General features: G+C 72.1%; 59 protein-coding genes (1 of these 59 running past the window's edge). 21 read left to right on the top strand and 38 right to left on the bottom strand.

Going from position 1 to position 53,108, the window contains the following annotated elements:
- Positions 1-25: the end of a glycosyltransferase family 92 protein gene (locus ACSBPG_RS10405; RefSeq protein WP_435537088.1), read on the top strand. Its footprint begins 1,925 nt before the window's first position; only the last 25 of its 1,950 coding nucleotides appear in the window; its start codon lies off the left edge, out of view; it ends in the stop codon at positions 23-25.
- A gap of 33 nt (positions 26-58) precedes the next feature.
- The gene (locus ACSBPG_RS10400; protein ID WP_435537087.1) at positions 59-691 is read left to right on the top strand and encodes an NUDIX domain-containing protein; all 633 of its coding nucleotides are present in this window, start codon (positions 59-61) and stop codon (positions 689-691) included.
- A gap of 182 nt (positions 692-873) precedes the next feature.
- On the opposite strand, the gene mtnA is transcribed toward ACSBPG_RS10400, so the two are convergent.
- On the bottom strand, positions 874-1,968 hold the full coding sequence (mtnA, locus tag ACSBPG_RS10395) for an S-methyl-5-thioribose-1-phosphate isomerase (protein WP_435537086.1): 1,095 nt from the start codon (positions 1,966-1,968) through the stop codon (positions 874-876).
- Positions 1,969-2,164: 196 nt separating this feature from the next.
- Between mtnA and ACSBPG_RS10390 the strand changes: the two genes are divergently transcribed.
- Complete coding sequence (locus ACSBPG_RS10390) at positions 2,165-3,793, top strand: sensor histidine kinase (protein ID WP_435537085.1); 1,629 nt, start codon at positions 2,165-2,167, stop codon at positions 3,791-3,793.
- Positions 3,794-3,814: 21 nt separating this feature from the next.
- Here ACSBPG_RS10390 and ACSBPG_RS10385 read toward each other — a convergent pair whose 3' ends face one another.
- Genes ACSBPG_RS10385 through ACSBPG_RS10370 form a run of 4 tightly spaced genes read right to left on the bottom strand, consistent with a single transcriptional unit; the run spans position 3,815 to position 8,122 of the window.
- Entirely contained in the window at positions 3,815-5,005 is a 1,191-nt protein-coding gene (locus ACSBPG_RS10385) for a PP2C family protein-serine/threonine phosphatase (protein ID WP_435537084.1), read from the bottom strand.
- The gene (locus ACSBPG_RS10380; RefSeq protein WP_435537083.1) at positions 4,998-5,624 is read right to left on the bottom strand and encodes an ATP-binding protein; all 627 of its coding nucleotides are present in this window, start codon (positions 5,622-5,624) and stop codon (positions 4,998-5,000) included. The genes ACSBPG_RS10385 and ACSBPG_RS10380 overlap by 8 nt, the downstream gene beginning before the upstream one ends.
- A gap of 14 nt (positions 5,625-5,638) precedes the next feature.
- Entirely contained in the window at positions 5,639-5,950 is a 312-nt protein-coding gene (locus tag ACSBPG_RS10375; protein WP_435537082.1) for an STAS domain-containing protein, read from the bottom strand.
- Positions 5,951-5,959: 9 nt separating this feature from the next.
- Complete coding sequence (locus ACSBPG_RS10370) at positions 5,960-8,122, bottom strand: methyl-accepting chemotaxis protein (protein WP_435537081.1); 2,163 nt, start codon at positions 8,120-8,122, stop codon at positions 5,960-5,962.
- A 397-nt stretch (positions 8,123-8,519) separates the two neighbouring features.
- Between ACSBPG_RS10370 and ACSBPG_RS10365 the strand changes: the two genes are divergently transcribed.
- From ACSBPG_RS10365 to ACSBPG_RS10345, 5 genes are all read left to right on the top strand, one after another.
- Positions 8,520-10,220 carry a hypothetical protein gene (locus ACSBPG_RS10365; RefSeq protein ID WP_435537080.1) on the top strand — a complete coding sequence of 567 codons (1,701 nt, stop codon included), beginning with the start codon at positions 8,520-8,522 and terminating at the stop codon, positions 10,218-10,220.
- A 186-nt stretch (positions 10,221-10,406) separates the two neighbouring features.
- Positions 10,407-11,537, top strand: a complete 1,131-nt coding sequence (gene dnaN, locus ACSBPG_RS10360; protein WP_435537079.1) for a DNA polymerase III subunit beta — start codon at positions 10,407-10,409, stop codon at positions 11,535-11,537.
- A 79-nt stretch (positions 11,538-11,616) separates the two neighbouring features.
- A complete protein-coding gene (gene recF, locus ACSBPG_RS10355) occupies positions 11,617-12,792 on the top strand; it encodes a DNA replication/repair protein RecF (protein WP_435537252.1) in 1,176 nt (391 codons plus the stop codon).
- 80 nt (positions 12,793-12,872) lie between these two features.
- Positions 12,873-15,359, top strand: a complete 2,487-nt coding sequence (gene gyrB / locus ACSBPG_RS10350; RefSeq protein ID WP_435537078.1) for a DNA topoisomerase (ATP-hydrolyzing) subunit B — start codon at positions 12,873-12,875, stop codon at positions 15,357-15,359.
- 437 nt (positions 15,360-15,796) lie between these two features.
- The gene (locus tag ACSBPG_RS10345) at positions 15,797-16,093 is read left to right on the top strand and encodes a hypothetical protein (protein WP_435537077.1); all 297 of its coding nucleotides are present in this window, start codon (positions 15,797-15,799) and stop codon (positions 16,091-16,093) included.
- A 27-nt stretch (positions 16,094-16,120) separates the two neighbouring features.
- On the opposite strand, the gene ACSBPG_RS10340 is transcribed toward ACSBPG_RS10345, so the two are convergent.
- From ACSBPG_RS10340 to ACSBPG_RS10310, 7 genes are all read right to left on the bottom strand, one after another.
- Complete coding sequence (locus ACSBPG_RS10340) at positions 16,121-16,561, bottom strand: DUF305 domain-containing protein (protein WP_435537076.1); 441 nt, start codon at positions 16,559-16,561, stop codon at positions 16,121-16,123.
- Positions 16,562-16,802: 241 nt separating this feature from the next.
- Positions 16,803-17,528, bottom strand: coding sequence for a copper resistance protein B (locus tag ACSBPG_RS10335; protein WP_435537075.1), 726 nt, complete (start codon positions 17,526-17,528; stop codon positions 16,803-16,805).
- Positions 17,529-17,581: 53 nt separating this feature from the next.
- The gene (locus ACSBPG_RS10330; protein WP_435537074.1) at positions 17,582-19,333 is read right to left on the bottom strand and encodes a copper resistance system multicopper oxidase; all 1,752 of its coding nucleotides are present in this window, start codon (positions 19,331-19,333) and stop codon (positions 17,582-17,584) included.
- 11 nt (positions 19,334-19,344) lie between these two features.
- Complete coding sequence (locus ACSBPG_RS10325) at positions 19,345-19,917, bottom strand: cupredoxin domain-containing protein (protein WP_435537073.1); 573 nt, start codon at positions 19,915-19,917, stop codon at positions 19,345-19,347.
- Positions 19,918-20,214: 297 nt separating this feature from the next.
- Positions 20,215-20,583, bottom strand: coding sequence for a hypothetical protein (locus tag ACSBPG_RS10320; protein WP_435537072.1), 369 nt, complete (start codon positions 20,581-20,583; stop codon positions 20,215-20,217).
- A gap of 208 nt (positions 20,584-20,791) precedes the next feature.
- Positions 20,792-21,637 (bottom strand): hypothetical protein, encoded by an 846-nt coding sequence (locus tag ACSBPG_RS10315; protein WP_435537071.1) that lies wholly within the window; start codon positions 21,635-21,637, stop codon positions 20,792-20,794.
- 3 nt (positions 21,638-21,640) lie between these two features.
- Positions 21,641-22,087: an ABA4-like family protein gene (locus tag ACSBPG_RS10310; protein ID WP_435537070.1), complete on the bottom strand. Its 447-nt coding sequence runs from the start codon at positions 22,085-22,087 to the stop codon at positions 21,641-21,643.
- A 71-nt stretch (positions 22,088-22,158) separates the two neighbouring features.
- Between ACSBPG_RS10310 and ACSBPG_RS10305 the strand changes: the two genes are divergently transcribed.
- A complete protein-coding gene (locus tag ACSBPG_RS10305) occupies positions 22,159-22,842 on the top strand; it encodes a TetR/AcrR family transcriptional regulator (protein WP_435537069.1) in 684 nt (227 codons plus the stop codon).
- Positions 22,843-22,885: 43 nt separating this feature from the next.
- On the opposite strand, the gene ACSBPG_RS10300 is transcribed toward ACSBPG_RS10305, so the two are convergent.
- Positions 22,886-23,098, bottom strand: a complete 213-nt coding sequence (locus ACSBPG_RS10300; RefSeq protein WP_435537068.1) for a hypothetical protein — start codon at positions 23,096-23,098, stop codon at positions 22,886-22,888.
- Positions 23,099-23,390: 292 nt separating this feature from the next.
- Between ACSBPG_RS10300 and ACSBPG_RS10295 the strand changes: the two genes are divergently transcribed.
- Genes ACSBPG_RS10295 through ACSBPG_RS10285 form a run of 3 tightly spaced genes read left to right on the top strand, consistent with a single transcriptional unit; the run spans position 23,391 to position 25,694 of the window.
- Positions 23,391-23,987 (top strand): histidine phosphatase family protein, encoded by a 597-nt coding sequence (locus ACSBPG_RS10295; RefSeq protein ID WP_435537067.1) that lies wholly within the window; start codon positions 23,391-23,393, stop codon positions 23,985-23,987.
- A 58-nt stretch (positions 23,988-24,045) separates the two neighbouring features.
- Complete coding sequence (locus ACSBPG_RS10290; protein WP_435537066.1) at positions 24,046-24,963, top strand: aminotransferase class IV; 918 nt, start codon at positions 24,046-24,048, stop codon at positions 24,961-24,963.
- A complete protein-coding gene (locus ACSBPG_RS10285; protein WP_435537065.1) occupies positions 24,960-25,694 on the top strand; it encodes a hypothetical protein in 735 nt (244 codons plus the stop codon). Before ACSBPG_RS10290 ends, ACSBPG_RS10285 begins: the two co-directional genes overlap by 4 nt.
- Positions 25,695-25,747: 53 nt before the next feature.
- On the opposite strand, the gene ACSBPG_RS10280 is transcribed toward ACSBPG_RS10285, so the two are convergent.
- From ACSBPG_RS10280 to ACSBPG_RS10270, 3 genes are read right to left on the bottom strand one after another with little or no spacing between them, the layout of a single operon-like run.
- Positions 25,748-26,293, bottom strand: coding sequence for an N-acetyltransferase family protein (locus ACSBPG_RS10280; RefSeq protein WP_435537064.1), 546 nt, complete (start codon positions 26,291-26,293; stop codon positions 25,748-25,750).
- 12 nt (positions 26,294-26,305) lie between these two features.
- Positions 26,306-26,905, bottom strand: a complete 600-nt coding sequence (locus ACSBPG_RS10275; RefSeq protein ID WP_435537063.1) for a helix-turn-helix domain-containing protein — start codon at positions 26,903-26,905, stop codon at positions 26,306-26,308.
- A 31-nt stretch (positions 26,906-26,936) separates the two neighbouring features.
- Entirely contained in the window at positions 26,937-27,440 is a 504-nt protein-coding gene (locus ACSBPG_RS10270; protein WP_435537062.1) for a winged helix-turn-helix transcriptional regulator, read from the bottom strand.
- Positions 27,441-27,542: 102 nt separating this feature from the next.
- Here ACSBPG_RS10270 and ACSBPG_RS10265 point away from each other — a divergent pair, with 102 nt between their 5' ends.
- From ACSBPG_RS10265 to ACSBPG_RS10255, 3 genes are all read left to right on the top strand, one after another.
- Complete coding sequence (locus ACSBPG_RS10265; protein WP_435537061.1) at positions 27,543-28,121, top strand: dihydrofolate reductase family protein; 579 nt, start codon at positions 27,543-27,545, stop codon at positions 28,119-28,121.
- A gap of 10 nt (positions 28,122-28,131) precedes the next feature.
- Positions 28,132-28,791 carry a glutathione S-transferase family protein gene (locus ACSBPG_RS10260; RefSeq protein WP_435537060.1) on the top strand — a complete coding sequence of 220 codons (660 nt, stop codon included), beginning with the start codon at positions 28,132-28,134 and terminating at the stop codon, positions 28,789-28,791.
- A gap of 192 nt (positions 28,792-28,983) precedes the next feature.
- Positions 28,984-29,262, top strand: a complete 279-nt coding sequence (locus ACSBPG_RS10255) for a hypothetical protein (RefSeq protein WP_435537059.1) — start codon at positions 28,984-28,986, stop codon at positions 29,260-29,262.
- 210 nt (positions 29,263-29,472) lie between these two features.
- Here ACSBPG_RS10255 and ACSBPG_RS10250 read toward each other — a convergent pair whose 3' ends face one another.
- The 8 genes from ACSBPG_RS10250 to ACSBPG_RS10215 all read right to left on the bottom strand — a co-directional run bounded on the left by ACSBPG_RS10250 (position 29,473) and on the right by ACSBPG_RS10215 (position 36,704).
- Positions 29,473-29,994 (bottom strand): MarR family winged helix-turn-helix transcriptional regulator, encoded by a 522-nt coding sequence (locus ACSBPG_RS10250; RefSeq protein WP_435537058.1) that lies wholly within the window; start codon positions 29,992-29,994, stop codon positions 29,473-29,475.
- A gap of 106 nt (positions 29,995-30,100) precedes the next feature.
- The gene (gene maiA / locus ACSBPG_RS10245; RefSeq protein WP_435537057.1) at positions 30,101-30,769 is read right to left on the bottom strand and encodes a maleylacetoacetate isomerase; all 669 of its coding nucleotides are present in this window, start codon (positions 30,767-30,769) and stop codon (positions 30,101-30,103) included.
- On the bottom strand, positions 30,766-31,470 hold the full coding sequence (locus ACSBPG_RS10240) for a fumarylacetoacetate hydrolase family protein (protein WP_435537056.1): 705 nt from the start codon (positions 31,468-31,470) through the stop codon (positions 30,766-30,768). The genes maiA and ACSBPG_RS10240 overlap by 4 nt, the downstream gene beginning before the upstream one ends.
- Before the next feature lie 100 nt (positions 31,471-31,570).
- A complete protein-coding gene (gtdA, locus tag ACSBPG_RS10235) occupies positions 31,571-32,620 on the bottom strand; it encodes a gentisate 1,2-dioxygenase (RefSeq protein ID WP_435537055.1) in 1,050 nt (349 codons plus the stop codon).
- A gap of 15 nt (positions 32,621-32,635) precedes the next feature.
- Positions 32,636-33,826: a 3-hydroxybenzoate 6-monooxygenase gene (locus ACSBPG_RS10230; RefSeq protein ID WP_435537054.1), complete on the bottom strand. Its 1,191-nt coding sequence runs from the start codon at positions 33,824-33,826 to the stop codon at positions 32,636-32,638.
- Positions 33,827-33,872: 46 nt separating this feature from the next.
- Positions 33,873-35,135 carry a TRAP transporter large permease gene (locus ACSBPG_RS10225; protein WP_435537053.1) on the bottom strand — a complete coding sequence of 421 codons (1,263 nt, stop codon included), beginning with the start codon at positions 35,133-35,135 and terminating at the stop codon, positions 33,873-33,875.
- A complete protein-coding gene (locus ACSBPG_RS10220; protein WP_435537052.1) occupies positions 35,132-35,656 on the bottom strand; it encodes a TRAP transporter small permease in 525 nt (174 codons plus the stop codon). The genes ACSBPG_RS10225 and ACSBPG_RS10220 overlap by 4 nt, the downstream gene beginning before the upstream one ends.
- A gap of 67 nt (positions 35,657-35,723) precedes the next feature.
- On the bottom strand, positions 35,724-36,704 hold the full coding sequence (locus tag ACSBPG_RS10215; RefSeq protein ID WP_435537051.1) for a TRAP transporter substrate-binding protein: 981 nt from the start codon (positions 36,702-36,704) through the stop codon (positions 35,724-35,726).
- Positions 36,705-36,952: 248 nt separating this feature from the next.
- Here ACSBPG_RS10215 and ACSBPG_RS10210 point away from each other — a divergent pair, with 248 nt between their 5' ends.
- Positions 36,953-37,408: a gamma-glutamylcyclotransferase family protein gene (locus ACSBPG_RS10210; RefSeq protein ID WP_435537050.1), complete on the top strand. Its 456-nt coding sequence runs from the start codon at positions 36,953-36,955 to the stop codon at positions 37,406-37,408.
- Between the two features lie 93 nt (positions 37,409-37,501).
- The gene (prmB, locus tag ACSBPG_RS10205; protein ID WP_435537049.1) at positions 37,502-38,437 is read left to right on the top strand and encodes a 50S ribosomal protein L3 N(5)-glutamine methyltransferase; all 936 of its coding nucleotides are present in this window, start codon (positions 37,502-37,504) and stop codon (positions 38,435-38,437) included.
- 91 nt (positions 38,438-38,528) lie between these two features.
- On the opposite strand, the gene ACSBPG_RS10200 is transcribed toward prmB, so the two are convergent.
- The 4 genes from ACSBPG_RS10200 to ACSBPG_RS10185 form a co-directional block, all read right to left on the bottom strand.
- A complete protein-coding gene (locus ACSBPG_RS10200; protein ID WP_435537048.1) occupies positions 38,529-39,986 on the bottom strand; it encodes a DUF294 nucleotidyltransferase-like domain-containing protein in 1,458 nt (485 codons plus the stop codon).
- Between the two features lie 133 nt (positions 39,987-40,119).
- Positions 40,120-41,832: a cation acetate symporter gene (locus tag ACSBPG_RS10195; RefSeq protein ID WP_435537047.1), complete on the bottom strand. Its 1,713-nt coding sequence runs from the start codon at positions 41,830-41,832 to the stop codon at positions 40,120-40,122.
- On the bottom strand, positions 41,832-42,134 hold the full coding sequence (locus ACSBPG_RS10190) for a DUF485 domain-containing protein (protein ID WP_435537046.1): 303 nt from the start codon (positions 42,132-42,134) through the stop codon (positions 41,832-41,834). The genes ACSBPG_RS10195 and ACSBPG_RS10190 overlap by 1 nt, the downstream gene beginning before the upstream one ends.
- A 224-nt stretch (positions 42,135-42,358) precedes the next feature.
- Positions 42,359-42,775, bottom strand: a complete 417-nt coding sequence (locus tag ACSBPG_RS10185) for a DUF1178 family protein (RefSeq protein WP_435537045.1) — start codon at positions 42,773-42,775, stop codon at positions 42,359-42,361.
- Between the two features lie 99 nt (positions 42,776-42,874).
- Between ACSBPG_RS10185 and ACSBPG_RS10180 the strand changes: the two genes are divergently transcribed.
- On the top strand, positions 42,875-43,444 hold the full coding sequence (locus tag ACSBPG_RS10180; RefSeq protein WP_435537044.1) for a class I SAM-dependent methyltransferase: 570 nt from the start codon (positions 42,875-42,877) through the stop codon (positions 43,442-43,444).
- 61 nt (positions 43,445-43,505) lie between these two features.
- Here the strand turns inward: ACSBPG_RS10180 and ACSBPG_RS10175 are convergent, their stop codons facing one another.
- Together ACSBPG_RS10175 and ACSBPG_RS10170 are read right to left on the bottom strand one after the other, a co-directional pair.
- Positions 43,506-44,213 carry an orotate phosphoribosyltransferase gene (locus ACSBPG_RS10175; RefSeq protein ID WP_435537043.1) on the bottom strand — a complete coding sequence of 236 codons (708 nt, stop codon included), beginning with the start codon at positions 44,211-44,213 and terminating at the stop codon, positions 43,506-43,508.
- A 137-nt stretch (positions 44,214-44,350) separates the two neighbouring features.
- Positions 44,351-45,046, bottom strand: coding sequence for an FMN-dependent NADH-azoreductase (locus tag ACSBPG_RS10170; RefSeq protein WP_435537042.1), 696 nt, complete (start codon positions 45,044-45,046; stop codon positions 44,351-44,353).
- 158 nt (positions 45,047-45,204) lie between these two features.
- Here ACSBPG_RS10170 and gcvA point away from each other — a divergent pair, with 158 nt between their 5' ends.
- Complete coding sequence (gene gcvA / locus ACSBPG_RS10165) at positions 45,205-46,113, top strand: transcriptional regulator GcvA (protein ID WP_435537041.1); 909 nt, start codon at positions 45,205-45,207, stop codon at positions 46,111-46,113.
- 283 nt (positions 46,114-46,396) lie between these two features.
- Positions 46,397-46,741 carry a hypothetical protein gene (locus ACSBPG_RS10160; protein ID WP_435537040.1) on the top strand — a complete coding sequence of 115 codons (345 nt, stop codon included), beginning with the start codon at positions 46,397-46,399 and terminating at the stop codon, positions 46,739-46,741.
- Positions 46,742-46,816: 75 nt separating this feature from the next.
- On the opposite strand, the gene ACSBPG_RS10155 is transcribed toward ACSBPG_RS10160, so the two are convergent.
- The 8 genes from ACSBPG_RS10155 to ACSBPG_RS10120 form a co-directional block, all read right to left on the bottom strand.
- On the bottom strand, positions 46,817-47,629 hold the full coding sequence (locus ACSBPG_RS10155; protein WP_435537039.1) for a transglutaminase-like domain-containing protein: 813 nt from the start codon (positions 47,627-47,629) through the stop codon (positions 46,817-46,819).
- A gap of 184 nt (positions 47,630-47,813) precedes the next feature.
- The gene (locus ACSBPG_RS10150; RefSeq protein ID WP_435537038.1) at positions 47,814-49,037 is read right to left on the bottom strand and encodes an extracellular catalytic domain type 1 short-chain-length polyhydroxyalkanoate depolymerase; all 1,224 of its coding nucleotides are present in this window, start codon (positions 49,035-49,037) and stop codon (positions 47,814-47,816) included.
- A gap of 97 nt (positions 49,038-49,134) precedes the next feature.
- Positions 49,135-49,554 carry a CopG family transcriptional regulator gene (locus tag ACSBPG_RS10145; RefSeq protein WP_435537037.1) on the bottom strand — a complete coding sequence of 140 codons (420 nt, stop codon included), beginning with the start codon at positions 49,552-49,554 and terminating at the stop codon, positions 49,135-49,137.
- Positions 49,555-49,649: 95 nt separating this feature from the next.
- A complete protein-coding gene (locus ACSBPG_RS10140; protein WP_435537036.1) occupies positions 49,650-49,817 on the bottom strand; it encodes a hypothetical protein in 168 nt (55 codons plus the stop codon).
- Between the two features lie 73 nt (positions 49,818-49,890).
- Positions 49,891-50,091, bottom strand: a complete 201-nt coding sequence (locus ACSBPG_RS10135; RefSeq protein WP_435537035.1) for a hypothetical protein — start codon at positions 50,089-50,091, stop codon at positions 49,891-49,893.
- 269 nt (positions 50,092-50,360) lie between these two features.
- Positions 50,361-50,696 (bottom strand): hypothetical protein, encoded by a 336-nt coding sequence (locus ACSBPG_RS10130; RefSeq protein WP_435537034.1) that lies wholly within the window; start codon positions 50,694-50,696, stop codon positions 50,361-50,363.
- Positions 50,697-51,367: 671 nt separating this feature from the next.
- A complete protein-coding gene (locus tag ACSBPG_RS10125) occupies positions 51,368-51,844 on the bottom strand; it encodes a hypothetical protein (RefSeq protein WP_435537033.1) in 477 nt (158 codons plus the stop codon).
- Positions 51,841-52,317, bottom strand: a complete 477-nt coding sequence (locus tag ACSBPG_RS10120; protein WP_435537032.1) for a DUF6932 family protein — start codon at positions 52,315-52,317, stop codon at positions 51,841-51,843. Before ACSBPG_RS10120 ends, ACSBPG_RS10125 begins: the two co-directional genes overlap by 4 nt.
- A gap of 403 nt (positions 52,318-52,720) precedes the next feature.
- On the opposite strand from ACSBPG_RS10120, the gene ACSBPG_RS10115 reads away from it, so the two are divergent.
- The gene (locus tag ACSBPG_RS10115) at positions 52,721-53,035 is read left to right on the top strand and encodes a DUF6538 domain-containing protein (RefSeq protein ID WP_435537031.1); all 315 of its coding nucleotides are present in this window, start codon (positions 52,721-52,723) and stop codon (positions 53,033-53,035) included.
- Positions 53,036-53,108 lie beyond the last annotated feature (73 nt).

Here is a 53,108-nt window from a genome sequence, read left to right as displayed (position 1 = left end):
CGTCACCGCCGTGCCCGCGGCCTGACGCCAGCCCCCACCCCCACCACGGGAGCCCCTCTTGCCGAAGACGACGGCGCCGAACGCCACCGCCAATCCGTGGACGATCCGGTCGACCAGGCCGGTCTACGAGAACCGCTGGATCCGTGTCGTCGAGCACGACGTGCTCACCCCCCGCGGCAGCCCCGGCATCTACGGCGTGGTCCACATGCAGCACCTCGCCACCGGGGTCGTGCCGATCGACGCCGACGGCTGCACCACCTTGGTCGGCCAGTACCGGTTTCCGCTGGAGCGCTACAGCTGGGAGATCCCCGAGGGCGGCGGCACGCCCGGCGTCGACCCGCTGGAATCGGCCAGGCGCGAACTGGCCGAGGAGACCGGGCTGATCGCCCGCGAGTGGCTGGAGATCCAGCGCCTCCACCTGTCCAACAGCGTCACCGACGAGGTCGCCCACTGCTTCCTCGCCTGGGACCTGGAGCAGGGCGAGGCCCGGCCGGAGGACACCGAGGAGCTGCAGGTCCGCCGCCTGCCCTTCGCCGAGGCCTACGCCATGGCGATGCGCGGCGAGATCACCGACGCCATGGCGGTGGCGAGCCTGATGAAGATCCGCCTGATGGCGCTCGAGGGCGCCCTGCCCGACGCCGTGGCCCGCCTGGTCCTGCTGCAGCACCCCTCCGCCAAGCGGATCGGATGAGAGGGCACAGCCCTTCGCCCCTTGGGGGAGAGGGGCTGGGGTGAGGGGTCGTACCGGGCGGAAGCCTGGAACGGAGTCACGTTCACGCCTGCGGCTTCACCGCATCCCCCTCATCCCGCCCTTCCCCCACGGGGAGAAGGGCTGCCCGATCACCCCCCCTCTTTGGGCACGGCAACGTCGTGTCAGGCCGCCTCGGGGAACAGCCGGCGCAGCCCCTCGGAACTGGCCGGGCAGACGCCCCGCTCGGTGATCAGGCCGGTCACCAGGCGGGCCGGCGTCACGTCGAAGGCCGGGTTGGCGACCGGCGAGCCGTCGGGGACGACGCGCACCGTCTCGATGCGGCCGTCGCCGGTGATGCCGGTCAGCGCCGCCACCTCGTCGCCGCCGCGCTCCTCGATGGGGATCTCGCGCACGCCGTCGCCGATGCGCCAGTCGATGGTGGGCGACGGCAGCGCGACGTAGAAGGGCACGCCGTTGTCGCGGGCCGCCAGGGCCTTCAGGTAGGTGCCGACCTTGTTGCAGACGTCGCCGGTGGCGGTGGTGCGGTCGGTGCCGACGATGCACAGGTCGACCCGCCCGTGCTGCATCAGGTGGCCGCCGGCGTTGTCGACGATCACTGTGTGCGGCACGCCGTGGCGGTTCAGCTCCCACGCCGTCAGGCTGGCGCCCTGGTTGCGCGGCCGCGTCTCGTCGACCCACACGTGCAGCGGGACGCCCTCCTCGAAGGCGACGTAGATGGGCGACAGCGCGGTGCCCCAGTCGACGGTGGCCAGCCAGCCGGCGTTGCAGTGGGTCAGCACGTTGACCGGCGTTCCCGGCGGCTTGCCCGCCGCCGCGGCGCGGATCAGGGCGGCGCCGTTCTCGCCGATGGCGCGGTTGATGGCGACGTCCTCGTCGCACACCGCCGCCGCCTCCGCCCAGGCGGCGGCGGCGCGCCCGCCGGGCGGCAGCGGCGCCAGGCGGCGGCGCATGCGCTCCAGCGCCCAGCGCAGGTTGACGGCGGTCGGCCGGGTCGCCAGCAGCACGGCGCAGGCCTCCTCCAGCCGCGCGTCGCCGGCGTCGTCGGCGAGCGCCAGCGCCAGCCCGTAGGCGGCGGTGGCGCCGATCAGCGGGGCGCCGCGCACCAGCATGGCGCGGATGGCGTGGGCCGCCTCCTCCAGGGTCGTCAGGCGCGCCACGGCGAAGTCGTGCGGCAGCCTGGTCTGGTCGATGATCTCCACCGCCGCCCCGTCGGCCGCCGGCCAGATCGTCCGGTACGCCACCCCGTTCACCCGCATCGCCCCGCCTCCCGCCTGCCTGCCCGTCACGGCTCCCCCCGACAGTAGGCGGCGACGGCGCCGGCGATCAACCCGCCGGCCGGCCCGGGCGTGAAAAATGCGCGCGGCCGGGAACCCGCCGGGCGGCCGGGCGTTGGTAGGGGGTTGCCCAGCCGTCCGCGCTGCTACCGTCCGAGCCACCGTCCGACCGCCGCCCATGCCCCTTCCGATGTCCCGACCGCCGCTCTACCGTCTGCCCGGGCCGGCGCTGGTGGCGGTCGCCTGCGCGGTCGCCGTGCTGCTCACCGTCGGCACCCTCGGCCTGTTCGCCTGGCGCGACCGCGCGGCCGCCTTCGACCGGGCGGCCGGCGTCGCCGCCAACGTCAGCCTGCTGGTGGCCGAGCATGCGGCGCGTCTGGTGGAGACCAGCGACCTCATCCTGCGCCAGGTGGTGGCCGCCGCCGACGACGCGGCGGGCGGGCCGGTGCCGGCCGACCGCGCCACCTGGGACCGTCTGGTGGCGCTGTCCGACAGCATGCCCTACGTGGCGGCGATCCGCCTGGTGCGCGCCGACGGCACGGTGGCGCTGACGACCCGGCGCTTCCCGGCGGCGGCGCCCGACGGGACGCCGCTGCGCGCCGACGCGGAGAGCCTGCGCTCGCTGGGCGACGGCAGGGGCGGCCTGCACATCGCCCGCGTCGACGTCGACCCGGCGAGCGGCGAGGACGAGCCGCTGATCGTGCTGAGCCGGCCGCTGGCGGCGCCGTCCGGCGCCTTCCGCGGCATCGCCAGCGTCGCCGTGTCGCCGCGCTACGTGCGCGAGATCTACCGCGCCTTCGACATCGGCTACGGCACCGAGGTGGCGCTGCTGCGCCCGGACCAGACGGTGCTGGTGCGCGAGCCCGGCGAGCCGAGCCCCGCCGCCGCCGACGCGCTGGTGGCGCGCCACCGGGTCGACGGCTTCGACCTGGAGGCCGAGGTGACGATCCCGCGCGCCGGCGTCAACGCGCTGTGGTCGGCCCAGGCGGAGCGCTACCTGCTCTACGGCGCCGCCGCGCTGCTGGCGGTGGGCGGGCTGGGCACGCTCGCCTTCCAGCGGGCGCGGCGCGAACGGCTGGCCGAGCACGCCCTCAAGCACGCCTACGACACGCTGGAGGAGCGGGTGCGCCAGCGCACCGCCGAGCTGGAGGACGCCAACCACCGCCTCGAGCACGCGGTGGCCGACAAGGAGATCCTGCTGAAGGAGGTGCAGCACCGGGTGAAGAACAATCTGACGGTCATCTGCTCGCTGCTGCGCCTGCAGTCGAACCGGGTCGACGAGTCGGCGCGCGTCGCCTTCGACGAGAGCCTGCGCCGCATCCAGTCCATGAGCCTGGTGCACGAGCTGCTCTACCGCTCGGCCGAGCCGGCGCGCATCGACTTCGCCGACTGCCTGCGCCAGCTCTGCGACAGCCTGGCGCGCTCCTGCGGCCCGACCGCGGCACGGGTCACGGTGACCGCCGAGCCGTGGATCCTCGACGTCGACCGCGCCATGCCGCTCGCCCTGATCGCCAGCGAGCTGGTGTCGAACGCCCTGCGCCACGCCTTCCCCGACGGGCGCGAGGGCACGGTCGCCGTCTCCCTGGCCGACAGCGACGGGGGCAAGCGACTCGCCGTCGCCGACGACGGCGTCGGCCTGCCGGCCGAGCTCCTCGCCCCCGGCGTGGCGCAACGCCGCGGCGCCCTCGGCCTCATCCTGCTGCAGGCGCTGGCCAACCAGGCCGGGGCCAGCGTCCGCACCGAGATCGGGCCGGGCACCACGGTCACCCTGACGGTTCCCACGGTGGCGAGGCGCAAGGCCGCCTGACCCCCGGCGCGGCGGACCGGCTCAGCGGGCCGCCGCCGGCGGCTCCAGGCGGGCGGCGACGATCATCAGGTCGTCCTCCACCCCCGGGCCGAAGCGGTGCAGGAACTCCCTCCCCATCCACCCCGCCAGGTCGTCCGCCGGCGCCCCCGCGTCGAGCCGCCGCCGCAGCCAGCGGCGCAGCTCCTCCTCGCTCTGCGGCGCGCCGTCGACGCCGCGGCATTCCACCAGGGCGTCGCTGTAGAGGATCAGCGTGTCGCCGGGGACCAGCGCCACCTCGCGCAGCGGCCGCCGCGTGCCGACGGTCAGACCGAACGGCAGACCCGACAGGGGGACCCAGTCGAGGGCGCCGTCGCGCCGCAGGATCAGGCCGTTGCGGAAGCCCGCCCCGACGTAGCGGAAGGTGCCGCCGGCGACGTCGAGGACGCCGTAGCCGCCGGCGACGTAGTGGGCGTGATCGCGGCCGTAGGCGTGCAGCCGGGCGTCGAGGTGGCACGCCATCGCCTCGGGGTCGGCGGCGAAGGGCGGTGGCGGGGTCACCAGGGTGTGCAGCGCGAACATCCGCAGCGCCGCCGGCACGCCGTGGCCGGAAATGTCGCCGACCATCAGCGCCACCCGGCCGTCGCCGATCGGCCAGGCACTCCAGTAGTCGCCGCCGACCGCCGAGCTCGGCCGGTAGGCGTGGCTCAGGGCGACGCCGCGGACGGCCAGGTCGGCGAGGGCCGCCGGCTGGGGCAGGACGGTCTCGGCGAGCGCCCGGGCCTCGTCCAGCTCCGCCTCCACCCGTTCGCGGTAGGCCAGCAACCCGGCCGCCAGCACGGCGGACGACACGTGGACCCGCACCCGCGCGGTCAGCTCGGTGGCGTCGAACGGCTTGGCGACGACGTCGGACGCGCCGGCGGCGAAGGCCGCCCGGCGGTGGTCGACGCCGGTCAGCGCCGTCTGCATGATCACCGGCGTCTGGACGAAGCGCGGATCGACCCGCAGGCGGCGGCACAGCTCGAACCCGTCGAAGCCGGGCATGACGACGTCCAGCAGGAAGCAGGCGGGCGTGCAGGTGTCCAGGAGCGCGAGGGCCGCCGCGCCGTCCGCCGCGCAGACGACCCGCCGGAATCCGCCCTTGTGCAGCAGCGCCTCCAGCAGCCGGCGGTGCAGCGGCTCGTCGTCGACGACCAGGATGAGGGCGTCCGCGACGGCGGCGGCCAGCTCAGGCACGGCGGAAGCCCAGCGTGGTGCGCCGGCCGCCGCGACTGCGGCGCACCCGCCGGGCGGTCGTCGCCATGACGAGGTGCCCGCGCCCGGACAGGGCGGTCGGCGGCACGAGCGCGGGGTGCGGCGGCGGCGCATAGCCCGGGCCGACGTCGTCGACGTGGATCAGCAGCAGCCGTCCCGCCGGCCGCCAGGTCAGCCCGACCGGCCGCAGCCCGTAGGCGTCGCTGGCGAGGCGCTCGGCGACCGCCTCGAAATGGGCGTCGAGCGACGCGCCGAAGCGGTCCCGGCCCGGCAGCTCCAGGCTGCCGTGGAGGACGGCGTTGGCGAGGGCATCGCTGAGCGCCGTCTCGGCGGCAAGGCGGTCGCTCTCCGCCAGGTGGCCGCGCGCCGCGGCCCAGGCGACCACCGCCGGCACGACGCCGTCCCGGCACGCCGCGCGCGCCGTCAGGACGGCGGCGAACGGGGCCCGCGGCGGCCAGCACCGGGCCGCCTGCGCCGCCCAGTGCGCGGGGACGGCGGTGTCCCACACCGGGCGGTCGGCGCCCGCCAGGATCGCGGCCAGCGCCGGCGCCGCGGTCACCGCCGCCGGCACCAGGAGGAGGGCGGGCGTGTCGCCGCGCATGCCGGTGCGGCGCGTCAGCGGACGATGGCGAACAGCGCGCCGAAGTCGACGACGGCGAGGATTCGGTCGATCTGCGGCGGCGGCCGGTGCAGCGCCATCGTCGCCCCCGAGCGCTGCAGCCGCTCGCGCAGCAGGACCAGCATGCTCAGCCCCGCCGAATCGACGGTGCGCAGGCCGGACAGGTCGACGGCGACGTCGGACGGCGCGGCGGCGGTCACCTCCTCGACGACCCGGCGGAAGGTGCCGTTCTCGGCGAAGGTGAAGTTGCCGGACAGGCGGACCGTCAGGGAGGTGCCGGAGCGGGCGATGGTGTGTTCGAGGGCCATGGGACGGTCTCAGGCTTGGGCGCGGACGTTGGAGACGAAGCGGGAGGAGGCCTCGGTCAGCCGTTGCGAGGCGCCCCGCAGGGTGTCGGCGGACCACAGGACGTCGATGGCGCCGGCTCCGGACTGGATGGCGCCCATGGTGACCTGGGCGATGCTGCCGCTGACCCGCCCCATGTCGTCGGTCACGCCGCTGACGTTGCGGGTGATCTCCACCGTCACCGCGTTCTGCTCCTCGATGGCGGCGGCGATGCTGGCGGAGATCTCGTTCACCGAGGTGACGACGCGGCGGACGCGATCGAAGGCGTCCACCGCCGACGCGGTCTCGGCCTGGATGGCGGCGATCCGCTGCGCGATCTGCTCGGTCGCCCTGGCGGTCTGGTTGGCCAGGCTCTTGACCTCGGAGGCGACGACGGCGAAGCCCTTGCCGGCCTCGCCGGCGCGCGCCGCCTCGATGGTGGCGTTCAACGCCAGCAGGTTGGTCTGCGAGGCGACGTCGCCGATCAGCTTGACCACCTGGCCGATCTCGCCCGCCGCCGCGGCCAGCCGCTCGATCTGCGCCGCCGCCCCGTCGACGTCGGCCACGCCCGACTGGCTCGTCGCCGCCGCCGTGGTGACCTGGCGCGAGATCTCGGCGATCGAGCTGGCGAGCTCCTCCGCCGCCGCGGCCAGGCCCTGGATGCGCTCGTTGGTGGCGCCCGCCGCGTTGGCGACGGTCAGCGATCGCGACGCCCCGGTCTCCTGGCGCTGCGCCATGCCGCCGGAAATGTCGTGGATCTGCTCGGCCGCGCTGGCGACGGCCTCGACGACCTGGCCGACCTCCGTCTGGAAGCGGTCGGCGAGGGTCTGCAGCGCGCGCCGGCGCTCCACCTCGGCCAGCTTCTGCCGCTCCGCCCGGTCCTGGACGGCGTAGGCCAGCTTGGCCCGCATGGTCCGCAGCAGCGTCGTCATCCGCCAGAACTCCGACGCCGCCGGAGTCTCGATGACGTGCTGGAAGTCGTCGCGCTCGATGGCGTCGAAATGCACCTCCTGGCGCTTCAGGAGGCGCTTCAGGAAGGCGAGCAGGGTGACCGCGAAGGCGACGGCCGTCAGCAGGCCGGCTCCGGCCACCGCAACCGCCACGATCAGGTCGTGGCGGAAATGCGCCTCCGCCTCCCGGTAGAGGGCCTCGGCGTCGCGGACCTGCAGGTCCGACAGGGCGTCCAGATCGGCGCGGGCCTCCTCGAAGGGCGGCAGCAGCTTGGACCGCAGGTGCGCCTCCAGGGCCCCGGCGTCGCCTTGACGCGCCAGCGCCACCGCCGGCTCGAACCCGTCGCGGAGCAGGTGCCGCTTGCGCTCCTCGAAGCGCCGGGCCAGCGCCTCCTCGTCCGCCGTCAGGCGCGACGTGCGGAATTCGCTCCAGGCCGCCTCCAGGCGGGCGAGGTCGTCCGTGACCGACCGGGCGCGCGCGTCCACCGATTGCCCGATCCCGTCGGCGTGCAGGTCGGTGACCATCAGCGACAGGTCGAGCAGGCTGCGCTGGAAGGCGGTGAGGACGGTGCCGAGCCGCTCCACCGGGACCAGGTTGTCCTGGTAGACCGTGCGCAGGCCGTCGTTGGTCTCCTTCATGCCGGACATGCCGACCCAGCCGACCGCCGCCATGATCGCGATCAGCACCGCGAACGCCGCCGCCAGCCGGCCGGCGACGCTCCGCAGCGCCGTGAGCGCCCGCCCCCGCAGGCTGGTGTCGGTCAGCTCGCCGTCGCGCAGGCCGAGACGGCCGGCGCTGCCCTCGCGCATCGCTTGGTAGGCCCGCTCCGCCTGCGCGACCTGCTCGCGGGTCGGCTTGGAGCGGATGGAGACGAACCCGACGACCCGGCCGTCCTCGACGACCGGCGTGACGTTGGCGTGCACCCAGTAATGGTCGCCGTTCTTCGCCCGGTTCTTCACCAGTCCTTCCCAGGGGCGGCCCGCCTTGATGGTGGCCCACAGGTCGGCGAACGCCTCCTTGGGCATGTGCGGGTGGCGCACGACGTTGTGCGGCGCGCCGATCAGCTCCGCTTCCGTGAAGCCGCTGACCGCGACGAACGCCTCGTTGACGAAGGTGAGCCGTCCCTGGGGATCGGTCCGCGTCACCAGCAGCGCCCCTTCGGGAAGCTCGATCTCGCGGTTGGTGATCGGTCCGTTGTCTCGCATCGCTCGGCCTCCCGGGTAGGGTCCGGAGATTGGCATGTTAAAAATGAAACAACGGTTAACGAATACTGCATATATTCGCACCGATCTTGGCAATGATCACAAATTTATCCTAGAAATCTCAATTGGCTGGTTTGCCGTTTTCAGATCTTTCAGCAAAAATGAAACAAAATTTCTTCCACACATCCCGTACGCTTCCCGCCGCCGGCCATGAACCGGACCGGCGCGGCCTGCCCGGCATACCGCAGTATTGGCGCTGCATACGTGAGTATTGATCGGACGATCGCAGGGTTTGCGACAAGACGCCGTATCGCCGGGCCGGCCTTGCCCGCATAGAATGATCGCCGTCGATGATGTTCGCCCACCAGCCAGCAGACCGCGCGACCATGGGCCAGCACGGATGAGCAAGGGCGCCGGAGCCCCGGTCCACGACGTCCCCGCCGGCGGGGCCGGCGCCGGCGCGCGCGCCGACCCCGAGCTGCTGCGGCGCATCGACGACCTGGTCGGGCGCATTCCCCGTCACGCCATCCGTGCCGTGATCGACGAGATCGACGCCGGCGGCCGGCAGCGCAGCGGCCGCGCGCGGATGCTGCGCGAGGCGCTGGTCGAGCAGTTCAACCGCCTGCGCCCGTTCAAGGCGCGCCGCCTGTTCACCAGCCTGTTCGAACCGCTGCTGGTCGACGACCCGATCCTCTATCACGCCCGCGACCCGGTGCCCGGCCTGGTGCAGCGCGTCGACATCGGCGGCGTCTGGCAGGCGCTGAGCCGCTTCGCCTTCCCCAAGCTGGCGATGGAGGTGCAGGACCGCCTGGACCGCATGGCCGAGCACGCGCTGCTCGACCGCGTGCTGACGGGGCCGGAGGCGATGGCGATGCGCGAGCGCATGCGCCGCGCCGCCGCCGACCATCTGGCGCTGCTGCCGACCCACCGCCGGATGGCCGAGGACTTCCTGACGGTCGCCAACCGCGAGGCGCTGGCCGACGCCCGCCGGCGCGCGCCGCACCTCGCCGCCAAGGCCCCCATCGACCTGCGGCTGCTGGCCTTCGTGCGGGCCGTGCTGGAGGAGGGCGAGCCGCTGCTGCGCGCGCTCGACCGCATGCGCCTCGACCTGTCGGACACGCCGGACGCGGGCGGGCGCCGCCACGCCGAGGTCGACGGCCAGGCGGCGCTGATCCTCGGCCAGATGCGCGAGCTGCGCGGCCTCTGCCCCAACCGCGACTACGAGGACCCGCTGGTCTGGCTGCCGCCGCTGATGGCGCTGAACGTGAAGCGGCGTTACGACGTGACGCAGCGCTACGTGCGCGAGTACGGCGGCCCGGCGGTCAGCGAGAACCACCCGCTGCACCAGGCGCTGTTCGGCCACTTCGCCGCCTGCTGCGCCGCCCTGGCGGAGACGGTGCGGGTGGCGTTCGGCGGCGTCGACCGGCGCGCCGCCCCCGCGGTGTCCCTGCCGCGCCCGGTGCGCGAGGCGCTGGCCGAGTCCCTGACCCGCCTCGACCGGTCGCTGGCCGCCCTGTCGGCCGGCGGCCTGCTGGCCAGCCGCCACGTCGGCCCGCGCGTCCGCCCCCGGCTGGCCGAGGCGGCGCAGGCCCTGACCGGCACCGTCCTGCCGCTGCTGGCGGAGCGGGTGCACGCCGCCGTGCGCGCCCGCCACGCCCCGGCGCCCGACCACGACGACGTGGCGTGGCTGCTGGCCTGCGTGTGGTCCTGGGGGACGACCCTCGACGCCGCCGGCTACGCCACGCCGGAGCTGCAGGCCTTCCGCGCCCGGGTGCTGGACGACGCCGGCAAGGCCTTCCTGCAGGCGGCCAAGGTCGAGGAGGACGACGACCTCGCCGCGCGCATGGCGCACATCCTGCGAATCGAGCGGCTGCTCGGCGCCGTCGGCGAGAGCGTGGCGCCGTGGATCGGCGCCATGAGCCAGGGGCTGCAGCGAATCGCCCGCTTCCACCTGGAAGGCGGCGCCCCCATCGGACCGGCGGAGCGCGCCATCGTCGACCGCGTCGTCGCCGCGGCGGGGCAGGAGCTGGCGCGCACGCGCAACTGGCAGAGCGCCGACCTCGTCGCCCTGCTCCGGCTGCACGAGGCGCGCCCGGAATAACGGCCGTGGCGGCGCCCCGTGGCGGAATCAAAATCGTTCGGCACGGCGGCGGATGTGCTATCCTGCGCCCCCGCTCGGCGCCGGATCCAGCCGGTCCACGCCGGGTCGGGCCCCACATTCCGGCGAATCGCCCCCCGGCCGAGGCGCCGTTCCGGACCAACGAGCCCGCGCAGACAGAAGACCCGCATGAACATCATCATCGAACGCGCCGCCCTGCTTCGGTCCCTCGGTCACGTGCAGAGCGTGGTGGAACGCCGCAACACCATCCCGATCCTGTCCAATGTCCTGCTGACGGCGCGCGACGGCGAGCTGGCGCTGGCCGCCACCGACATGGACCTGGAGATCGTCGAGACGGTGCCGGCCCAGGTCGGCCGCGACGGCGGCACGACGGCGCCGGCCCACACGCTCTACGACATCGTCCGCAAGCTGCCCGACGGCAGCCAGGTGGAGCTGGACGTGGGCAGCGACGGCTCGCAGCTGACCCTGCGCTCGGGGCGTTCGCAGTTCAAGCTGGGCTGCCTGCCGGTGGAGGACTTCCCGCAGCTCTCGGGCGGCGACCTGCGCACCCGCTTCCAGCTGGCGGCCGCCGACCTGCGGGCGCTGATCGACCGCACCCGCTTCGCCATCTCCACCGAGGAGACGCGCTACTACCTCAACGGCATCTACCTGCACGCGGCGACCGCCCGCGACGGCGGCGGCGAGGTGCCGGTGCTGCGCGCCGTCGCCACCGACGGCCACCGGCTGGCCCGGGTGGAGATGCCGCTGCCCGACGGCGGCGAGGGCATCCCCGGCGTCATCGTGCCGCGCAAGACCGTCGGCGAGGTGCGCAAGCTGATCGACGAGGCGGCCGACCGCATCGAGGTCTCGCTGTCGGAGAACAAGATCCGCTTCTCCTTCGACAGCATCGTCATGACCTCGAAGCTGATCGACGGCACCTTCCCCGACTACGAGCGCGTCATCCCCGTCGGCAACGACAAGGTGATGGAGGTCGACGCCAAGTTGTTCGCCGCCGCCGTCGACCGCGTCGCCACCATCTCCACGGAAAAGAGCCGTGCCGTGAAGCTGTCGCTGGCCAAGGGACTGTTGACCCTGTCGGCGACCAGCCCGGAAGCCGGCAGCGCGACGGAGGAGCTGGAGGTCAATTACCAGGAAGGCCCCCTGGAAATCGGCTTCAACTCTCGCTATCTCCTGGACATCACGCAGCAGATCGAAGGCGAGGGCGCCCGCTTCACCATGGCGGACGCGGCGTCGCCGACCATCGTCCGCGACGTCGCCGACAGCACCGCGCTCTACGTCCTGATGCCGATGCGGGTGTGACGGCCGCACCCGTCCGCCGCGCCCCCGAGGGCGGCGCGGCCAGGGGCCCCGCCCCTCCCGAACCGGTAGCGAACCCGTGCTGGAAGCCAGGAAGATCGTTCCCCCGCCGTACGTCGACGCGCACCCCGTGGCGCTAGCGGTCACGCGGTTGACCCTGACCCGCTACCGCAGCTACGAGCACGCGCGCCTGGAGCCCGACCGCCGGCCGGTGGTGCTGACGGGCCCCAACGGCTCGGGCAAGACCAACCTGTTGGAGGCGGTCAGCTTCCTCACCCCCGGGCGCGGCCTGCGCGGCGCCTCCCTGGCCGAGGTGGAGCGCATCGGCGCCGCCACGGCCGGCGGCTGGGCGGTGGCGGCGGTGGTGGAGACGCCGAACGGCCCGGTGGAGATCGGCACCGGCCGCGACGAGCGCGCCGGCGACGGCAACCGCCGCGTCGTGCGCATCGACGGCCACCCCGCCAAGGGCCAGACGGCGCTGGCCGAGCACGTCGCCGCGGTGTGGCTGACGCCGCAGATGGACCGCCTGTTCCTGGAGGGGGCGAGCGGCCGCCGCCGCTTCCTCGACCGCCTGGTGTTCGGCTTCGACCCGGCCCACGCCGGCCGCCTCAGCCGCTACGAGCACGCCCTGCGCGAGCGCGCCCGGCTGCTGCGCGAGGGCCGCTTCGACGAGGGCTGGCTGTCCGGCCTGGAGGACGCGATGGCGACCTCCGGCGTCGCCGTGGCCGCCGCCCGGCGCGACGTCGTGCGCCGCCTGCGCGCCGCCTGCGCGCGCGCCGTCGGCCCCTTCCCGGGCGCCGGCCTCCACATCGAGGGGGCGGTCGAGGGCTGGCTCGACGACGGCCCGGCGCTGGTCGCCGAGGACGCGCTGCGCGCCGCCCTGCGCGCCCGCCGGCGCGACGATTCGCTGAGCGGCGGGGCGGCCGTCGGCCCCCACCGCAGCGACCTGGCGGTGCGCCACCAGGCCAAGGACATGCCGGCCGCCCTGTGCTCCACGGGGGAGCAGAAGGCGCTGCTGATCGCCATCGTGCTGGCCAACGCCCGCCTGCTGGCGGCCGAGCGGGGGGCGGCGCCGCTGCTGCTGCTGGACGAGGTGGCGGCGCACCTCGACGAGGACCGGCGCGACGCCCTGTTCGGCGAGATCCTGGCGCTGGGCTCCCAGGCCTGGCTGACCGGCACCGACGCGGCGGTGTTCGCGCCGCTCGGCGACGACGCCTGCCGCTTCCGCATCGAGGAGGGCCGGGCGATGCCCGAATGATCCGCCCGACGGCGCAAAAAACTGCGGTCGACCCCGCCGCGACACACCATATTTGGACCGACCTCTGTTAGATTAGACCCATGGCACAGGAAGCGATGAAACCCGTCCTGCAGCAGGACGAATACGGCGCCGGCTCGATCACGGTCCTGCGGGGACTGGACGCGGTGCGCAAGCGGCCCGGCATGTACATCGGCGACACCGATGACGGCTCGGGCCTGCACCACATGGTCTACGAGGTCGTGGACAACGCCATCGACGAGGCGCTGGCCGGCTACTGCGACACCGTCGAGGTGACGCTGAACGCCGACGGCTCGGTCACGGTGCGCGACAACGGCCGCGGCATCCCCACCGACACCCACCCCGAGGAGGGGGTGTCGGCGGCGATCGTCGTGATGACCCAGCTCCACGCCGGCGGCAAGTTCAACCAGAACTCCTACAAGGTGTCGGGCGGCCTGCACGGCGTCGGCGTGTCGGTGGTGAACGCGCTGTCCTCGACGCTCGCGCTGCGCATCTGGCGCGGCGGGCGGGAGTGGTTCGTGCGCTTCCACGACGGCGTGCCCGAGGGCGACCTGGCCGACGTCGGCGCCGCCCCGGCGGTCGACGGCGGCAAGCCGCTGACCGGCACCGAGGTGACCTTCCTGCCGTCGCGCGACACCTTCTCCAACACCGAGTTCGACCTCGCCACCCTGGAGCACCGGCTGCGCGAGCTGGCCTTCCTCAATTCCGGCGTGCGCCTGCTGCTGACCGACGCCCGCGGCGTCGAGCCCAAGGCGGTCGAGCTGTTCTACGAGGGCGGGCTGGAGGCCTTCGTGCAGTGGCTCGACCGTTCCAAGGTCGCCCTGCACAAGCCGGCGATCACCCTGCGCGCCGAGCGGCCGACCGAGCACGGCGGCACGGTGACGGTGGAATGCGCGCTGCAGTGGAACGACAGCTACCACGAGACGACGCTGTGCTTCACCAACAACATCCCGCAGAAGGACGGCGGCACCCACCTGGCCGGCCTGCGCGCGGCGCTGACCCGGGCGATCAACAGCTACGCCAATGAGTCCGGCATCGCCAAGAAGGAGAAGGTGACGCTGTCGGGCGACGACGCCCGCGAGGGTCTGACCTGCGTCCTCTCGGTGAAGGTGCCCGACCCCAAGTTCTCCAGCCAGACCAAGGACAAGCTGGTGTCGTCCGAGGTCCGGCCGGTGGTCGAATCGGTGGTCGGCGAGAGCCTGGCCCAGTACTTCGAGGAGCATCCCGCCGACGCCAAGCGGGTGGTGCAGAAGGTGGTCGAGGCGGCCGCCGCCCGCGAGGCGGCGCGCAAGGCGCGCGAGATGACGCGGCGCAAGGGCGCCCTCGACATCGCCTCGCTGCCGGGCAAGCTGGCCGACTGCCAGGAGCGCGATCCCGCGGGGTCGGAGCTCTTCATCGTCGAGGGCGATTCCGCCGGCGGCTCGGCCAAGCAGGGCCGCTCGCGCCAGTTCCAGGCGATCCTCCCGTTGCGCGGCAAGATCCTCAACGTGGAGCGGGCGCGCACCGACAAGATGCTGTCCTCGGCCGAGATCGGCACCTTGATCACCGCCATCGGCACCGGCATCGGCCGCGACGAGAAGGACGGCTTCGACGTCGAGAAGGCGCGCTACCACAAGATCATCATCATGACCGACGCGGACGTGGACGGCAGCCACATCCGCACCCTGCTGCTGACCTTCTTCTTCCGGCAGATGCCGGAGCTGATCGACCGCGGCTATCTCTACATCGCCCAGCCGCCGCTCTACCGGATCAAGCGCGGCAACGCCAAGGAGCGCTACCTCAAGGACGATCCGGCGCTGGAGAACTACCTGATCGAGGCGGCGCTGGGCGACCTGTCGGTGCAGCTCCCCGACGGCGGCCTGTTGACCGGCGAGGCGCTGCGCGACCTGGTGGAGAAGGCGCGCGGCGCCCGCCCCGCCCTGGAGACTTTGTCGCGCAAGGCCGGCAACGCCATGGTGGTGGAGCAGGCCGCGGTGCTGGGCGGCCTGTCCCCCGAGCTCGCCGCCGAGGACGCCGCCGCCGCGGCGGCCACCATGGCGGCGGCGCTGGCCGAGCGCCTGAACGGCCTCGACGGCGAGGGCGGCTGGCGCGGCGAGGCGCTGGCCGCGGGCGGCTACGTGCTGATCCGCACCCGGCGCGGCGTGACCCACCGCCACCGCCTCGACGCCGACCTCCTGCGCAGCGCCGAGGCGCGCCGGCTCAACGCCATCGCCGCCGACCTCAAGCGCAGCTTCGCCGAGCCCGGCCGCGCCTTCGAGAAGCAGAAGGAGGTGCGCGCGCTGAGCGGCCCGATGGTGCTGTTCGACACGGTGATGGAGCTCGGCCGGCGCGGCGTGACGATCCAGCGCTACAAGGGGCTGGGCGAGATGAACCCGGACCAGCTCTGGGAGACCACGCTGGACCCGGCCAAGCGCTCGCTGCTCCAGGTGCGGGTCAACCACGCCGACCAGGCGGAGGAGGTCTTCTCCACCCTGATGGGCGACATCGTCGAGCCGCGGCGCGACTTCATCCAGGAGAACGCGCTGAAGGTGGAGAACCTGGACGTGTGACCGGCTGCCGGCCGAGTCACGGTCCGAGACTCCGACGCAGGACACGAGGCGGGCGCAGGACACGAGGCGGGTCGCGGCCCGCCTCGTTCTTTTTCGACGCTGGCCGGGAAAGCGCCGGGGCCACCGCCGACGGGCCGGCCGAGCCTCAAACAATTGCTCCACAAAACAGACAGTCATTCCGACGAATAAGTGGCATGCGCTGCGACGATAATGATTGAGCGCCCAGCGAATTCAGCATTCCCTTGATGGTTCGTGAAGCATTATCACGGGATGATACGAGCACCATTTCATTGCGCAGTGCAGCATAGGGCGGTATGGTCAGCCCAGGCTTCCGCAGCGGAGCCGATCGGACGGCGCTCCATGACGATGTCATGGCCCGGCGCAGCGATTATTGGCTCCACCGCACATCCGCCCCCTCCGCACTTCGCAGGACCATCATGAAGACGCTCGTCCACGCGCTCGTCGCGACCATCGCCCTGTCCGCAGCCCCCGCCGCGCTCGCCGACGGCGCCCCGGCGGCCACCCCGCTGCATCCGGCGCTGCTGTCCGCGCCGATCTACGCGGTGTACGCCGACGCGTCGCGCCTGGTGGCGGCCGATCGCCGCGAGGCGGCGGTCGCGCACCCGCTGCACCCGGCGCTCGTCGCGCCGCCCATCTTCGCGGCGCACGCCGACGCCTCCCGCCTCGTCGCCGGCCCGGCCGCGCCGGTCGAGGTGTCGCAGGCCCCGAACTGACCGACCCGACCGGGCGCGGCCCCCCCCTCAATAGCGGGTCAGGATCTCCTGCATCCGGGCGATTTCGCGCCGCTGGGACTCGATGATCTGCCCGCACAGCTCGACGATGTCCGGATCGGTGATCGCCGCCTGTTCGCAGACCAGGATCGCCCGCGAGTGGTGCGGGATCATCGCCTTCAGGAACTGCTCGTCGCCGACGAGGATCTCGGCCCGGCCGAGCCACAGGGCGGCGGCGAACAGCAGGCCGAAACCGGCGAGAAGCGCTATGTTCACCGTCCTGTTCGGGAACATCCCGCCCATCAGGACGAGCATGAGCATCGCCATGGGAGCGAGCATCAGCAGCGCCATGTAGAAGTTGCTGAGATTGACGTAGAAATGGTCCGCCCGCTCGATGAAGGCCATCGTCAGGACGAACATCACGACCAGATTGATCGACAGGATGATCGCGAACTTACCGTAGGATCTCATTTCCTCCCCCTTCGAGATGACGCGACGGGCCGCCTGGGCAGCCTTCGGCCGGCCCCCGATGGATGAACGCGGCACGGCGCCCTTCGCCCCTGACGGCATGCGCAGGACCGGCATATTCAGAATCGGCATTCCGGGGCGCGCCCCGGTCGGATCGGTTCGATCCGACCGGGTCTCGGTCCACATTCAAATGTTTAGAGCAAGATTCACGCTTTTTGCCGGATCGGCCAAAAGCGATCTTGCTCTAGAACCAGAACCGGACGCCGGCGACGAAGGACAGGTCGCTCGGGTCCTCGCCGTGGCCGCGGGCGATGTCGGCGGTCTCGCCCAGCGCGCGCTCCCAGGTCACGCCGACGTAGGGGGCGAACTCCCGGGCGACCTCGTAGCGCAGGCGCAGGCCGAGCTCGACGTCGGTGATGCCGTGGCCGGCGTGGAGCTCCGGCACGCGCTGCGCCGAGGCGTTCACCTCGGCGACCGGTTGGAGGACGAGCCTCTGCGTGATGAGCAGGTCGTACTCCGCCTCCAGGCGGGCGCTGACGTCGCCGTCCTCGCTGACGAACAGGCGGGCGGTCACGTCCAGGAAGTAGGGCGCGACGCCCTCCACCCCGAGCACGCCGTAGGTCGTCTGCGGCACCGGCCGCACGTCGTGGCGGACGCCGACCTGCGCGTCCCAGAACTCCGACACCATGCGGCTGTAGAGGAGCTGGAACTCGGCCTCCTCCACCGCCCCGTCGACCGGCTTGCTGCCCTCGCTGGAGAACCGGAGCTTCTCGGTGTCGCCGCCGACCCAACCCTCGACCTCCCAGTCCACCGAGTCCTCGCCGTCCCGCCAGCGGTGCTCGAGGCGGTCGACGAGAAGCGTGGCGAGGATCGGCGGCTCCTCGTGGAACCGCTCGGCCCGGTGATCGGCGGGCGCTCCGCCGCCCGCCCACGCGGACGCCGCCGGCAGCACCAGGACGGCGGCGGCCATCAGCACGGCCCTCGCCGCGCTCGTCTTTGTCGTTCGCATCCCGCTCCCCCGCATCAGAGCCCCGCCGTCCTCGGCTCGACGACGAACCGCGTCATCATGCCGGAGGCCATGTGGTAGAGGAGGTGGCAGTGGAACGGCCATTCCCCGGGCTCGTCCGCCGTCAGTTGCACCGAGACCACCTGGCCCGGCGGCACGAGGACGACGTGCTTCTTCGGCATCCGCTCCGTCTGCCCGTTCTCGAGTTCCACGAACATGCCGTGCAGGTGCATGGGGTGAGCCATCATCGTCGTGTTGACGAACCTGATGCGGACGCGGTCGCCGTAGGCCACCCGGATGGGCGCGCCCTCGTCGAACCTCTCGCCGTTCAGGGTCCAGACGTAGCGGGACATCATGCCGGTCAGCCGGACCTCGATCTCATGGGACGGCGCCCGCGGGCTCGCCGCCCGGAAGGATTTCAGATCGGCGTAGGAGAGGGCCTTGGCCCCCGGCGGCGTCCCGGCGTCGGCCCACCCGACCGCCCGGTCCCCGCCGGCCGCCGCGCCGTGATTCATTCCCGGCATGGCACCATGGTCCATCCCGGCCATGGACCCGTGGTCCATCCCGGCCATGGCCCCGTGGTCCATCCCCGCCATGGACCCGTGGTCCATCCCGGCCATGGACCCCTGATCCATCCCGGCCATGGCACCATGGTCCATGCCGCCATGGGCCATCCCCATGTCGGCCATGGTGAGCACGGCCCGCGGCCGCCGCTCGGGGATCTCGCCCTCCATTCCCACGCGAGGCGCGATGGTGGCCCGGGCGAAGCCGGTGCGGTCGATCGGCTCGGCGAAGATCGTGAAGGGCTTGTCCCCGGCGGGCATGACGACGACGTCGTAGGTCTCGCCGACGCCGAAGCGGAACTCGTCCACCTTCACCGGCACCACGTTCTGCCCGTCGGCGGCCACGACGGTCATCGGCAGGCCGGGGATGCGGACGTCGAAGATCGTCATCGCCGAGCCGTTGATGATGCGCAGCCGCACGCGCTCGCCCGGCCGGTAGACCGCCGTCCAGTTGTCCCGCGGCCCCTTGCCGTTGACCAGGAAACGGTAGCCGGTCACGTCGGCGAGGTCGGTCGCGTCCATCCGCATTTCGCCCCAATCGAGCCGGTCGCGCACGGTGGCGGCGAGCCCGTCGCGGCCGGCGTCGCAGAAGAAGTCGACCAGCGTCCGCCGGTCGTTGTTGTAGTAGCCCTCGCTGACCTTGAGCTTGCGCAGGATCGCCTCGGGCGCCTCCGGCGTGTGGTCGGAGAGCAGGACCACGTAGTCGCGGTCGGCGCGCACCGGGTCGCGCTCGGCGGGCTCGATCACGATGGCGCCGTACATGCCCTCCTGCTCCTGCGAGGCGGAGTGGCTGTGGTACCAGTAGGTGCCCGATTGCCGCAGCGTGAAGCGGTAGGTGTAGGTCTGTCCCGGCATGATCGGCCGGTAGCCGTTGAAGCCGGGGGCGCCGTCCATCACGCCGGCGATCAGCAGGCCGTGCCAGTGGATGGAGGTCGGCTCGTCCAGCCGGTTGGTCACGTGGACGACCACCTCCTCCCCCTCGCGCCAGCGCAGCGTCGGCGCCGGTATCGAGCCGCCGATGGCGATGGCGTCGCTGGTCTCGCCGTCGATGGTGATGCGGGTCCGCTCGACGGTGAGATCGAGCGCCCGGTCCGACGCCGCGAAGGCGCGGCGTCCGGGGTGGACCGTGACGATGCCGGCCAGACCGGCCGCCCCGGCGAGCGTCAGGGCGTCACGGCGGGACAGGCCGCGCGGTGCGGTGTGCATGGCCTCCTCCCTCAACGCTCGACGCCGACCTTGCCGACCATGCCGGACTCGTAGTGTCCGGGGATGTTGCAGGCGAACTCGAGGGGGGCATCCCCGGTGAACCTCCAGGTCAGCTCCCTGGTCTTGCCGGGCTCGACGAGGACGCTGTTCGGATCGTCGTGCGCCATGGCGTGGCCCATTCCCGGCATGCCGGAATGATCCATGGCCATCATCGACTCGTTCACGCCGGTCGCGGTCAGCATGCCGTGCTCCACCATCGTCGCCATCGCCTCCTGGTGCTCGGCGTGCATGGCGGCGGTGCCGATGCTGAACTCGTGCAGCAGCTCGCCCGTGTTCTTGACGACGAAGCGGACCGTCTCGCCGGCCTTCACCCGAAGGGACTCCGGCTCGTAGTAGTTGTCGCCCATGGTGACCTGGACGGTGCGCGTCCTGGCGGACGCCTTGGCGGGCCCGCCGATGGCGGCGGTGCCGTGCCCGTGGCCGGCCTCGCCGGGACCGGCCACGGCGAGGGACGGCGCGGCGAGCAGGCCGGCACCGAGGGACAGGGCGGCCAGGGCGTTCAGGGTGGGGGTGTTCAGAACCATCTCGGGTGTCCTTCATAGGGCGACCGTTCCGACGTGGAAGCCGGCCGCCGGAACCTCTCCGTCCGGCCGCGGCCAGGATGCGGGCCGGAACCGGACGCGATCGACGGGCCGTCGGCGAGCGATCCGCCACCGCCTGGGCACGGGGCTGGACGCCGGGCGGCCGGGGTGCGCCCGCGCGGGAGGCGGGAGCAGCCGGACGCTCACGGACCAGGGGTCCCGATCGGCGGCGGGGGATCGACGCTGGGCGCGGCTCGTCCCGCAGGCGGGACGGGCGCAGCGGGCCTCAGCCCGCGTCGCTCACGCGGGCTGGCTGCGGGCCGTCGTTCGGGGGGGCCGGCGCAAGGGGGCGACGGAGCGGTCGCGGAGCCTGTCGTCGCCGACGGCCTGCACGGGCGCGGCGGTCCACACGACGGGGGTCACCTGGACATGGGCCGGCGCCAGGGCGGACAGGCCGCACGCCGCCGCGCAGCACCCCTGGTGGGTGTGACTGGCGTGGTCCTCGCTCTCCCCACCCCGGGTCTCGTGCCCGCCCCGGCCCTGGCGGTCGCCATACGCGTGGTGTTCCGGCGCGCAGTCGCCGACGGCGTCCGATCCCGCGGCCGGGGCATGGTGGGGCGTGGCGGCCAGGGCGGTCCCCACGGCGGCGCCCATGGCGGCCCCGGGCATGGCAGCACCTCCCCAACCGAGGATGAAGCCGAACAACGCCAAGGCGATGAGAGGGATGAGGCGCATGCCCACCACGGCGACCCAGGTTCGGGGGCGATGCCCCCAGCCGCCCAATCATATTGCCCGCGCGCGCGCGTTCGCAAGCGGCCGCATGAACGGGCGGCGGCGGCGGCGTCCGATCTTGCGCGCCGTCCGCTCCGGTCCGGCCTCAGAGGGCCAGCAGCGGCAGCCCCAGCAGGGCCTGCGCGAAGACCATCACCGTCACGGCCGCGTAGCCGCCGGCGAACGCCCACACCGCCGGCACGGCGAGGCGCGGCAGGAGGTGCACGAACAGGGCGCCCGCCGCCGGGACGATCTGCTGGGCGTGGATGCCGAGGAAATGCGCGGCCCGCAGGTCCCCGCCGGTGGTCGACCAGCCGACCACCGGCAGCCCGCCGGCGCCGGCCCCGGGGCCGACGCCGTGGCCGGACTGCGCGCTCATGAAGAGGCCCTCGGTGGCGCCGAGCGCGAAGGTCAGGACCAGGCCCAGCACGACGGCGAGGCGGAAGGCAGGAGCCAGCCGGCGGTCGCCGTGCCGGGCGATCTCGCGGGCGAGCGCCGGCGCCGTGGCCGTCAGCAGCAGCGCGCCGATGCCCATCAGCGCGTACATGACGGTGTGGAACGCCGTGCTGCGGTTGAAATGGGACGCCTCGCCGTGGCCGGCCTGCCAGGCGATGTAGGCGATCTCGAAGGTCCCCGTCGCCACCACCGTCCACACCAGGAGGCGCGGGACCGCGGCACGGCGGCGCCCTTCGGGGAGATAGCCGTAGAACCACGCCGTGGTCAGCGAGAACAGGGCGATGGCCGCCAGGAACTTCATCGGCTTCGCCCAGACGCTGACGCCGTCGAGGGTGCGGCCGTCGAGGACCCAGGCGGCGCCGGCCGGCACCAGCGCCGCGAGGAGGATCAGGCCGAACCAGGCCAGCACGGGCTGGCGCCCGAGGAGTTCGCCGGCCAGGCCGGTCCGGGACGGCGGACGCGGGCGCGCGGTGGCCCAGAGGAGGGAGGACGCCATGGCTCAGCCTCCGTGGGTGCGCAGGGCCGGGATGCCGGACCGCAGCGAACGGGTGGCGAGGAACAGCAGGAAGCCGACGGGGCCGAACAGGAACGTCAGGGCGTAGCTCGGCACCAGGGCGAGGTGGGGCACGCCGGCGCGCTCGCCCTCGCGGGCGATCCAGCCGCCGACGAAGAGGTCGAAGGCGAGATAGTGGAACCAGCCGGCGACCAGCATGCCCGGATCGTCGAACAGGCGGCGGACCTCCTCGGGCGACCCGTAGCCGCCGTCGGCCCCCCACCAGCGCAGGCCGACCAGCACGAGATAGGCGGCGCCGAGGACCGCCGGCAGCGCCAGCCCGGCCGCCCGCTGCACGGGCGCGCGGTAGCGGGGAAGCAGCGGGGCGAGGACCAGAGCCGCCCAGCCGAGCGCGGCGAGCGCGTTTCCGGCCCGGAACAGATCCGCTAACATGGCCCGTCCTTTCATCTGAACAGTGTTCGGATGAACCATGGTGCGGCAATTGAACAGTGTCAAGATTCCCGATGGCCGAAGCCGATCCCCCGAATCCGCCCGACCGCTCCGCCCGGGAGCGGTACCACCATGGCGACCTGCGGGCGGCGCTGGTCGCCGCCGCCGAGGAGATCCTGGGCGAGAAAGGCGTCGAGGGCTTCACCCTGCGCGAGGCGGCGCGCCGGGTCGGTGTCTCGCCGGCGGCGCCGGCGCACCATTTCGGCGACGTCGCCGGGTTGCTGACCGAGGTGGCGATCCTCGGCTTCGACGAGCTGACCCGCCATCTCGAGGAGGGCACCCGGCGCGGCGGCGCCGACCCGGCGGCGCGGCTGAGCGAGCAGGGCATGGGCTACGTCCGCTTCGCGCTGGCCTACCCCGCGCGCTTCCAGATGATGTTCCGGAAGGAACGGCTGCGGGCGGACGACCCGCGGCTGGTGGCCGCCGGACGCGCCGCCTTCGCCGCGCTGGAGGCGGCGATCCGCGACGTCGCCGGTGTCGGGCCGGACCGCCCCCTCGACCGCCCGGTCTTCGCCACCGCGCTGGGGGCGTGGTCCCTGGTGCACGGCTTCTCGCACCTGGCGCTGGCGGGCGAGTTCGACGCGCTGGCCGGGGCGGACGGGCGGGACGCGTTCGTCCGCACCATGCTGCCGGACGTGCTGGCGCTCGTCGCCCCGCAGGTCCCCGGCGGCACCGCCCCCGACGAGCCGGGCGGATGAGCCGGGCCGGGGTGCGCCGGCGGAGGGGAGCGGTGCGGTCGGATCAGGCTGCCCTGGGCAGGCGATGCGACACGAAGTCCAGCAGGATGTCGAGCCGTTCCGGGGTCAGGGCCTCGATGCCCTCGTGCCACAGGACGTCGGCGAACAGGGTCGCGAAGGCCGCCCGTTCCGGCGGGCGCAGGACGGCCGCCTTGCCGCCGCAGCACTCCGCGATCAATTGTTCGACGTACTCGCCTTCCGTATCGGTACGGTCCATGGCCGGAACTCCTGCGATGACCAACGCGGCCCGTTCCTGTCCGGGAGGCCGCCCGGACATCGTTACGCCCGGCCGGCGGGACCCAGGTTGATTCACCTCAATCGACTACCATACCAGAGCCGCTTCGCGTCGATTCGCCGCAGACCGCCTTCCGGACGGCCCGCCGCCGATTCCGGACACGGGGGGCCGCGGCACGGCCGACACGCCCACGGGGACTCCAGCCCGGGGCTGGTCGGCGCCGAGACGCGGACAAGATCATGGCCGGGAGCAACCACCGCCACGGGAGGCGGCCATGACGGGCAGCGTCTTCGCCCGCCGCGGCGTAACGGCGGCCCTGATGGGAGCCGTCGCCCTGCTCGCCGTCGGCACCGCCGCGGCCGAACCGCCGGTCATCGGCGTCCCCGCGGGGAGCGTCGTGCTGATGCGCCACGCCGAGGCGCCGGGCATCGGCGACCCGCCGGGATTCCGCCTCGGCGACTGCGCGACCCAGCGGAACCTCGACGACGGCGGCCGCGCCCAGGCCCGGCGCATGGGCGACCGTCTGCGCGATCTCGGCATCCGCGAGGCGCGGGTGCTGTCGAGCCAGTGGTGCCGGTGCCTGGAGACGGCCCGCCTCCTGCGGCTCGGCCCGGTGACGGAGGAGCCGGCGCTCAACTCCTTCTTCGGCCGGTCCGGGGAGCGGGAGGCGACGGTGGCGGCGGTGCGGCGCCTGCTGGCCGCCCTGCCCGGCGACGGCACGCCGGTCGTCCTGGTCACCCATCAGGTCACCATCACCGCGCTGACCGGCCTCTATCCGGCGTTCGGAGAGGCCATCCTGCTGCGCGCCGACGGCACGGGCGAGCCGCCGGTCCTCGGCCGGGTGACGGCCGGGCGCGGCGAAGGGCTTTGACCGGCGGGGCCGAACCGGCGACCATGACGCGAGCGAATCCCCAAGGAGAGCGGACGGCATGGCGAAGGAGAGCGCGCAGGGCTACGTGGACGACCCGCGCAACGACGGTGTCCTGGTCTATGTGGACGGGGCGTTCGTGCCGCGCGGCGAGGCCACCGTGTCGGTCTTCGACAGCGGCTTCGTGCTGGGCGACGGGGTGTGGGAGGGGCTGCGGCTGGTCCGCGGCAGGCTGCTGGCGCTCGACGACCACCTCGACCGGCTCTACGAGGGGGCGAACGCCATCCGCCTCGACATCGGCCTCGACCGCGCGGCGCTGACCGCCGTCGTGCGGGAGACCCTGGCCCGCAACGGCATGGAGGACGGCGTCCACATCCGCCTGATGATCACCCGCGGCCGCAAGAAGACGGTCAACCAGGATCCCCGCTTCGTCCTCGGCAAGGCCACCATCGTCGTGGTCGCCGAGTACAAGCGGCCGCGCCCGGAGACCAAGGAGAACGGCCTCGCCCTCTTCACCTCCACCTTCCGCTGCAGCGCGCCGGACGTCTTCGACCTCCGCCTCAACTCGCACAGCCGGCTCAACCTGATCCAGGCGCTGATCCAGGCCATCGACGCCGGCGCCGACGAGGCGCTGATGCTCGACCCGCACGGCTTCGTGGCGAGCTGCAACTCGACCAACTTCTTCGTCGTCCGCAAGGGCGCGCTGTGGACCTCCACGGGCCGCTACAACTTCAAGGGGATCACCCGGCGCAAGGTGCTGGAGCTGGCGCGCGCCGACGGCCACCCCGTGCGCGAGACCGACTTCACCCTGGCCGAGACCTACGCCGCCGACGAGGCCTTCGTCACCGGCACGCTGGGCGGCATCACCCCGGTCACCCGCATCGACGGACGGCCCGTCGGCGACGGCCGCCCCGGCCCCTTCACGCGGGCGCTGGCCGCCCGCTACGAGGCGTGGATATCCCAGGAGGCGGCGTCGTGAGCGGGTCCGTCCGCATCGCCATGTGGTCGGGGCCGCGCAACATCTCGACCGCCATGATGCGGGCCTGGGAGAACCGGCCCGACACGGCCGTGGTGGACGAGCCCTTCTACGCCGTCTACCTCGCCGCGACCGGGCTCGACCACCCCGGCCGCGAGGCGGTGCTGGCGAGCCAGCCGACGGATTGGCGCACCGTCGCGGCGGCGCTGACCGAGGCCCCCGTCCCCGGCGGCCGGCCGGTGTTCTACCAGAAGCACATGACCCACCACATGGTGCCGGCGGTGGACCTCGGCTGGACCGGGCGGGTGCGCAACGCCTTCCTGATCCGCGACCCGGCCGAGGTGGTGGCGTCCTACGTCGAGCGCCGCGGCAGCGTCGACCTCGCCGACATCGGCGTCGTCCGCCAGGCCGAGCTGTTCGACCGCGAGGCGGACCGGCTCGGCCGGGCGCCGCCGGTGGTCGACGCCCGCGACGTGCTGGACGATCCCGCCGCGGCGCTGGCCCGGCTTTGCGCCGCGCTGGACGTTCCCTTCACCGCGGCCATGCTGCGCTGGCCGGCGGGACGGCGCGCCACCGACGGGGTGTGGGCGCCGCACTGGTACGCCTCGGTGGAGCGCTCGACCGGCTTCGGTCCGCCGCCGCCCCGCGCGCCGGCGCTGGCCGGCGATCTCCTGCGGGTCGCCGAGGCGGCCCGCCCCCACTACGAGCGGCTGCACCGCTGGCGCCTCGTCTAGAGCGGGATCACTCCAGGTGATTCCACCTGGAGTGATCCCGCTCTGACGGTCCCCTACCCCAGGCGCTTGTAGAAGAAGGTGGTGTCGCACAGGCCGCCGCCGGGCCACAGGGCGTAGCCGGGGATCGTCCCGGCGCGGCTCCAGCCCGCCCGCTCGTAGAGGCGCTCGGCGTCGGGCGAGGCGGTGTCGAGCACCAGCAGGGTCTTGCCGGCCGTCCGCGCGGCGTCCTCGGCGGCGCGCATCAGGGCGGCGCCGACGCCGCGGCGGCGGGCCCGGCGGTGCACCAGCATCTTCGCCACGTCGGCGCGGTGCGGCTGGTTCTCGGGCTGGGCCAGCACCACCTGGACCGTCCCGACCAGCGCCCCGTCCGCCGCGTCCTCGGCGGCGAGCAGGATGCGCTCGCCGCGCTCCACCCCGTCGGCGACGCCCTGCCAGAAGGCCAGCGCCTTGCCCGGGGCGAGCGGCGCCAGGAAGCTGACCGAGGCGCCGCCGGCGACGCAGTCGGCCAGCACCTCGGCCAGGGCGGCGGCCCGTGCCCGGACCTCCGTCGCGGACAGACGATGGATGAGAATGGCGTCCTCACGCAGGTCCGGGCTCACGGGCGGGACTCCTCAGCGGCGGGGACCGCCCGGCGCCGCTTCGCTGGCGAGGGCCACGAGATAGCGGGCGGGCTGGTCGCCGGGGTTGTGAAAGGCGATGGGGCGGTCGAGCCGCATGGCGAGGCAGTCGCCGGCCGCCAGGACGTGGCGGTCGTTCCCCACCGTCATCGCCAGCGCCCCCTCCAGCACGTAGATGTGCTGGTGCACCGGAACGGCGCGGCCGGGGGTGTCGTAGGCGACGCGGGCGGCGGGCGGCAGGACCACCTCCACCAGCTCGAGCGGTGACGGGAAGCCGGGCGGCGACAGGTTGCGGCGCACGTACCCCGTGCCGGGATCGCGCCACACCGGCTGGTCGGCGCGCCGGGCCAGCGGCGAGGCATCCGCCGACACGGCGTCGGCGAACAGCGCGGCGATGGTGACGTCGAGGCCGGCGGCCAGCCGGTCGAGCACGGCCGCCGTGGGGCTGCTCTCGCCGCGTTCCACCAGCGAGATCATCGAGCGGCTGACGCCGGACCGCTCGGCCAGGCCCTCCAGGGTCAGGCCGCGCTCCGTCCGCAGCCGCTTCAGGCGCATCGCCAGACGGGCGTCGATGGTCGGTTCGCGCGATTCCATGATCCAAGAATGCGCATCCAGCATCCTGGAGTCAACCGGCTCCGTCGCGGCGGCGCGCCAGCTCCGCCTCGTAGGCCGCGCGGAGCCGGGCGAGCACCGAGGGGCCGGCGGCTGGGGCGCCGAGGTGCAGGGTCCGCAGCTCGTCCATGAAGGCGTCCCAGAGCGGCGGCCCGCCCTCCTCCAGCAGTTGGGCGCGGATCGCCAGCTCCGGCGTGACGGGCGTGTGGCGGCGTCCCCAGGCGCCCATGTGGGCGAGCAGCGGGACGAGCTGGATCGCCGGCTCGGTCAGGCTGTAGATCGCCTTCTGCCGGTGGCTGGGATCGTCGCGCCTGGTCAGCAGCCCCGCCGCGACCAGCCGTTTGAGCCGGTCGGCCAGGATGTTGGAGGCGATGCGCTCCTCGGAGCCGTTCAGCAGGTCGCGGTAATGGCGCCGGTTGCCGAACATGACGTCGCGGATGACGATCAGGCTCCAGCGGTCCCCCAGCACCTCCAGCGCCAGATTGATCGGGCAGCCCGAGCGGTGGGTGTCCGTCATGTCGCTCCCGAAGGCCGTTCAAAAACCGCTTGCAAAGTAGGATCAGTCCCGACAGGATGCAACTGCTTGCAAATTGCAAGCAGAATGTGGAGGAGAGACACCATGGCGACGCTGGTCCTGTCGATGTTCATGAGCCTCGACGGCTGCATCGAGGCGCCCGGGGGCGTGTTCGTGCCGCCGGCCTGGTCGGACGACCTGGAGCGGCACTGGTCCGGATACGCCCTCGGCCGCGCCGGCCACCTCCTCTATGGACGCACCAACTTCCTGTTCAACAAGGGGTTCTGGAGCGCCGCCGAGACCGACCCGGAGAGCCCGGCCGCCGGCATCGCCTACGCCGCCACCATGAACCGCCTGCCGAAGACGGTGGTCTCCCGCACCCTGTCGGGCGATCCCGGCTGGAACGCCGACCTGGCGTCCGACGACCTCGCCGACACGGTGGCGCGGCTCAAGGAGACGGCGGCGGGCGACGTCTTCTGCTTCGGCGGGGCCGGCCTCGCCAACAGCCTGGTGGCCGGCGACCTGATCGACGAATACCGGCTGATGGTGACGCCCGGCCTGATGGGCGACGGCAAGCGGCTGTTCGATCCGGGCCTGCCGCGCCTCGGCCTGGCGCTCGTCGAAGCGCGTCCGCTCGACACCGGGGCGGTCATCCTGCACTACCGCCGCGACCGCACCGCCTGAGGAGGCCGCCTTGGACCTGACGCTCTACGGCCATCCCTTCTCGTCCTACTGCCAGAAGGTGCTGGTGGCGCTGTACGAGAACGAGCTTCCCTTCACCTTCCGGACGCTCGGCCCCGACGATCCGGCGGCCGCAGGGGCGTTCGCCGCGCTCTGGCCGATCCAGCGCATGCCGCTGCTGGTGGACGGGGAGCGGACGGTGCTCGAGTCCTCCGTCATCATCGAGCATCTCGGCCTGCATCATCCCGGTCCGGTGCGCCTCGTCCCCGACGACGCCCGCGCCGCCCTGCCGGTGCGCACCATGGACCGCGTCTTCGACTTCTACGTCATGACGCCCATGCAGACCGTGGTGTTCGACGCGCTGCGCGACGAAGCCGACCGCGACGCCTCGGGCGTGCGGAAGGCGCGTGCCCTGCTCGACACCGCCTACGGCTGGCTCGACGGCGCGCTGTCGGGACGGACCTGGGCGGCCGGCGACGCCTTCAGCCTCGCCGACTGCGCGGCCGCCCCGGCCCTGTTCTACGCCGACTGGGTGCAGCCGATCCCGGAGACCTGTCCCGCCGTGCGCGCCTACCGGCAACGCCTGCTGGCGCGGCCGTCCTTCGCCCGCGCGGTGGAGGAGGCGCGGCCCTACCGGCCGCTGTTCCCGCCCGGGGCGCCGGACCGGGATTGACTCCGGCCGGGACACCTCGGCGGTCGGCGGCCGGCCCTCGGGCCCACTGCGTCGGTTGGGACGCTGGCGCGCCATCCGCGCAACGGCCTTGGCCGCCGCGTCCCACAAAGGTCACCGGTCAAGCTGCCTCGAGAATATGGCTAATGAAACGTTAATATGGTTGGATGCGGGGGTCGAACGATGGAGGACACCATGGCGCAGATCCTGACGCTTCACCGCACGCCCGAGGCTCTCGCCCGCGTCGCCGAGGCGCAGGCGAAGGCCGATGTTTGCGCCGCCGAGCGGGAAGAGATGGCCGCCGCGCTGGCCGACCTCCGTCGCCTGATGGCCGTGCACGAAGCGGGACGGGTCCAGGCCGAAGCCTTCGCCCGCCTGTGCGAGGACGCCACCGCCGACGAGCGCGCGGGCGGCACGGTCCAGGTGCTGCCGGTCGCCTTCGTGGAGGCGGTTCCGGAACAGCGCTACGGCTGACGGAGCGGCCGAGAGACCTCGCGGCGCCGCGGGTGCCGCGGCGCGACGGACAAACCGGTCGGGTCGGTCCCCCCTGCCCGCCCACACCGTGCCCCCACCCTCCGGCCCTCCGGCCGGGCCCCGCTCTCCCCCGGCAGGGCCGGGGGAGAGAAGGAAGCCCGCGCGCGGCCGACCTGTGTGAACGCGACGGTGTGGCTTGCCGGCACCCGGTCAGAGCGCCGCGGCGGCCGCGCCGGGCCGGGCGCGGCGGCGCACCGGGGCGCGGCTGCGGGTGTTGTTGCCGTCGGCGAGCTTGGTCAGCAGGCGCGCCAGTTCCGCCCGTTCGCCGGCGGTCAGCGGCTTCAGGATGTCGTCCTGCGCCGCCAGCACCGCCTGTCCCGCCGCGGCGCGCAGGGACTGGCCGGCCGGGGTGATGTCGACCAGGATGGAGCGGCGGTCCTCCACCGAGCGGCGCCGCTGCAGCAGACCGCGCTCCTCCAGCTTCCGGATCACCACCGCCACCGTCGTGCGGTCCAGCGCGATCAGCCCGCCCAGGGTCACCTGGTCGACCGGCCCGTGCTCCTCCAGCGCCGCCAGCGCCACATACTGCAGCGGCGTCAGGTCGAAGGGCCGGCAATGGTCGAGGAACACCGCGACGCCGATCTGATGGCAGCGCCGCAGCAGATTGCCCGGCAGCCCATTCGCCTGTGTCAGGGCATGCTCGCCGGCGGTGCCGGTTCCCTTGCTCATCATGATGGCTTCCCGGACCTCGAAGACAGGTGTGCGCCCATGGTGCACAGCAATACAGAAGCGGGGCCGCGGATTGAAGCGCCTCCGCGGCCCCCTTGCCGCCGCCCGGTCAGGCCGCGTCGGGCTGATTCTGCGGCAGCGCCCGCTCGAACGCCGGCAGCGCCCGGCACGCTTCGACGATCCGCCGGATCGTCGGATAGGGCGCCATGTCGACGCCGAAGCGGACGTTGTTGACGGCCTGGGCGAACAGGCAGAGGTCGGCCAGGGTCGGCGAGTCGCCGTGGCAGAAGCGGCCGGTCTCCGGGCTGCCCGCCAGCAGGCTCTCCAGCGGCCCGAAGCTCTCGGCCACCCAGTGGCGGAACCACGCCGTCACCGCCGCCTCGTCCGCCCCGAAGCGCGTCTCGATGTACTGCAGGACGCGCAGGTTGTTGACGGGGTGGATGTCGCAGGCCACCGCGTAGGCCAGCGACCGCACGCGGGCGCGGGCGAGCGGTTCGGCCGGCAGGAGCGGCGGCTCCGGCCGCACCTCGTCGAGATACTCGATGATCGCCAGGGACTGGGCGAGCACCGTGCCGTCCTCCAGCTCCAGCGCCGGCACCAGCCCCTGCGGGTTGAGGGCGAGATAGCCGGCGCTGCGGTGCTCGCCCTTGCGCAGGGCGTAGGCGCGGTACTCGTAGGCGATGCCCTTGAGGTTCAGCGCCGCCCGCACCCGGACCGAGGTGGAGCTGCGGAAGAAGTTGTGCAGGACCACCCCGGCCATGGTCGCCGGGGCCGTCATGCCCCCTCCGGCGCCACGATGGTGATGTCGTGGGTGCCGACCCCGTCGACGCCGCCGGTCACGCGGTCGCCGACGACGATCGGGCCGACGCCGGCCGGCGTGCCGGAATAGATCAGGTCGCCCGGCTCGATCCGCATCGAGCGCGACAGGATCGAGATGATCTCCGGCACGTCCCAGATGAGGTCGGCGATGTCCTGGTCCTGCTTGACCTGACCGTTGACCGCCAGCCAGATGCGGCCCTTGTCGGGATGGCCGATCTCCGACACCGGACGGATCGGCCCGATCACCGCCGACTTGTCGAAGGCCTTGCCCCAATCCCAGGGACGGCCCTTCTCGCGCGCCTCGAGCTGCAGGTCGCGCCGGGTCAGCTCGTTGCCGACGGCGTAGCCGAAGACATGGTCGAGGGCCTGCTCCACGGGGATGTCGAAGCCGCCCTTGCCGATGGCGACCACCAGCTCGATCTCGTACTGGAAGTTCTTGGTCTCCGGCGGGTAGGGGATGGCGCTGCCGTCGGGCACCACGGCGTCGGCCGGCTTGGTGAAGAAGAACGGGAACTCGCGGTCGGGGTCGCGCCCCATCTCGCGGGCGTGGGCGGCGTAGTTGCGGCCGACACAGAAGACGCGGCGCACCGGGAAGCGGGCGTCGGTGCCGGTGACGGCGACCGAGACGGCCGGCGGCGGCGGAAAGATCCAGGAGGTCATGGCGGGTGTCCCTGTGGTCGTTGTCGTCGTTCGGAAGAGTCGATTGCCCCGCCCCGCCCCTCCCCCGCGTCGCAGGGGAGGGAGCATTCGGGAGCGGATGTCAGTGGTTGCCGCGGTCCTCGCGCCACAGCCCCAGCTTCTGCTGGGCGACGCGGTCGGAGAAGCTGAAGAGGGTGGCATCGGCGTCGGCGCGGTGGCTGACCCGCTTCCAGCTCGGCACCACGAAGATGTCCTTCGGGCCCCAGGCGAAGGTCCGGCCGTCGATGGTGCTCTCGCCGCTGCCCTCGACCACGGCGTAGACGGTGGCGTCGGTGGAGCGGTAGGCGGCCGTCTCGAAGCCCTTGGGCAGCAGCTGCATGAAGGCGGAGATGGTCGGCATCGGCGAGCCGCCGTCGACCGGGTTGACGTAGCGCATCTTCAGCCCGTGGCAGGGGTCCCACGCCTGGCCGGTGCGCATGCGCTCCAGCGCCTCGCGGGTGCGGGCGTAGGGATAGTTGAAGATGGGCGAGGTCGGGCGCGCCGGCTCATGGTCGACCGGCAGCATGTTGGCGCCGTAGCGGGCCAGCGAATCGCCGGCCGGCCGGGTCACCGGCTGCTCGTCGTCGGGGTAGGACTCGGCGAAGGAGGCGTCGAAGAAGGACACGGTCGGGATGTCGAGCCCGTCCAGCCAGATCATCGGCTCGCCGCTCCCGTTGCCGTGGTCGTGCCAGGCCTGGGCCGGGGTGATGACGAAGTCGCCGACCTCCATCACCGTGCGCTCGCCGTCCACCGCGGTGTGGGCGCCGCTGCCGTCGAGCACGAAGCGCAGGGCCGACTGGCTGTGGCGGTGGGCCGGCGCCACCTCGCCCGGCAGCACCATCTGCAGGCCGGCGTAGAGCGAGGTGGTGATCCGGCTCTGGCCGCGCAGGCCGGGGTTCTCCAGGATCAGGACGCGGCGCTCCGCCTCCTTGGCGGTGATCAGGCGGCCGGCCTCCAGGAGCAGCGCCTTCGCCTCGGCGAAGGTCCAGAGATAGGGCTGGCAGCCGCTGCGCGGCTCCGGGGTGATGATGCTGCTCAGCACCGACCACAGCGCCGTGTAGTTGCGGGTGTCGATGCGGGCGTAGTACTCGCGCCGTTCCGGCGTCTCCTGGGGCTTCTCGTGAAGCGACATGGCGGGTTCCTCTCCTCAGATGGCGGCGCCGAGACCGGTGACCCCGTAGAGCCAGGCGATCCGGTCGTAGTGCTGCTCCGGCGTGGAGGAGCCGAGGATGGCGTCGCGCAGGGCGGCGCGCCCGGCGTCGGGGTGGTAGACGTACTCGCCCATCAGGCGCGAGTTGATCTGCACCCGGCCGGTGCGGATGAAGCGCTCGCGGTTGTAGGTGGTGAAGGCGGCGTGCAGGTCGCCGCCGGACTCCGCCACGTGGTGCGACAGATTGACCGCGTCCTCCAGCGCCATGCAGGCGCCCTGGGCCAGGTACTGGAGCATGGGGTGGGCGGCGTCGCCGAGCAGCGCCACCCGCCCGTCGACCCAGCCGGCGACGGGGTCGCGGTCGCACAGCACCCACTTCTTCCAGGTGTCGGCGCATTCCAGGATGCGGCGCGGCCGCTCGGCCACGTGGGAGAAGCCGGCGGCCACCTCGGCCTGGCTCACCGGCTGGCCGGCCACCGGCTCGGTGGCGTCGCTGTGGAAGGTGACGACGAGGTTGTAGACCTTGCCGCCCTTCAGCGGGTAGTGGACGATGTGGCACTTCGGGCCGGCCCACAGGGTGGCGGCGTTCCAGCGCAGGTCTTCCGGCATCTGCTCGGTCGGGATGACCGAGCGGAAGGTGGTGTGGCCGGACACCCGCGGCGCGCCGTCGCCGACGAGCTGGGCGCGCACCTTGGAGTGCAGGCCGTCGGCGCCGATCAGCGCCCGCCCGGCCACCCGCTCGCCACCGCTCAGGATGGCCGTCACGGCGTCGCCGTCCTGCTCGTAGCGCTCGACGCCGGCGCGGGTGCGCAGGGTGACGCGCGCGTCGGCGCGGCAGGCGTCGAGCAGGACGCCGTGCAGGTCGGCGCGGTGGATCACCGCGTAGGGATTCTTGAAGCGGCGGCGGAACGGCTCGTCCAGCGGGATGGCGGCGATGCGGCGGTCCTTGACCGCGTCCATCAGCATGAGGTGGTCGATGTAGACCGCCTTGCTCCGCGCGGCGTCGCCGACGCCGAGATAGTCGAAGGCGTGGAAGGCGTTGGGGCCGATCTGGATGCCGGCGCCGATCTCGCCGAGTTCGGCGGCCTGCTCCAGGACGACGCTGGACAGGCCCTTGCGCGCGAGGCCCAGCGCGGCGGCCAGTCCGCCGATGCCGCCGCCGGCGATGAGGATGGGGCTGTCGGTCATGGTCGGAGTCCTCCGATGAGGGTCCACAGGGGGGAAGCGGGGGACGTCAGCGCAGGGCCGACGTCAGGGCCGGCACGTAGACGACGGCGAGGATCACCGCGCAGGTCACCAGGATGAAGGGCATGATCGCCTTGGTCAGGCTGCCGAGCTTGGCGTCGCTCATGGCGGCGGCGACGAACAGGCCGGCCCCGACGGGCGGCGTCAGCAGCCCGAGCGTCAGGGTCAGGCAGGTCATCACCCCGAAATGCACGGGATCGATGCCGTAGGTCCCGGTGGCGATGGGCAGCAGGATCGGCACCAGCACGATCAGCGCGGCGATGCCGTCCAGCACCATGCCCACCAGCATCAGGAAGACGAAGACCAGCACCATGAAGGTGGTGGGGTCCGAGGTCATCCCCTGCAGCCAGGCGGCGGCGGTCTGCGGCACCTGGTTGAAGGTGAGCACCCAGCCGAACACCTTGGCCGAGGCGATCAGGAACAGCACCGTCGCCGTGTTGCGGGCGGTGCGGGCCAGCGCCGGCGACAGGTGCGCCCATTTCAGCTCGCCGAACACGACGCCGCCGATCACCGCCGCCAGCAGGGTCGCCACCGCCGCCGATTCCGTGGGCGTAACGATGCCGAGCGAGATGCCGCCGACGATCACCGCCGGGATCGACAGGGTGAGCAGCGCCCCGGCGGTGGCCCGCCACAGGTCCTCCCGCCCGCCCGAGCGCGTGCGGCCGTCGTGGGCGAGGCGCGCGCCGACGGCGATGACGACGCACAGCAGCGCGAACAGCAGGAGGCCCGGCAGGATGCCGCCGACGAACATGGCGCCGATGGAGACCTGGCCGATGACGCCGTAGATGATGAAGATCATCGAGGGCGGGATGATCGGCCCGAGCAGGCCCGAGGCCGCCGTCAGCGCGGCGGAGAAGGTGCGGCTGTAGCCGTCGCGCTCCATCTCCGGCACCATGACCCGGCTCATGATGGCGATCTGCGCCGTCGCCGAGCCCATGATCGAGGCCAGCAGCAGGTTGGCGCACAGCGACACGTAGGCGATGGAGTGGGGCATCCACCCCAGCCACGCCCGCGCCGCGACGACGATGCGCCGGGTGATGCCGCCCTCGTTCATCAGCTCGCCCAGCAGGATGAACAGCGGGATCGCCAGCAGGTCGAACACCTCGATGGAGTTGAAGAGGATCTGCGGCAGCGAGTCCAGCAGGCGGAAGTTGCCGGTGCTGAAGACGAAGGCGAAGGTGGAGGCGATCAGGACGAAGGCGATCGGCAGGCCGAGCGCCAAGGTCACGACGAAGGTGGCGACGATGCTCATGCCCGAGCGACCTCCGCTTCGCCGGCCGCCGCCTCGACGACGGCGCGCAGCAGGTGCGCCAGCACATGGCACAGCGCCGCCGCCGAGAAGACGGGGATGATCAGGAAGAACGGCCATTTCGGCCAGCCCAGCGTCACCGCGAAGTCGAAGGACGCCGAGGGCGAGAGGATCCAGGTCACCGAGTGCCAGAGGATGGTGCCCAGCATGAGCGCCGTCGCCGTCTCGGTGACGATGTAGAGCAGGCGCCGCGACGCCGGCGAAAGCCAGTCGCTGAGCAGGGTCATGCGCACCTGGATGTCCTCGTGGATGGTCACCGAGATCGCCAGGAAGGCCATCCAGATCAGAATGTAGACGGCCAGCTCCTCGGCCCAGAAGAGGGGCGCGTTGAGGAGGTAGCGCAGGCCGACGTTGACGATGAGCAGGACGGTGAAGACGACGATCAGCGTCTTGCACACGGCCATCTCGGTCGCCGCCAGCAGCCGGCTCCAGCCGGCGGCCAGCCGAGCCGCGGTTCGAAGCATGGGGCGTTCTCCGGCGAAAGCGTCGGGGGGCCGCCCCCGGTGGGGCGGCCCCCGTCTCGGGCACGGGTCAGCGCGCGGCGCCGACCTGCTCCTGGAAGGCCTTGACCAGCGGCATCGAGCCGAACTGGGCGGCGAACGCCTCGTTGGCCTTGGCGAAGGTCGCCTTGGCGTCGTCCAGCTTGACGACCTTGATCGCGCCCTCGAGGGCGGCGAGATTCTTCTTCTCCGCCTCGATCTGCGCCGCGTTGGCCCACTGCAGCGTCTCGTCCATGGTCTCGCGCACCAGCTTCTGGTGCTCGGGCGACAGGGACTGCCAGCGCGTCGAGCTGTAGACGGCGACCGCCGGGAAGGCCATGTGGCTGGTCAGGGTCAGCCCCTTGGCGACGTCCTGGAACTTCGAGCCGACCAGCGCGTCGAGGTCGATGTCGACGCCGTCGAGCAGGCCGTTCTGCAGGCTCTGGTAGATCTCCGGCAGGTGCACCGGGGTCGGCACGGCGCCCGTCGCCTCCCACCACGCCTTCATGGCGGGGAACGGGACGATGCGGATCTTCTTGCCCTTGAGGTCGTCGAGCGCGGTGACGGGCTGCTCGCGCAGCAGGATGTGGCGCATGCCGGCGAAGGTGTAGCCCAGCCCCTCCAGCCCGACCTTCTTCAGGCCGCTCAGCATCTCCTGGGCAGCCGGCGTCTTGGTGGCGGCCATCGCCTCGGTCACGTCGCCGAACAGGAACGGCGAGAACCAGGCGGTGATGCTGGGCTCGCGCAGGCTGGTCAGGGAGGCGGTCATGATGCCCATGTCGAGCAGACCGGTCTGCATCTGCTGGAACATCTCCGGCTCGTTGCCGAGCTGGCCGCCGGGGAAGATCGCCACGGTCAGCGCGCCGCCGCTCTTTTCCTTCAGCGCGTCGGCGAAATGCTGCGCCGCCTTGGTCCAGACGTGCTGGGGCGGCGTGATCAGCCCCATCTTCAACTCTTCGGCATTCGCCGCGGTCGCGCCCGCCAGGGGGGCGAGGATGGCGCCGATGGCCAGTACGTCCTTCAGGAATTTCATGGGTGTCTCCAGATCCCCGGTCGATGTCCCTAGCTCGGGTCGGGTTTTCTTCTTTACGGCCCGGCCTCCCCCGCGTCGACGTCTGGTCCGGGAGGGGCCGGGACTTCGACCCGCACCGTGGTTTTGAACTAGCAAACTGCTCAGCATGCTGTCAATCACATTACTGATGATTATCCGGCGGAGGCGGGGTGGCGGCGGGCGGGCGCCTGGTGTACCCAGGGGCGTCGGATCGCCATCGGAGCGCCCCCATGCGCCCTTATTTCGCCTACGGGTCCAACATGTGCCGCCGCCGCATGGACGGCCGCTGCCGCGACCACCGGCCGGTCGGCCCGGCGGTGCTGGAGGGCTTCGACCTCGTCATCAACCACCGCGGCGTCGCCACCCTGGTGGCGCGGGCCGGCGGCGCCGTCGAGGGCGTGCTGTGGCTGGTCGGCCCCGACGACGAGGCGAGCCTGGACCGCGCCGAGGGCGTCGGCCTGGCCGGCCGCTACGCCCGCCACACCCTGCCGGTGCGGCGCCCCGACGGCACGACGCTCGACGCCCTCGTCTACATCGACGCCAACGGCACCCCCGGGCCGCGCTGCCGCGACGGCTACGCCGCCTTCCTGCTCGACGGCGCGCGCGAGTTCGGCCTGAGCGGGGCCTACCGCCGCCGCCTGCAGGCCCTGCTGGGCGGGGCCGCGGCGGCGCCGGACGGGAAATAGCCCGGCCCCGGCGCGGGCCCCTTCGCGCGATTGCCGGCCGGCGGCCGAACTGGTACATCCGGCGGGCATCCCCACCATCCGCGGTGCCCGCCCGTGACCGACCCCGTGATCGACGTCAATTCCGCGACCGCCGCCGCCGAGCTGCTGACCGTCCGCGACTTCATCCGCCACGCCGTCAGCCGCTTCCGCGCGGCCGAGCTTGCCTTCGGGCACGGCACCGCCACCGCCTACGACGAGGCGGTGTTCCTGGTGCTGGAGACGCTCAAGCTGCCGATCGACCAGCTCGAGCCCTATCTCGACGCGCGCCTCACCACGCCGGAGCGGCGGGCGGTGGCGGAGATCGTCGAGGCGCGGGTGACCACCCGCAAGCCGGCGGCCTACCTGACCAACCGCGCCTACATCCAGGGCATTCCGTTCTACGTCGACGAGCGGGTGATCGTCCCGCGCTCCTACATCGGCGAGCTGCTGTTCTCCGACCTGTTCGGCGGCGACGAGTTCACCCTGGTGGAGGACCCCACCGCGGTGGAGCGGGTGCTCGACCTGTGCACCGGGTCGGGCTGCCTCGCCATCCTCGCCGCCCACATCTTCCCGGAGGCGGCGATCGACGCCGTCGACCTCTCGGCCGAGGCGCTGGAGGTGGCGCGGCGCAACGTCGACGACAGCGGCTTCGCCGACCGCATCACCCTGCACCAGGGCGACCTGTTCAAGCCGCTGAAGAGCCGGCGCTACGACGTCATCCTCACCAACCCGCCCTACGTCGCCGCCGACGCCATGGCCGACCTGCCGCCCGAATACCGCCACGAGCCGGCCATGGCCCTGGCCGGCGGCGGCCGCGAAGGGCTGGACATCGTCAAGCGCATCCTCAAGGAGGCGCCCAAGCACCTCAACCCGGAGGGCGGCCTGCTCTGCGAGTTCGGCAGCGGCCGCGAGGTGCTGGAGGCGGAGTTCCCCGACCTCGACTTCCTGTGGCTGCAGACCGCCAGCAGCTTCGGCGAGGTGTTCTGGCTGAGCCGCGAACAGTTGACCTGATTTCCGGGAAAGGTTCGGATGTCGAACGCGAAGAATGGAAGAATGAAAGCTTGCAATCTTTCGTTCTTCGCGTTGGAAAACCTCGCCCCCCTCAATACAGGTTGAGGTGGAAGTGGTGGGCGAGGAACTGCTTGAACGCCTTGACCACCGCCAGGCAGTCGTTGAAGAGGTCGCGCTCCAGCTTCGACATCGCCGCGGGACGGACGAGGTTGTCGGTGGACGCCGCGTCGAGCCGCGCCGCGAGGCGCAGGGTCGAGAGCACCGTGAAGCTCTCCGCCAGCTCTTCCGCCTGGACGCGGTCGAGCACGCCCCGCTCGGCCAGCGCCCGGATGCGCGCCAGGGTGTTGGTCTCGCTCAGGTGCTTCTCCAGGGCGAGCGCCCGGACGCCGTGCACCAGGGGGAAGATGCCCGCCTTCTTGACGTCGACGGGGTGGGCGCCGCGCCAGTCGAACAGGCCGCCGAAGCGGCCGCCCGGCGTGTCGAAGGCGAGCGCCGGGCGGGCGAAGTGGAAGAAGAAGCCCTGGCTGTCCTGCACCCGCTCCAGCAGATAGCGCCGCGCCTCGTCGAGCAGCGCCGCGTCGCCGGCCACCGCGCAGGCGTCGTAGAAGATGGCGAGGTTCATGGGCGCCGTCTCGTCCGGCCGGTGGATCCAGCGGAAGAGGGCGTCCTTGTAGCCGGCCAGCGGCCGCGCCCAGTCCGGGTTGGACAGCATGACGTTGCCGGGGCACGGCGGGTAGCCGAAATCGGCGAGGTGGCGGGTGAAGGCCTGCGTCACCCGCTCCAGGCCGGGGCAGACGTAGCCGTCGCGCAGGATCAGGCCGTTGTCCTGGTCGGTCTTCAGGAGCTGCTCGCCGCGTCCCTCGCTGCCCATGACGATCAGGCAGGAATTGGCCAGCAGGTCGGGCGGCGCCAGCAGCTCGAACAGGCGGCGGAAGATCTTGCGGTCGAGCTCGGTCACCAGCTCGGCGATGAACGGCACCTTGACGCCGGTGGCGTGCAGGGTGCGGACCAGCGCCGCCGTGTCGTGGCTGGCCCGTGCCAGCTCCTGCGGCGTGGCCGCCCGCTCCGCCTGCAGGGCGACGACCTGGGAGCGGTTGGAGAGCGCGCCCAGCAGGTCGGCCTGCTCCAGCACGCCGCGGATGGCGCCGCCCTCGGTCACGACGATCCGCCGCACGGCGTGCCGGGTCATCAGGATCAGCGCGTCCAGCAGCAGGTCGCCGGAATCGCGGGTGATCAGGCTGTAGCGGGCGTGCGGCGCCACCGGTTCCGACACCGCCAGCCCGTCGATGACCACGAGGTCGCGCAGGTCGGTGCCGGTGAGGATGCCGGTGCGCCCGCCGTCGCGCACCAGCACGGCGGTGGCCTGCCGATCGCGCATGGCGAGCGCCGCCTCGCGCAGGCTCGCCGCGGCGTCGACGAAGACCGCGGGGTGGAGATAGGCGTCGCGGATGCGGGCGACGCTCAGCGCCGCCGTCTCGCCGCCGGCGCGGTCGCCGGGCGCCGCCGGGGCGGCGGGAAGGGCATCGTCGGGGCCACGCTGTTCGGACATGCCGTCCGGCTCCGTTGACGGGGTGGAGGACCGCTGCGCCGACACGAGACGACGCCCCGGGCGGCCGGTCCCGGGGCGTCGTCGAGGGTACACCGGCGCCGCCGCCCGTGGGAAGGCGGCGGCGCGCGTCGGCTCAGTGGGCCGAGGCGCCTTCCGCACCCAGGCCGGTCTGGGCCCGGATGTACTGCGCCTCGTAGGCCTTCTGCTCGTTCCGGGCGCTCTGGCTGCGGTCGGTGATCGAGAAGAACCAGATCGACACGAAGGCCAGGGTCACCGAGAACAGGCCGGGGTTCTGGTAGGGGAAGATGGCCGCCTCGTGGCCGAGCACCGCCTTCCACACCGTCGGTCCCAGCACCAGCATGACGACCGCCGAGATCAGGCCGATCCAGCCGCCGAGCACGGCGCCGCGGGTGGTCATGCGGCCCCAGAACATCGACATCAGCAGCACCGGGAAGTTGGCCGACGCGGCGATGGCGAAGGCCAGGCCGACCATGAAGGCGACGTTCTGGTTCTCGAAGGCGATGCCGAGCAGGATGGCGACGATGCCGAGCACCACGGTGGCGATCTTCGACACGCGGATCTCGTCGCGCTCGTTGGCCCGGCCGCGGGCGAACACGGACGCGTAGAGGTCGTGGGAGATCGCCGAGGCGCCGGCCAGCGTCAGCCCGGCGACCACCGCCAGGATGGTGGCGAAGGCGACGGCCGAGATGAAGCCGTAGAACAGGTTGCCGCCGACCGCGTGGGCCAGGTGGACGGCCGCCATGTTGTTGCCGCCGCGGATCGCCGTCACCGGGTTGAAGGTGCCGTCGGCCGCCGTGTTCATGTAGTACGGATCGGTCATCAGCAGGGTGATGGCGCCGAAGCCGATGATGAAGGTCAGGATGTAGAAGTAGCCGATGAAGCCGGTGGCGTAGAACACCGACTTGCGCGCCTCCTTGGCGTCGGCGACGGTGAAGAAGCGCATCAGGATGTGCGGCAGCCCGGCGGTGCCGAACATCAGCGCCATGGCCAGGGAGATGGCGTCGATGGGGTCGCTGATCAGGGCGCCCGGAGCCATGATGGCGGCGTGCTTGGGATGGATCTCGACCGCCTTGGCGAACATCGCTTCCGGCGAGAAGCCGAAGGCGAACAGCACGGCCAGCGCCATGAAGGTGGCGCCGGCCAGCAGCATCACCGCCTTGATGATCTGCACCCAGGTGGTGGCGAGCATGCCGCCGAAGGTGACGTAGGCGATCATCAGCACGCCGACGATGACGACGGCGTAGAGATACTCCATGCCGAACAGCAGCTGGATCAGCTTGCCGGCGCCGACCATCTGGGCGATCAGGTAGAAGGCGACGGTGGCCAGCGAGCCGCAGGCCGCCAGCGAGCGGATCGGCGTCTGCTGGAAGCGGTAGGAGGCGACGTCGGCGAAGGTGTACTTGCCGAGGTTGCGCAGCCGCTCGGCGATCAGGAACAGGATGATCGGCCAGCCGACCAGCCAGCCCACGGAGTAGATCAGGCCGTCGTAGCCGTTGACGTAGACGAGGCCGGAGATGCCGAGGAAGGAGGCCGCCGACATGTAGTCGCCGGCGATCGCCAGGCCGTTCTGGAAGCCGGTGATGCCGCCGCCGGCGGCGTAGAAGTCCTTGGCCGACTTGGTGCGGCGGGCGGCCCAGTAGGTGATGCCGAGGGTGAAGGCGACGAAGATGGCGAACATGACGATCGCCTCGACGTTCACCGCCTGCTTCTCGATCCGTCCCTCGACGGCGGCGGCGAACGCCGCGGCGGGAGCCAGCGCGCCGGCCGCGGCAACGGTTGCGGTGGCGGCCGCGGCGGCGGTCCTGCGGGTGAAGGTGCGGCCCATCACTTCGTCTCCTCGAGGATCTGGCGGTTGATCTCGTCGAACTCGCCGTTCGCCCGCCGCACGTAGATGCCGGTGAGAACGAAGGCGGAAACGATGACGAGAACCCCGACGGGCACCCCGACCGTCATCACACCGCCCGTCAGCGACGCTCCCAGAAAGTTCTTTCCGAAAGCCACCAGCAGGATGAAGCCGAAGTAGATGACCAGCATTGCCACAGACAGCGTCCACGCGAAGGCCGACCTCTTGGCGACGAGCTGCTGGAATTTTGGGTTGTTCAGGATTTTTTGTGTGTTGTCTTGCATCGTGCGTCCCCTCACGAGTACCCTAGCGTATTGTTAGGATAAGTACAGGCACTCGCTGCGCATCGTCTTTGGAACGCCGCCTTCCGTCAACAGAATTGATGTGTTGCCCCGCAAAAATGATTCTTGACGACGCAGTCCGCAGATTGCCGGAAGCAATCGCGTCTCGCCGAACGTTCATCCTTGTACGTAGTTTTACCTATCTTGTTCGTTGGTTTGTCAAACCATCAAGAGTTCGTTTGGCGCAGCCAGGGAATGGCGCGCACGGAGACTCCTTCCTCGGTCAACTCGGCGACGTCGTCGGCGCTGGCTTCGCCGTAGATCCCGCGCGATTCCACCTCGCCGTAATGGATGCGGCGCGCTTCCTCGGCGAAGCGGTCGCCGACGTAGTCGCAGTTCTCTTCGACGGCGCGCCGAAGTGCGGCAAGTTGCCGCAGGGCTTCGGCCTGGACTTGACGGCGCCCTTCGTCGGCCGGGTTCGACTTGGCGATGCGGGGGGCCATGGGAGCCTTCGTCACCGCGGTGTCGCCGCAGTCCGGGCAGGCGATGGCCCCGTCCGCAACCTGCGCCTCGTAGGCGGCGCCATCGCGGAACCAGACGTCGAACCGGTGATCCGACGTGCACTTCAACTGGAACAGAATCATGCTGCGAACGCATCCTCGCGACGTGCGGGCGGGCGCTCTACAGTGGGGTCCGTTCCGCGCTCCGGCCCGATCCGCGGCAGAATATAGGGGAGATCGCCGATGATTGCTCGCGATTCCGCACCGCCCTCCTGCGCCGGGGCGGCGTCGCCCTGGGTGGCGCGCTTCGCCGCGCTGGTGCCGGCCGGCGGCCCGGTGCTCGACCTCGCCTGCGGCGGCGGCCGCCACCTGCGATGGCTGCGCGAGCGCGGCCATCCCGTCACCGGCGTCGACCGCGACCTCGCCGGGGTGGCGGACCTGGCCGGCGCGCCGGGGATCGAGCTGCTGGCGGCCGACCTGGAGGACGGCTCGCCCTGGCCGCTGGCCGGCCGCCGCTTCGCCGGCATCGTCGTCGCCAACTACCTGCACCGGCCGCTGTTCCCGCACCTGATCGCGGCGCTGGCCCCGGGCGGGGCGCTGCTCTACGAGACCTTCGCCGCCGGCAACGAGCGCTTCGGCAGGCCCGCCAACCCGGCCTTCCTGCTGCGCCCGGGCGAGCTCCTGGAGGCGGTCGCCGGCCGGCTGCAGGTGGTGGCGTACGAGCACGGCGTCGTCGACCGGCCGCGTCCCGCGGTGGTGCAGCGGATCGCCGCCGTCGCGGCGGCGGAGCCCTGCCCGCTGCCCTCGCCCTGAGCCGCGTCCGGGTTCCGCCCCCGCCGGGGCGGGCCCTGCGGCCCGCTCCGGGCGAACCGGCTCAGGCGGCCGCGGGGTGGCGTTCGCTCCAGCGCTCCGGCGCGTGGAGGTAGGCGTGGATCTCCGCCCGCGCGCGCTCGTCCAGGAAGCCGCCGCGCCCGGCCGCCTCCAGCACGTCCCACCAGTCGGCGAGCGCGTGCAGGGTGATGCCGAGCGGGGCGAGGTGCTCGTGGATGCGGTCGAAGATGCCGTACTGGAACAGCACGAGCACGTCGCGCAGGTCGCAGCCGGCGGCGCGCAGGGGCTCGGCGAAGCGGACCTTGCGGTGCCCGTCGGTGGCGAGCTGCTCGACCAGCAGCACCCGCCAGCCCGGCTCGACCCGACCCTCGATGCGGTGCTTGGGGGCGTCGCCGCCGGGCGCCTCCTTGCGCACGAAGACGAGCGGCAGCGCGAGGCGGTCGGCCAGCAGGGCGGCGAAGGCCACCCCCGCCCCTTCCGCCGCCGCCACCGCGTCGAGCGGGCGGTCGCCGGGCGCCGTCTGGTCGAGGATCTCGTGCCCCACCATCCGCGCCGCGAAGGCGAGCACCCGCCGGCGCGCCGCCACGTCGGCCAGCAGGCCGCGCGCGTCGACGTGCAGCGGCCCCACCAGCCCGTCGGCGTGGCGGCAGGGATGGGCCGGGTCGCAGCGGATGCATCCCGTCTCCAGCATCAGGCGCGCCGTGGCGAGCGCCTCCTGCCGCAGCTCGATGTCCCAGGCGTCGGGTACCATGGCCGCCCCCAGTCGCTGTCCGCCGGATCGCCCATTGCCGGATCGCCCATTGTTGGCGGAGGAGGCACCCGGCCGTCCACCGCGGCGGCACTCCCGACGGGTGGGATTGGGGGGTACCACGAACGGCTGGCCGGCGGTCAGGCCGCTTGCCCCGCCGCCGGGCGCTGCCGGAGGAGCCGGTCGACCAGCGAGTCGACCGCGGCCTCCGCCTCGGCGAGCGAGCGGGCGAGCCGGTCGTCGGCGAACTCGTCGTACTCGACGGCGACCGCATGCAGGTCGGTGATGCCGATGTAGCCGAAGACGGTGCGCAGATGCGGCTCGACATGGTTCATGTGGGCGAGCCGCCCGCCGGGATCGTAGCCGAAGTCGCCGCGTGCGCTCAGCACCACCACTGTCTTGCCGTAGGGCGTGAGGAGCGGCCAGTACGGCTCCCCCGGGCGGGCGCGGTCGAAGCCGAAGGTGCGGCCGACCCGCACGACGTTGTCGATGTAGGCCTTCATCGGCGCCGGCACGCCGAAATTGTACAGCGGGACACCGGCGACGACGAGGTCGGCGGCGATCAGCTCGTCGACCAGCGCGTCGCTGAGGCGCAGGGTGTCGCGCATGGCGTCGGTGCGCTCCTCGGGCCGGGTGAAGGCGGCGTGGAGCCACGCGCCGGTCACCGGCGGCGGCGGCTCCGCCCCAGCGTCGCGCCGGATCACCCGGTCGTCCGGCCGGGCGGCGCGCCAGCGCGCGACGAAGCGGGCGCTCAGCCGGCGGCTGTGGGAGCCGTGCGCGTCGCGGCCCGAACGGCCGGGGCGGGCGCTGGAATCGAGATGCAGAAGCGTGGTCATGGGTCGGGTCCTCCTCGGTCCGCCGGACGGCGCAGATCCGCTCATCCGTCGGAGCGCGCCGCAGCCGTGCATGCCCCGAGCGTTGCCGGATGCGCGGCACCGCGGCAAACTCGAACTCCTCAGCCGATGGATGAGCGGAACTGAGCCGTGTGCCGGACATGAGACGCCTTCCGCCCCTCGCCGCCCTGCGCGCCTTCGAGGCCGCGGCCCGGCACATGAGCTTCAAGCGGGCCGCCGCGGAGCTGGGGGTGACGCCGACGGCCATCAGCCACCACGTCAAGCTGCTGGAGGACACGCTGGGCCAGCGCCTGTTCGACCGGCAGCCGCGGCGCCTGACCATCACCCGCGCCGGGATGGCCCTGTTCCCCGGCGTCCGGGACGGGCTCGACGCGTTCGCGGCGGCGGTGCGCGCGGCGACGGCGGCCCCGGCGCACCGCAGCGTCACCCTGTCGGCCACCACCGCGTTCACAGCCAAGCGCCTGGTGCCCCAGGTCGCCGCCTTCCGCGCCGCCCATCCCGGCATCGACCTGCGGCTGCACGCCAGCGACTCCCCGGCCGACCTGCGGGCGCGCACGGCCGACGTCGCGGTGCGCTACGGACGGGGCCCCTACCCCGGGCTGCACGCCGAACGTCTGGCCGGCGACCGCTTCGCCCCGGTGTGCAGCCCGCACCTCGGCGTGCGCACGGCGCGCGACCTCGCGCGCACCACGCTGATCCACTTCGAATGGCAGCGGGTGGAGCAGGACACCCCGGTGTGGCGGCGCTGGCTGGAGCGGGCGGGGATGCCCGACGTCGACCCGCAGGCCGGCCTGGTCTTCACCGACGAGGGGCACGCCATCCAGGCGGCCATCGCCGGCCACGGCGTCGCCCTGCTCAGCCTCGTGCTCGTCGCCGAGGATCTGGCGAGCGGGGCGCTGGTGCAGCCGTTCGGCCCGGCGCTCGACGGCCACGCCTTCCACCTCGTCCACCCGCCGAACCCGCCGGACGCCGACGGAGTCGCCGCCGTGCGGGACTGGCTGCGCAGCGCGGTGCTGCCGCCGGACGCCGCCGCTGCGACGCCCGACTGAGCCGCGCCTCCCGTCATGCAGCCGCTTGAGCCGCCCCCCTTGAGCCGACCCCCTTGAGCCGAAGCATCGGCCCGCCCCATGATGCGCCCGCCGCCGCTGCCCCCGTGGAGCCCCGCCATGCCCTCGCTCGCCGCGCCGGCGCTGGCGGTGGCGGGGGGTCGGCCCGATCGCCCTGCCGCTGCTGCCCGAGCAGGCCGAACGCCTCGTCGCCGCGGCCGAGCACGCGCCCTACGGCCGGGGAGCGGACACGGACGACGGCACCCGCGCCGCCGCCGGCCACCTGATGGAGGCCGCCCGCGCCCACCTGCGCGCCTGCATCGCCGAGCCCCTGGAGCCGCCGGCGGACTGGCGCCGCGCCAGCGCCGTCGGCGGCGACTGCCCCCACTGCCGCGCCCTCAGCCGGTTCCTCGCCGATCCCACGGCCCCGACCTGGTCCCTGCGCGCCGTGCAGGCCGACCGCAGCCACGTCGAAAGCCGCATCCGCACCGACCGCTGCGACGTCGACACCGAGACCCTGCGCAAGGGCAGCCCGCACACGCTGGTCTGCACCAAGAACCGGGCGAGCTACGAGCGGCGCGTGGCGCAGCGCCGGGAGGACGTCGCCAACCTGGTGCGGCTGGAGGGGTGACTCCGGCAACCATCCGGCGACCGCCCGGCAGCCGCCCGGCCGCGGCGGCGACCGCCGCGCGCCGTGCACGGTCCGTCACGCCGCGGCGGCCTCTTCCGTCCAGACCCGGAACCCCACCAGCGTGTTCGGACCGAAGGTGTGGGTCAGCGGCACGTCGGCGGCGTCACGGCCGTGGGCGATCATGACGCGGCCGATCCGCGGCGTGTTGTTGCGCGGGTCGAACACCCACCAGCGGCCGCCGAGAAAGACCTCCATCCACGCCGCGAAGTCCATCGGCGCGTAGGGAGGCGGCAGGCCGATGTCACTGACGTATCCGGTGCAGTACCGGGCGGGGATGTTCATGCAGCGGCAGAACGCGATCGCCAGGTGGGCATAGTCGCGGCACACGCCACGGCGCTCGGCGTAGGTCTCGGCGGCGGTCCGGGTCGGCCGGGAATGTTCGTACCCGAAGACGACGTGGCGGTTGACGAAATCGCAGATCGCCTGGACCCGCGCCCAGCCGGGAGGGGTTCCACCGAACAGCCGCCACGCCTCCTCGGACAGGAGGTCCGTCTCGCAGTACCGGCTCCCCAGCAGGAACTGCAGCGCCTCGGCGGGCAGCGCCTCCACGGCGAGCTGGGCGGCGCCCGGCTCGACCGGATCGGGGGTCCCGTCGTCGTGGAGAATGCCGTCCGTGCCGAGGCTGAAGCGTCCCGGCGGAGCGACCAGGCGGCAGCACCAGTTGCCGAAGCTGTCGCGGTAGCTGGCGATGGGAACCGGGGGGCTGGTGACGAGATGGTCCGGACGCTCGAGGCTGGCCACCCGGGAGTGGTGGACGTTCAGCATGACGATCATCGGTGTCGGGTTGGGGAGGTCGTAACTCAGCTCGCAGCCCAGCCGGATTCGCATCGTGCTTTCTCCAGAGGTCGGCCGGTAAACCGGCGTGGCGAAGGGGGGCGATGGCGGCAAGGCCCGGGTCCGGAGCCGGTCCCGGGGCCGCCGCCAGGCCCTGCGGCGCAAGCGCCCGCTGGAGCAAGAACGCTTTTGGCCGAGATCCGGCCAAAAGCATGAATCCTGCTCCAGACATTCGAACTCAACGCGGGTCGCGGCGGGGATTCGCCAGGAAGAAGCGCAGCATCTCCCGGGTCGCGTCGGGTCCCGACGGATCCGTGTAGGTTCCGGCCGGGCTGCCCCCCGCCCAGGCGTGCCCGGCGCCGCGGATCGTCCACTGCTCGCACAGCACGCGTCCCGCGGCGTCGGTGTGGATGGCGCGGCTGTAGCCGTGGCCGCCCGGCACCTGGCCGTGCTCGACCGTCTCGCGCACCCCGGCCGCACCCGCCGTCAAGCGGCCGACGATGGCGGCGCCGTTGCGCGGGTGGACCTTGGTGTCGCCGTCGCCATGGAACACGATGGTCGGCACGGCGACGGCGGACGGCGCGTCCCAGGCGTTTCCCCCCTGGCTCATCGCCGCGAAGGCGGACGGGATGTCCCGGGCCGCCCCCGGGGGAAGGCCGGAATGCACGCCGACGCCGGCATAGAGATCGGGGTAGGCCGTCCCCATGACGGCCGCCGCGGCACCGCCCGCGGAGAGCCCGGCGATGTAGACCCGGGCCGGGTCGACGGGATGCTGCTCCATGATCCGCCGCGTGATCCCGGCGATCAGCGACGGCTCGCCGCCGTCGCGGCGCTGGTCTTCCGGCCGGAACCAGTTCCAGCACCGGTTGGCGTTGGCCGAGGCCGCCTGCTCGGGATAGACGACCAGCAGGCCGTGCTCCTCGGCGTGGGCGTTCATGCGCGTTCCCGCCGCGAAATCGTCGGCCGACTGGGTGCAGCCATGTAGCATCACCACCAGGGGGAGCGGCCGGCCGTCCCGCCGGTTCGCCGGAACGTAGAGCTTGTAGGCGCGCGTCCCGGCGGCGTTGGCGTGGGATGCGACGGTGAAGCTGGCCCCGTCGGGCAGCGGATCGGCGGCCGGCCGGGCCACGCCGCCGAACCCCGGGACGCCGCCGGAGGGTTTGACACGGGCGAGGCGGCGCAGGGTCTCGCCGAGCCCGGCCCGGCCGCCGGGGCGGAAGCGGCCCGGGGACTCGCCGGCGGACGCGAAGGTCGGGCCGGCCGAGGGCGGCGGCGCGTCCGCCGTGGTTCCCGCGACGGGCTCCAGGTCGATGGTGGTCGCCGCCCCGGTGCCGGGATCGCCGGCCGCGGCGTGGCCCGCCCCGGTCAACAGCCGCTGGATGAGGGCGGTCGCCTCGGCGAGCCTGCCGGCACCGGTGAGGCGGGCCGCTTCGGCCATCCCGGCGGGAATACGATCGGTCATGGTGGTTGCTTTCTGAAATCGGCGGCGGGCTTCCCGGAGGAACCGCTCCGCAGGCATGTGATGGGTCGTGTGATGGATGCGGCGGGGACGTGGGCCGTCACCGCAGGCGATCCGCGAGAGCGTCCTTGACGGCGGCGCTGGCGTGCAGCGCCCCCAGCACGGCAACCGAGGCGATGGTGGCGCGGGCGAGGTCGGGCGTGACGTCCCGGGCGATCGTGACGAGGCCGAGGACGCGGATCTCGAGCATCTCGCCGGCATCGCGGGCCGCTTCGAGATCCGCGCGGGAGTAGTGGCGCAGTCCGAGATCCACGCTTTTGCGCGTCACCGCCTGGCGGACGACGTCGCCATGGCGGTCGATCTGGTTGCGGATGGCGGTGCGGATCAGGTCGGTCCGGTTCGAGTAGAACCCTTCCTGGACCAGAAGATCGATGTGCCCAAGGTCGACGTAGCCGAGATTGATGGTGATCTTCTCGCTGTCGGGCATCCTGCGCCCGATCCCGTCCATGTCGCCCGCCATCTCATCCCCATCCCTTCGCCATCCAACTGGATGGTAAATGGGGATGCGCCGCTGGGTTTCAAGGCGTGGGGGGAAGCCGGCGATGCGCTCGCCCGTCACGGCCCGGAGAGCAACCAGGTCACGGCGGCGGCGATGCCGATGAAGACGCCGGCCAGGCCGATCGCGCTCAGTCGCTGGTCGCGGTGCAAACGGACGCACACCGCGACCACGGACGCGGCGGCGATGAACAGGCCCATCTGGGAGGGGTTCATGAGGTCGCCCATGGATCATCCCGCCTTTCGCGCCGGCTGGCGGACAGGCGGGCTGGCGGGCCCGCCCGACGATCCGCGCCGGGCCTCACCCGGAGGGCAAGGTTCGCCACATCTCGTAACCGACGATCGTCAACGTCCAGCGCTCGTGCGCCGGCGAACGCGTCACGAGGCCGAGCGTCTCGCACTCGTCCGCCAGCCAGCCCGGCACGTCGGCCGACAGTTCGAACGTGTCGGGATGTGCGGTTGCCAGCCAGAGCCTCTGCATCAGCGGGTGTGTGGATGCCATGGTCCCGGTCCTTCGCAATGGTCGCCTGCCGACCGCCCGCGACGGACGGGCGCACGGGCGCCGCCGGTCGGCACTCCATCACGCCCCGCGGCGGTGCGCACGGCTGGCGGCGAGATGATAGTCGCTGTCGTCGCGGGGCGGCGGCGGGTCGCTCCGCCGGGTGTGATCCCGATCGCCGGGCGGCGCTTCGGGTCGGCGGACGGCTGGACGCTCGGGCAGCGGCTTGGGTGCGGCGGGTGTCATCGGGTGTCTTCCGGTGCGGGTGGACATCATTCCGGCTTGGCCGGTTTCGACAGATGCGCGAGCGCTTCACGCAGCCAGGGGTCGCGAACGGTCCGATCCCGGCGGGCCCAGGCGACGTTCGTCGTGTTGCCCGCCTCGTAGAGGCTCTGGGCGAGGTCCTCGACCGCGACGCGCCCGGCGATCTGTCCTTCGCGGACGACCCGTTCGCGCCCGCTGTCCTCCGCCCTGATCCGGTACTGGCGTTCGCCGTTTTCCTCCGGCAGCAGGCGCTCCACGCGATGGACGCCGCTCGGCGAGCCCCGTTTCACCTCCGGTGCCGCAAACTGCACGATTTGACCGACCTGGAATTTCGCGGTGTCCATACGACGCTCTCCCGCAGTCACGCAGTGTTGGTGGACGGGACGTCCCGCCGGGACCGTCCCGAGGTCGTTCGACCCTGTCGCCGTTCGCGTCCGCCTGCCGTGACGTCGGCGGGGAGCGTTCTCGGATCGTCACCGGCGAGGCGGGACGGTTCTCGCCCGGTGGCATCGTCCACCACCGGCCGGCACCGCCACACCTATTTTTGTTTTTCTCCGCTCGGCGCTTTTTCATCCATGAACATGGACTGAACGGCTAAATTTTCAATTGTCGTTCCGTCCCCGATCATAAATGTTTTCGGCGCACCGCCCTCACCGAAAATTTGGGCACTCCTCTCTTTTTCGGAAGGCTCTTCACAGAGCCCGTGCGTAAATGTTTTGACAAGCCGGCATTTTCCACCATGCTCCGCCGGCCGACACACGCTCCTGAGCTTCTGCAGGCGGCTCCGGGATTGAAAGTCTTCAAGCGCATGGAGTGACATTGACGGTGCCGCTTCGACCGTCCGATCACACCACCCGCAGCGCAGACCTTCGCTCCCGGCAGGCTCGAGGGCAGCCTCAACGGCCCGGGTCGCTCCGTGGAGCCGACCGATCAACCATGGCCGGTGTTGGACGATGGCCGGCGGACAGTGGCCGTCAGACGATGGCCGTCAGACACTGGTGAAGGCGGTTCGGCTTCAAGGTTCCCCTTCCGGCACGTCCGGTTCGGCCAGCAGCAGGTAACGTGGCCGTCCCACACCGACGCGCGTGACCGCCACGTGTGTGCGGCTCTGTCGGCCAAGATAACGGTTGAGCGGACGCGCGTCCCCCACCGACGACGCGATCCTGCCGGACACGACGTCGTCCCGACCGGCGGCCTGGAATTCGAACGTCCGCCGATTCGGCAGGACTCCCAGCAACTCTCCAGTCAGCCATTCGTCGGTCTCGCGGAGATTGTCCTGGCTCAGGCGTTCCAGGCTGCCCCGGAACGTCAGGCGGGCCTTCGCCGGGGCGGACGCAGCGGCCCGCTCCTGTTCCACTTGGTCTTCCAGCACGCGCAAGCGCGCTTCCAGGCTGAGCCGGTCGATGACGTCCTCTTCGGGAATGTCGGCCAGCATCCGCCGCAAGGCCGCCACCTCCGCCGAACGGTGCAGCAAGCCTTCATTCCCGATCATGACGATTCTCCCGATGCTTTCAGGAACGCGGCTGCGTCGTCGTCCCGGTCCGGCGCCAGACCGACTTCAAGGAACCCTTTCCAACGGTCGTTTCGGCGATGCGACCGAACACCGTACCAGTATGCGCTCTGCTGCACCAAACGTATGGGCGGTATGCCGAGACCGACATGGTAACCGTCCACATGGTCGATGGCCTTGAGGTGGTCATGATCGAAGAGCTCTGGATGGCGCCCCAAGACGTCGGCTTGGCTGGTACCGGCTGGAAGCTGGAAAAACGTCACGATGTCGACGTCCCGAGGGGATCGCGCCTCCAACGTCTCGATGTCTTCCATAAAGCTGCCGTCGAGCCATTGAAAGCCCGCGACCAGCCCCACGGCGTGCAGTGCGGCTCGATAGCGCAACAACCCTTCGGGAATTCTGCCCTTCGAGAATTCTGTGCCTTTCCGGCGACGTGTTGAAACGCAGCACAACATCGGTCAGCCCAACGCCATAGGGCGATCGATCGACCGAACTGACCGGATTCCCAGGGTTGATCGGCGGCAGGACACCCTGAGCGATCCAGGTGGGGATGGCGGCGAGGCTCATGACGGTCTTCGACACCCCAGCGCAGGGTCGGTGCCGGTCGCAAAGCACGACGTGCGACGGAAGGATACGCCTGCGTCAAGGATCGGTTCAAGCCGACGAAGACACTCCGAGATCACCTGGAATGCCTGCCCCTTTTCAGGGGATCAATGTCATCGCGGTTTTCGGGCTTGAAAGAGAATGGCGGAGGGAGAGGGACATTCCGCGCTTCCTTCTCAAACCCCGTAGAGCCCTTGATTTCTGCCGCCTCACCGAGCTATACGTGTGTGGAAAACGTGTGTGGGATGGCAGCGAATGTATCTGCAACAGCGGCGGCGACGTTGGTATGCACTCCATGACATTCCGGCGGACGTGCACGGGGCACTCGGCAAGGTTCGGTTCGTCCAAAGCCTGGAGACCGAGGACAGGAAGACGGCCGAACGTCGGGCTGCCCCCCTTAAGGTCCAATGGCTTTCCGAGATTGAGAAGGCCCGGACGCAACGCGCCGACCATGTAGAGCATGACGCGGCATACTGGCGCCGTGTCCTGAAGGAGACCCCGGAGGAGCAACGGGAGATGGTGGAACGGATCATCATCGACGAAGCGGACACCCGATGGCAGAAGGCGTAATTGCTCACGGGGTTGGCGAAAAGGGTTGCCGCGGGGCTCGGAATATGAGTCAACGTGTGGATGGAGAAGCCGC

Origin of the sequence: Azospirillum sp. ST 5-10, assembly GCF_051225715.1 — a bacterium.
GTDB lineage: Bacteria > Pseudomonadota > Alphaproteobacteria > Azospirillales > Azospirillaceae > Azospirillum.
The sequence above is the reverse complement of the archived record's forward strand: the minus strand, read 5'-3'. Positions and strand labels throughout refer to the sequence as shown.

Excerpts from the sequence above, each read along its gene's own strand:
- ACSBPG_RS10230 (WP_435537054.1), bottom strand. The coding sequence starts at position 33,826 with ATGACCGACAGCCCCATCCTCATCGCCGGCGGCGGCATCGGCGGACTG.
- ACSBPG_RS10180 (WP_435537044.1), top strand. The coding sequence starts at position 42,875 with ATGATTGCTCGCGATTCCGCACCGCCCTCCTGCGCCGGGGCGGCGTCG.
- ACSBPG_RS10335 (WP_435537075.1), bottom strand. The coding sequence starts at position 17,528 with ATGGCCGCCGCCGTCCTGGTGCTGCCGGCGGCGTCCGCGTGGGCGGGC.
- ACSBPG_RS10160 (WP_435537040.1), top strand. The coding sequence starts at position 46,397 with ATGGAGGCCGCCCGCGCCCACCTGCGCGCCTGCATCGCCGAGCCCCTG.
- ACSBPG_RS10220 (WP_435537052.1), bottom strand. The coding sequence starts at position 35,656 with ATGCTTCGAACCGCGGCTCGGCTGGCCGCCGGCTGGAGCCGGCTGCTG.
- ACSBPG_RS10345 (WP_435537077.1), top strand. The coding sequence starts at position 15,797 with ATGAAGACGCTCGTCCACGCGCTCGTCGCGACCATCGCCCTGTCCGCA.
- ACSBPG_RS10310 (WP_435537070.1), bottom strand. The coding sequence starts at position 22,087 with ATGTTAGCGGATCTGTTCCGGGCCGGAAACGCGCTCGCCGCGCTCGGC.
- ACSBPG_RS10290 (WP_435537066.1), top strand. The coding sequence starts at position 24,046 with ATGGCGAAGGAGAGCGCGCAGGGCTACGTGGACGACCCGCGCAACGAC.
- ACSBPG_RS10295 (WP_435537067.1), top strand. The coding sequence starts at position 23,391 with ATGACGGGCAGCGTCTTCGCCCGCCGCGGCGTAACGGCGGCCCTGATG.
- dnaN (WP_435537079.1), top strand. The coding sequence starts at position 10,407 with ATGAACATCATCATCGAACGCGCCGCCCTGCTTCGGTCCCTCGGTCAC.
- ACSBPG_RS10150 (WP_435537038.1), bottom strand. The coding sequence starts at position 49,037 with ATGACCGATCGTATTCCCGCCGGGATGGCCGAAGCGGCCCGCCTCACC.
- ACSBPG_RS10365 (WP_435537080.1), top strand. The coding sequence starts at position 8,520 with ATGAGCAAGGGCGCCGGAGCCCCGGTCCACGACGTCCCCGCCGGCGGG.
- ACSBPG_RS10255 (WP_435537059.1), top strand. The coding sequence starts at position 28,984 with ATGGCGCAGATCCTGACGCTTCACCGCACGCCCGAGGCTCTCGCCCGC.
- ACSBPG_RS10250 (WP_435537058.1), bottom strand. The coding sequence starts at position 29,994 with ATGATGAGCAAGGGAACCGGCACCGCCGGCGAGCATGCCCTGACACAG.
- ACSBPG_RS10330 (WP_435537074.1), bottom strand. The coding sequence starts at position 19,333 with ATGCACACCGCACCGCGCGGCCTGTCCCGCCGTGACGCCCTGACGCTC.
- ACSBPG_RS10130 (WP_435537034.1), bottom strand. The coding sequence starts at position 50,696 with ATGGACACCGCGAAATTCCAGGTCGGTCAAATCGTGCAGTTTGCGGCA.
- ACSBPG_RS10120 (WP_435537032.1), bottom strand. The coding sequence starts at position 52,317 with ATGTTGTGCTGCGTTTCAACACGTCGCCGGAAAGGCACAGAATTCTCG.
- ACSBPG_RS10270 (WP_435537062.1), bottom strand. The coding sequence starts at position 27,440 with ATGACGGACACCCACCGCTCGGGCTGCCCGATCAATCTGGCGCTGGAG.
- ACSBPG_RS10320 (WP_435537072.1), bottom strand. The coding sequence starts at position 20,583 with ATGCCCGGGGCCGCCATGGGCGCCGCCGTGGGGACCGCCCTGGCCGCC.
- gcvA (WP_435537041.1), top strand. The coding sequence starts at position 45,205 with ATGAGACGCCTTCCGCCCCTCGCCGCCCTGCGCGCCTTCGAGGCCGCG.
- ACSBPG_RS10380 (WP_435537083.1), bottom strand. The coding sequence starts at position 5,624 with ATGCGCGGCGACACGCCCGCCCTCCTCCTGGTGCCGGCGGCGGTGACC.
- ACSBPG_RS10300 (WP_435537068.1), bottom strand. The coding sequence starts at position 23,098 with ATGGACCGTACCGATACGGAAGGCGAGTACGTCGAACAATTGATCGCG.
- ACSBPG_RS10195 (WP_435537047.1), bottom strand. The coding sequence starts at position 41,832 with ATGGGCCGCACCTTCACCCGCAGGACCGCCGCCGCGGCCGCCACCGCA.
- ACSBPG_RS10210 (WP_435537050.1), top strand. The coding sequence starts at position 36,953 with ATGCGCCCTTATTTCGCCTACGGGTCCAACATGTGCCGCCGCCGCATG.
- ACSBPG_RS10240 (WP_435537056.1), bottom strand. The coding sequence starts at position 31,470 with ATGACCTCCTGGATCTTTCCGCCGCCGCCGGCCGTCTCGGTCGCCGTC.
- ACSBPG_RS10305 (WP_435537069.1), top strand. The coding sequence starts at position 22,159 with ATGGCCGAAGCCGATCCCCCGAATCCGCCCGACCGCTCCGCCCGGGAG.
- ACSBPG_RS10175 (WP_435537043.1), bottom strand. The coding sequence starts at position 44,213 with ATGGTACCCGACGCCTGGGACATCGAGCTGCGGCAGGAGGCGCTCGCC.
- ACSBPG_RS10325 (WP_435537073.1), bottom strand. The coding sequence starts at position 19,917 with ATGGTTCTGAACACCCCCACCCTGAACGCCCTGGCCGCCCTGTCCCTC.
- maiA (WP_435537057.1), bottom strand. The coding sequence starts at position 30,769 with ATGACGGCCCCGGCGACCATGGCCGGGGTGGTCCTGCACAACTTCTTC.
- ACSBPG_RS10200 (WP_435537048.1), bottom strand. The coding sequence starts at position 39,986 with ATGTCCGAACAGCGTGGCCCCGACGATGCCCTTCCCGCCGCCCCGGCG.
- ACSBPG_RS10125 (WP_435537033.1), bottom strand. The coding sequence starts at position 51,844 with ATGATCGGGAATGAAGGCTTGCTGCACCGTTCGGCGGAGGTGGCGGCC.
- gyrB (WP_435537078.1), top strand. The coding sequence starts at position 12,873 with ATGGCACAGGAAGCGATGAAACCCGTCCTGCAGCAGGACGAATACGGC.
- ACSBPG_RS10370 (WP_435537081.1), bottom strand. The coding sequence starts at position 8,122 with ATGCGAGACAACGGACCGATCACCAACCGCGAGATCGAGCTTCCCGAA.
- ACSBPG_RS10140 (WP_435537036.1), bottom strand. The coding sequence starts at position 49,817 with ATGGGCGACCTCATGAACCCCTCCCAGATGGGCCTGTTCATCGCCGCC.
- ACSBPG_RS10155 (WP_435537039.1), bottom strand. The coding sequence starts at position 47,629 with ATGCGAATCCGGCTGGGCTGCGAGCTGAGTTACGACCTCCCCAACCCG.
- ACSBPG_RS10315 (WP_435537071.1), bottom strand. The coding sequence starts at position 21,637 with ATGGCGTCCTCCCTCCTCTGGGCCACCGCGCGCCCGCGTCCGCCGTCC.
- ACSBPG_RS10390 (WP_435537085.1), top strand. The coding sequence starts at position 2,165 with ATGCCCCTTCCGATGTCCCGACCGCCGCTCTACCGTCTGCCCGGGCCG.
- ACSBPG_RS10215 (WP_435537051.1), bottom strand. The coding sequence starts at position 36,704 with ATGAAATTCCTGAAGGACGTACTGGCCATCGGCGCCATCCTCGCCCCC.
- mtnA (WP_435537086.1), bottom strand. The coding sequence starts at position 1,968 with ATGCGGGTGAACGGGGTGGCGTACCGGACGATCTGGCCGGCGGCCGAC.
- ACSBPG_RS10340 (WP_435537076.1), bottom strand. The coding sequence starts at position 16,561 with ATGAGATCCTACGGTAAGTTCGCGATCATCCTGTCGATCAATCTGGTC.
- ACSBPG_RS10185 (WP_435537045.1), bottom strand. The coding sequence starts at position 42,775 with ATGATTCTGTTCCAGTTGAAGTGCACGTCGGATCACCGGTTCGACGTC.
- ACSBPG_RS10275 (WP_435537063.1), bottom strand. The coding sequence starts at position 26,905 with ATGGAATCGCGCGAACCGACCATCGACGCCCGTCTGGCGATGCGCCTG.
- ACSBPG_RS10115 (WP_435537031.1), top strand. The coding sequence starts at position 52,721 with ATGTATCTGCAACAGCGGCGGCGACGTTGGTATGCACTCCATGACATT.
- ACSBPG_RS10190 (WP_435537046.1), bottom strand. The coding sequence starts at position 42,134 with ATGCAAGACAACACACAAAAAATCCTGAACAACCCAAAATTCCAGCAG.
- ACSBPG_RS10225 (WP_435537053.1), bottom strand. The coding sequence starts at position 35,135 with ATGAGCATCGTCGCCACCTTCGTCGTGACCTTGGCGCTCGGCCTGCCG.
- ACSBPG_RS10375 (WP_435537082.1), bottom strand. The coding sequence starts at position 5,950 with ATGGCCCTCGAACACACCATCGCCCGCTCCGGCACCTCCCTGACGGTC.
- ACSBPG_RS10170 (WP_435537042.1), bottom strand. The coding sequence starts at position 45,046 with ATGACCACGCTTCTGCATCTCGATTCCAGCGCCCGCCCCGGCCGTTCG.
- gtdA (WP_435537055.1), bottom strand. The coding sequence starts at position 32,620 with ATGTCGCTTCACGAGAAGCCCCAGGAGACGCCGGAACGGCGCGAGTAC.
- ACSBPG_RS10265 (WP_435537061.1), top strand. The coding sequence starts at position 27,543 with ATGGCGACGCTGGTCCTGTCGATGTTCATGAGCCTCGACGGCTGCATC.
- ACSBPG_RS10145 (WP_435537037.1), bottom strand. The coding sequence starts at position 49,554 with ATGGCGGGCGACATGGACGGGATCGGGCGCAGGATGCCCGACAGCGAG.
- ACSBPG_RS10135 (WP_435537035.1), bottom strand. The coding sequence starts at position 50,091 with ATGGCATCCACACACCCGCTGATGCAGAGGCTCTGGCTGGCAACCGCA.